The 57,671-nt window shown below is 39.7% G+C and carries 54 protein-coding genes, 1 tRNA gene and 5 pseudogenes (2 of these 60 running past the window's edge); 25 read left to right on the top strand and 35 right to left on the bottom strand.

What is annotated here, in order from left to right:
* Window positions 1-464: the 5' portion of a GNAT family N-acetyltransferase gene (locus ACESQI_RS05225; protein WP_007485975.1), read on the bottom strand. 34 nt of this gene lie to the left of the window's left edge; only the first 464 of its 498 coding nucleotides appear in the window; its start codon is at window positions 462-464; the stop codon falls past the left edge of the window.
* Window positions 465-736: 272 nt separating this feature from the next.
* Here ACESQI_RS05225 and ACESQI_RS05220 point away from each other — a divergent pair, with 272 nt between their 5' ends.
* The 6 genes from ACESQI_RS05220 (at window position 737) to ACESQI_RS05195 (ending at window position 6,174) form a co-directional block, all read left to right on the top strand.
* Window positions 737-1,063 carry a PadR family transcriptional regulator gene (locus ACESQI_RS05220; protein ID WP_002562628.1) on the top strand — a complete coding sequence of 109 codons (327 nt, stop codon included), beginning with the start codon at window positions 737-739 and terminating at the stop codon, window positions 1,061-1,063.
* Window positions 1,064-1,084: 21 nt separating this feature from the next.
* Complete coding sequence (locus ACESQI_RS05215; protein WP_007485974.1) at window positions 1,085-2,164, top strand: PspC domain-containing protein; 1,080 nt, start codon at window positions 1,085-1,087, stop codon at window positions 2,162-2,164.
* 136 nt (window positions 2,165-2,300) lie between these two features.
* Window positions 2,301-3,299, top strand: a complete 999-nt coding sequence (locus ACESQI_RS05210; RefSeq protein WP_007485969.1) for an MBL fold metallo-hydrolase — start codon at window positions 2,301-2,303, stop codon at window positions 3,297-3,299.
* A 75-nt stretch (window positions 3,300-3,374) separates the two neighbouring features.
* Window positions 3,375-3,881 (top strand): flavin reductase family protein, encoded by a 507-nt coding sequence (locus ACESQI_RS05205; RefSeq protein ID WP_044095616.1) that lies wholly within the window; start codon window positions 3,375-3,377, stop codon window positions 3,879-3,881.
* Window positions 3,882-4,054: 173 nt separating this feature from the next.
* Complete coding sequence (locus ACESQI_RS05200; protein ID WP_373125527.1) at window positions 4,055-5,230, top strand: IS256 family transposase; 1,176 nt, start codon at window positions 4,055-4,057, stop codon at window positions 5,228-5,230.
* 176 nt (window positions 5,231-5,406) lie between these two features.
* A complete protein-coding gene (locus ACESQI_RS05195) occupies window positions 5,407-6,174 on the top strand; it encodes a hypothetical protein (protein ID WP_195660103.1) in 768 nt (255 codons plus the stop codon).
* 427 nt (window positions 6,175-6,601) lie between these two features.
* On the opposite strand, the gene ACESQI_RS05190 is transcribed toward ACESQI_RS05195, so the two are convergent.
* From ACESQI_RS05190 to ACESQI_RS05125, 14 genes and pseudogenes are all read right to left on the bottom strand, one after another.
* The gene (locus ACESQI_RS05190) at window positions 6,602-7,267 is read right to left on the bottom strand and encodes a hypothetical protein (RefSeq protein ID WP_373125526.1); all 666 of its coding nucleotides are present in this window, start codon (window positions 7,265-7,267) and stop codon (window positions 6,602-6,604) included.
* Window positions 7,249-7,683, bottom strand: coding sequence for a very short patch repair endonuclease (locus ACESQI_RS05185; protein WP_373125525.1), 435 nt, complete (start codon window positions 7,681-7,683; stop codon window positions 7,249-7,251). Before ACESQI_RS05185 ends, ACESQI_RS05190 begins: the two co-directional genes overlap by 19 nt.
* Window positions 7,680-8,264: an HNH endonuclease gene (locus ACESQI_RS05180; RefSeq protein ID WP_373125524.1), complete on the bottom strand. Its 585-nt coding sequence runs from the start codon at window positions 8,262-8,264 to the stop codon at window positions 7,680-7,682. Before ACESQI_RS05180 ends, ACESQI_RS05185 begins: the two co-directional genes overlap by 4 nt.
* Window positions 8,233-9,417: a DNA cytosine methyltransferase gene (locus ACESQI_RS05175; protein ID WP_373125523.1), complete on the bottom strand. Its 1,185-nt coding sequence runs from the start codon at window positions 9,415-9,417 to the stop codon at window positions 8,233-8,235. Before ACESQI_RS05175 ends, ACESQI_RS05180 begins: the two co-directional genes overlap by 32 nt.
* On the bottom strand, window positions 9,417-11,210 hold the full coding sequence (locus tag ACESQI_RS05170; RefSeq protein ID WP_373125522.1) for a hypothetical protein: 1,794 nt from the start codon (window positions 11,208-11,210) through the stop codon (window positions 9,417-9,419). The genes ACESQI_RS05175 and ACESQI_RS05170 overlap by 1 nt, the downstream gene beginning before the upstream one ends.
* Window positions 11,194-13,851 (bottom strand): ATP-binding protein, encoded by a 2,658-nt coding sequence (locus tag ACESQI_RS05165; protein WP_373125521.1) that lies wholly within the window; start codon window positions 13,849-13,851, stop codon window positions 11,194-11,196. Before ACESQI_RS05165 ends, ACESQI_RS05170 begins: the two co-directional genes overlap by 17 nt.
* Window positions 13,852-13,855: 4 nt before the next feature.
* The gene (locus tag ACESQI_RS05160; RefSeq protein ID WP_373125520.1) at window positions 13,856-14,065 is read right to left on the bottom strand and encodes a helix-turn-helix transcriptional regulator; all 210 of its coding nucleotides are present in this window, start codon (window positions 14,063-14,065) and stop codon (window positions 13,856-13,858) included.
* A 185-nt stretch (window positions 14,066-14,250) separates the two neighbouring features.
* Window positions 14,251-15,182 (bottom strand): annotated as a pseudogene (locus ACESQI_RS05155) (DUF5712 family protein).
* Window positions 15,183-15,186: 4 nt separating this feature from the next.
* Window positions 15,187-15,771 (bottom strand): BfmA/BtgA family mobilization protein, encoded by a 585-nt coding sequence (locus tag ACESQI_RS05150; protein ID WP_373125519.1) that lies wholly within the window; start codon window positions 15,769-15,771, stop codon window positions 15,187-15,189.
* Between the two features lie 238 nt (window positions 15,772-16,009).
* The gene (locus ACESQI_RS05145; protein WP_373125518.1) at window positions 16,010-16,375 is read right to left on the bottom strand and encodes a helix-turn-helix domain-containing protein; all 366 of its coding nucleotides are present in this window, start codon (window positions 16,373-16,375) and stop codon (window positions 16,010-16,012) included.
* Window positions 16,376-16,504: 129 nt separating this feature from the next.
* Complete coding sequence (locus ACESQI_RS05140; RefSeq protein WP_264455424.1) at window positions 16,505-16,870, bottom strand: RteC domain-containing protein; 366 nt, start codon at window positions 16,868-16,870, stop codon at window positions 16,505-16,507.
* Window positions 16,871-16,892: 22 nt separating this feature from the next.
* Window positions 16,893-17,123: a hypothetical protein gene (locus ACESQI_RS05135; protein WP_028728996.1), complete on the bottom strand. Its 231-nt coding sequence runs from the start codon at window positions 17,121-17,123 to the stop codon at window positions 16,893-16,895.
* A gap of 86 nt (window positions 17,124-17,209) precedes the next feature.
* Window positions 17,210-17,446 (bottom strand): hypothetical protein, encoded by a 237-nt coding sequence (locus ACESQI_RS05130; protein ID WP_028728995.1) that lies wholly within the window; start codon window positions 17,444-17,446, stop codon window positions 17,210-17,212.
* 3 nt (window positions 17,447-17,449) lie between these two features.
* Window positions 17,450-17,932, bottom strand: coding sequence for a flavodoxin domain-containing protein (locus ACESQI_RS05125; protein ID WP_028728994.1), 483 nt, complete (start codon window positions 17,930-17,932; stop codon window positions 17,450-17,452).
* 92 nt (window positions 17,933-18,024) lie between these two features.
* On the opposite strand from ACESQI_RS05125, the gene ACESQI_RS05120 reads away from it, so the two are divergent.
* The 4 genes from ACESQI_RS05120 (at window position 18,025) to ACESQI_RS05105 (ending at window position 20,060) form a co-directional block, all read left to right on the top strand.
* Window positions 18,025-18,717, top strand: coding sequence for a LuxR C-terminal-related transcriptional regulator (locus tag ACESQI_RS05120; protein ID WP_028728993.1), 693 nt, complete (start codon window positions 18,025-18,027; stop codon window positions 18,715-18,717).
* A 401-nt stretch (window positions 18,718-19,118) separates the two neighbouring features.
* Window positions 19,119-19,433, top strand: coding sequence for a helix-turn-helix domain-containing protein (locus tag ACESQI_RS05115; RefSeq protein ID WP_373125517.1), 315 nt, complete (start codon window positions 19,119-19,121; stop codon window positions 19,431-19,433).
* Window positions 19,420-19,713, top strand: a complete 294-nt coding sequence (locus ACESQI_RS05110) for a DUF3876 domain-containing protein (protein WP_028728991.1) — start codon at window positions 19,420-19,422, stop codon at window positions 19,711-19,713. The genes ACESQI_RS05115 and ACESQI_RS05110 overlap by 14 nt, the downstream gene beginning before the upstream one ends.
* 53 nt (window positions 19,714-19,766) lie before the next feature.
* Entirely contained in the window at window positions 19,767-20,060 is a 294-nt protein-coding gene (locus ACESQI_RS05105) for a helix-turn-helix domain-containing protein (protein ID WP_028728990.1), read from the top strand.
* A gap of 284 nt (window positions 20,061-20,344) precedes the next feature.
* Here ACESQI_RS05105 and ACESQI_RS05100 read toward each other — a convergent pair.
* Window positions 20,345-20,812, bottom strand: a pseudogene (locus ACESQI_RS05100) (site-specific integrase); the annotation flags it as partial.
* 327 nt (window positions 20,813-21,139) lie between these two features.
* Here ACESQI_RS05100 and ACESQI_RS05095 point away from each other — a divergent pair.
* The 4 genes and pseudogenes from ACESQI_RS05095 to ACESQI_RS05080 all read left to right on the top strand — a co-directional run.
* Window positions 21,140-21,364, top strand: a pseudogene (locus ACESQI_RS05095) (site-specific integrase); the annotation flags it as partial.
* Between the two features lie 111 nt (window positions 21,365-21,475).
* Window positions 21,476-22,471 (top strand): site-specific integrase, encoded by a 996-nt coding sequence (locus tag ACESQI_RS05090; protein WP_373125539.1) that lies wholly within the window; start codon window positions 21,476-21,478, stop codon window positions 22,469-22,471.
* Between the two features lie 3 nt (window positions 22,472-22,474).
* Complete coding sequence (locus ACESQI_RS05085) at window positions 22,475-23,818, top strand: tyrosine-type recombinase/integrase (protein ID WP_373125516.1); 1,344 nt, start codon at window positions 22,475-22,477, stop codon at window positions 23,816-23,818.
* A gap of 2 nt (window positions 23,819-23,820) precedes the next feature.
* Window positions 23,821-24,195, top strand: a complete 375-nt coding sequence (locus ACESQI_RS05080) for a hypothetical protein (RefSeq protein ID WP_117988231.1) — start codon at window positions 23,821-23,823, stop codon at window positions 24,193-24,195.
* Here ACESQI_RS05080 and ACESQI_RS05075 read toward each other — a convergent pair.
* The 3 genes from ACESQI_RS05075 to ACESQI_RS05065 form a co-directional block, all read right to left on the bottom strand.
* Window positions 24,167-24,364, bottom strand: coding sequence for a hypothetical protein (locus ACESQI_RS05075; RefSeq protein ID WP_117988211.1), 198 nt, complete (start codon window positions 24,362-24,364; stop codon window positions 24,167-24,169). The two genes, ACESQI_RS05080 and ACESQI_RS05075, sit on opposite strands and share 29 nt — an antisense overlap.
* A 174-nt stretch (window positions 24,365-24,538) precedes the next feature.
* Entirely contained in the window at window positions 24,539-24,844 is a 306-nt protein-coding gene (locus tag ACESQI_RS05070; RefSeq protein ID WP_117988212.1) for a helix-turn-helix domain-containing protein, read from the bottom strand.
* Window positions 24,845-24,897: 53 nt separating this feature from the next.
* On the bottom strand, window positions 24,898-25,209 hold the full coding sequence (locus tag ACESQI_RS05065) for a helix-turn-helix domain-containing protein (RefSeq protein ID WP_117988232.1): 312 nt from the start codon (window positions 25,207-25,209) through the stop codon (window positions 24,898-24,900).
* A gap of 409 nt (window positions 25,210-25,618) precedes the next feature.
* On the opposite strand from ACESQI_RS05065, the gene ACESQI_RS05060 reads away from it, so the two are divergent.
* The 3 genes and pseudogenes from ACESQI_RS05060 to ACESQI_RS05050 form a co-directional block, all read left to right on the top strand.
* Window positions 25,619-26,086, top strand: a complete 468-nt coding sequence (locus ACESQI_RS05060; protein WP_195437616.1) for a DUF3408 domain-containing protein — start codon at window positions 25,619-25,621, stop codon at window positions 26,084-26,086.
* A gap of 280 nt (window positions 26,087-26,366) precedes the next feature.
* On the top strand, window positions 26,367-26,789 hold the full coding sequence (gene mobA / locus ACESQI_RS05055) for a conjugal transfer protein MobA (RefSeq protein WP_373125515.1): 423 nt from the start codon (window positions 26,367-26,369) through the stop codon (window positions 26,787-26,789).
* 20 nt (window positions 26,790-26,809) lie between these two features.
* Window positions 26,810-26,935: pseudogene (locus ACESQI_RS05050) on the top strand (DNA methylase); the annotation flags it as partial.
* Window positions 26,936-27,274: 339 nt separating this feature from the next.
* Here the strand turns inward: ACESQI_RS05050 and ACESQI_RS05045 are convergent.
* The 4 genes from ACESQI_RS05045 to ACESQI_RS05030 form a co-directional block, all read right to left on the bottom strand.
* The gene (locus ACESQI_RS05045) at window positions 27,275-28,471 is read right to left on the bottom strand and encodes an MFS transporter (protein WP_005678306.1); all 1,197 of its coding nucleotides are present in this window, start codon (window positions 28,469-28,471) and stop codon (window positions 27,275-27,277) included.
* A gap of 70 nt (window positions 28,472-28,541) precedes the next feature.
* Window positions 28,542-29,243 (bottom strand): DUF1349 domain-containing protein, encoded by a 702-nt coding sequence (locus tag ACESQI_RS05040; RefSeq protein WP_229036206.1) that lies wholly within the window; start codon window positions 29,241-29,243, stop codon window positions 28,542-28,544.
* Window positions 29,244-29,422: 179 nt separating this feature from the next.
* A complete protein-coding gene (locus ACESQI_RS05035; RefSeq protein WP_005678303.1) occupies window positions 29,423-29,797 on the bottom strand; it encodes a hypothetical protein in 375 nt (124 codons plus the stop codon).
* A 90-nt stretch (window positions 29,798-29,887) separates the two neighbouring features.
* On the bottom strand, window positions 29,888-30,652 hold the full coding sequence (locus ACESQI_RS05030; protein WP_044246362.1) for a response regulator transcription factor: 765 nt from the start codon (window positions 30,650-30,652) through the stop codon (window positions 29,888-29,890).
* 86 nt (window positions 30,653-30,738) lie between these two features.
* Here ACESQI_RS05030 and ACESQI_RS05025 point away from each other — a divergent pair, with 86 nt between their 5' ends.
* The 5 genes from ACESQI_RS05025 (at window position 30,739) to ACESQI_RS05005 (ending at window position 37,462) form a co-directional block, all read left to right on the top strand.
* Window positions 30,739-31,488: a DUF1349 domain-containing protein gene (locus tag ACESQI_RS05025; RefSeq protein WP_151252341.1), complete on the top strand. Its 750-nt coding sequence runs from the start codon at window positions 30,739-30,741 to the stop codon at window positions 31,486-31,488.
* Window positions 31,489-31,503: 15 nt separating this feature from the next.
* Window positions 31,504-32,073, top strand: a complete 570-nt coding sequence (locus ACESQI_RS05020) for a flavodoxin family protein (protein WP_007656386.1) — start codon at window positions 31,504-31,506, stop codon at window positions 32,071-32,073.
* Window positions 32,074-32,144: 71 nt separating this feature from the next.
* A complete protein-coding gene (locus tag ACESQI_RS05015) occupies window positions 32,145-33,356 on the top strand; it encodes a glycosyl hydrolase family 8 (protein ID WP_052329234.1) in 1,212 nt (403 codons plus the stop codon).
* Window positions 33,357-33,816: 460 nt separating this feature from the next.
* Entirely contained in the window at window positions 33,817-36,147 is a 2,331-nt protein-coding gene (locus ACESQI_RS05010) for an ATP-binding protein (RefSeq protein ID WP_373125514.1), read from the top strand.
* Complete coding sequence (locus tag ACESQI_RS05005) at window positions 36,140-37,462, top strand: sigma-54-dependent transcriptional regulator (protein ID WP_373125513.1); 1,323 nt, start codon at window positions 36,140-36,142, stop codon at window positions 37,460-37,462. The genes ACESQI_RS05010 and ACESQI_RS05005 overlap by 8 nt, the downstream gene beginning before the upstream one ends.
* A 183-nt stretch (window positions 37,463-37,645) precedes the next feature.
* Here the strand turns inward: ACESQI_RS05005 and ACESQI_RS05000 are convergent.
* Window positions 37,646-38,434, bottom strand: a pseudogene (locus ACESQI_RS05000) (phage integrase SAM-like domain and Arm DNA-binding domain-containing protein); the annotation flags it as partial.
* Window positions 38,435-38,679: 245 nt separating this feature from the next.
* Window positions 38,680-38,752: transfer RNA gene (locus tag ACESQI_RS04995), tRNA-Lys, on the bottom strand.
* A gap of 117 nt (window positions 38,753-38,869) precedes the next feature.
* Between ACESQI_RS04995 and ettA the strand changes: the two genes are divergently transcribed.
* The 3 genes from ettA (at window position 38,870) to ACESQI_RS04980 (ending at window position 45,320) form a co-directional block, all read left to right on the top strand.
* Window positions 38,870-40,564, top strand: a complete 1,695-nt coding sequence (gene ettA, locus ACESQI_RS04990) for an energy-dependent translational throttle protein EttA (RefSeq protein ID WP_025866443.1) — start codon at window positions 38,870-38,872, stop codon at window positions 40,562-40,564.
* 218 nt (window positions 40,565-40,782) lie between these two features.
* Window positions 40,783-43,371, top strand: coding sequence for a TonB-dependent receptor (locus ACESQI_RS04985; protein ID WP_373125512.1), 2,589 nt, complete (start codon window positions 40,783-40,785; stop codon window positions 43,369-43,371).
* A gap of 32 nt (window positions 43,372-43,403) precedes the next feature.
* On the top strand, window positions 43,404-45,320 hold the full coding sequence (locus ACESQI_RS04980; protein WP_223382228.1) for a choice-of-anchor J domain-containing protein: 1,917 nt from the start codon (window positions 43,404-43,406) through the stop codon (window positions 45,318-45,320).
* A gap of 64 nt (window positions 45,321-45,384) precedes the next feature.
* On the opposite strand, the gene ACESQI_RS04975 is transcribed toward ACESQI_RS04980, so the two are convergent.
* From ACESQI_RS04975 to ACESQI_RS04930, 10 genes are all read right to left on the bottom strand, one after another.
* Window positions 45,385-46,458, bottom strand: coding sequence for an endonuclease/exonuclease/phosphatase family protein (locus ACESQI_RS04975; RefSeq protein ID WP_007485436.1), 1,074 nt, complete (start codon window positions 46,456-46,458; stop codon window positions 45,385-45,387).
* A 71-nt stretch (window positions 46,459-46,529) separates the two neighbouring features.
* Window positions 46,530-49,178, bottom strand: coding sequence for an ATP-binding protein (locus tag ACESQI_RS04970; RefSeq protein WP_007485437.1), 2,649 nt, complete (start codon window positions 49,176-49,178; stop codon window positions 46,530-46,532).
* 51 nt (window positions 49,179-49,229) lie between these two features.
* Window positions 49,230-50,429, bottom strand: a complete 1,200-nt coding sequence (locus ACESQI_RS04965; protein ID WP_007485438.1) for a glycosyltransferase family 2 protein — start codon at window positions 50,427-50,429, stop codon at window positions 49,230-49,232.
* A 13-nt stretch (window positions 50,430-50,442) separates the two neighbouring features.
* Entirely contained in the window at window positions 50,443-51,867 is a 1,425-nt protein-coding gene (locus ACESQI_RS04960) for a hypothetical protein (protein ID WP_007485439.1), read from the bottom strand.
* A 16-nt stretch (window positions 51,868-51,883) separates the two neighbouring features.
* Entirely contained in the window at window positions 51,884-52,732 is an 849-nt protein-coding gene (locus tag ACESQI_RS04955; protein WP_195660107.1) for a glycosyltransferase family 2 protein, read from the bottom strand.
* 3 nt (window positions 52,733-52,735) lie between these two features.
* Complete coding sequence (locus tag ACESQI_RS04950) at window positions 52,736-53,878, bottom strand: glycosyltransferase family 4 protein (protein WP_007485441.1); 1,143 nt, start codon at window positions 53,876-53,878, stop codon at window positions 52,736-52,738.
* Window positions 53,875-54,783 (bottom strand): SP_1767 family glycosyltransferase, encoded by a 909-nt coding sequence (locus ACESQI_RS04945; protein WP_007485442.1) that lies wholly within the window; start codon window positions 54,781-54,783, stop codon window positions 53,875-53,877. The genes ACESQI_RS04950 and ACESQI_RS04945 overlap by 4 nt, the downstream gene beginning before the upstream one ends.
* Window positions 54,780-55,934: a glycosyltransferase family 4 protein gene (locus ACESQI_RS04940; RefSeq protein ID WP_007485444.1), complete on the bottom strand. Its 1,155-nt coding sequence runs from the start codon at window positions 55,932-55,934 to the stop codon at window positions 54,780-54,782. The genes ACESQI_RS04945 and ACESQI_RS04940 overlap by 4 nt, the downstream gene beginning before the upstream one ends.
* The gene (locus tag ACESQI_RS04935; RefSeq protein ID WP_007485446.1) at window positions 55,931-57,037 is read right to left on the bottom strand and encodes a glycosyltransferase family 4 protein; all 1,107 of its coding nucleotides are present in this window, start codon (window positions 57,035-57,037) and stop codon (window positions 55,931-55,933) included. The genes ACESQI_RS04940 and ACESQI_RS04935 overlap by 4 nt, the downstream gene beginning before the upstream one ends.
* Window positions 57,038-57,114: 77 nt before the next feature.
* A protein-coding gene (locus ACESQI_RS04930) for a lipopolysaccharide biosynthesis protein (RefSeq protein ID WP_007485447.1) crosses the window boundary here: on the bottom strand, window positions 57,115-57,671 show its 3' portion. It continues 904 nt past the right edge of the window; the window shows 557 of its 1,461 coding nt (coding positions 905-1,461); the start codon falls outside the window, past its right edge; its stop codon occupies window positions 57,115-57,117.

The following is a 57,671-nucleotide window of genomic DNA, read 5'->3' as shown; positions in this document are numbered from 1 at the left end:
TAATATCCGTTTCCAATCGGGAAATCTCCTTCACGCAGCTTTCTCATTCCCATCCGTTCATAAAATTGCAATGCTTTGTTGCTGCGGTTTACATTCAGTTCCATCAGGCAAGGGGCGGGATGTACTTCCTTAATGTATTTTATCGCTTCACGGAAAAGAAAGCTACCTAAATGCTGTCCTTGAAAAGAGGGGAGCACGTATATCTTTTGTAAATGAAATATATTTTCCTCCTGAGGCTGTACAGATACGTATCCACAAGGTTCTTCTCCCTTGTAGGCAATGAAGTAGACGTGTCCTTCTTCTTCCATTTGCTTGCGGATATTATCGTGAGAGTACATCCAGTCCATCATGAACTCCATTTGTTCTGCTGAAATGATCTCTTTATAAGTGGCGGGGAATACGATGGAAGCCATGTCGTGGATCAACCCACAATCTGCTGTTGTAGCTTTTCTGATAGTAAACATATATGTATTGTATTTTGGTTTTATAAAACGCAAATATAAGAGATAAATAAGTATGATTGCAAAAGTACGTATTTAAATGTGAGTTAATATCTATTTTAAGACAGACTTAAATAGTATTTTAACAGAGGCTTAAATACGTACTTTGGGATGAACGAATATATAATAAGGTGTACAACTGTTAATGGCTTAATTATTATTAATTTATAGTACTTTGCATTGCATAGTACTAAAGTAATGCATATATTTGTTTCGTCAAACTAAAAAAGAAGCTTATGAATGTAGATAATGTAAAGTCGCAGATGCGGAAAGGGATGTTGGAGTACTGCATCATGCTGTTATTGCATAAAGAGCCTGCTTATGCTTCGGACATTATCCAGAAGTTGAAAGAAGCCCGGCTGATTGTAGTGGAGGGTACATTGTATCCATTGCTTACCCGGTTGAAGAATGATGATTTACTAAGTTACGAATGGATAGAATCTACACAAGGACCTCCACGCAAATATTATAAACTGACAGAAAAAGGAGAGGGATTTCTCGGAGAGCTGGAAACTTCCTGGAAAGAACTTAATGAAACTGTGAATCATATAGCTAACAGATAATCCGATTAAAAAGAAATAACAATGAAAAAGACATTGACTGTAAATTTAGGTGGAACTGTCTTCCATATAGATGAGGATGCTTACCGATTGCTGGACAACTATTTGTGCAACCTCAAACTTCATTTTCGTAAGCAAGAGGGTGCCGAAGAAATAGTAGATGATATTGAGAACCGTATTTCGGAACTGTTTTTAGAAAAGCTGAATGCAGGTTCGCAGGTGATTATGCTTGCTGATGTAGAAGAAGTGATTGCTCGTGTGGGAAAGCCTGAGGATTTCGGAACTACCGATGAAGAAGAAAAGAAAACTTCAACAAATAATTCTGCTTCTTATACCTATACTACCCGGCGCCGGTTGTATCGTAATCCGGATGATAAGTTACTGGGTGGAGTATTGAGTGGACTGGCTGCCTATCTGGGATGGGATCCGACCCTGTTACGCCTGTTGGCACTGGTCATTCTTATTTGTGGATATGGCACATTAATTCCTGTATATATCATTTGCTGGCTTGTTATTCCGGAGGCCCGTACTGCGGCAGAGAAGCTTAGTATGCGTGGCGAAGCGGTAACTGTTGAGAATATAGGAAAGACAGTGACCGATGGTTTTGAAAAAGTAGCCAATGGTGTGAATAGTTATATGCATTCAGATAAACCGCGTACCTTTCTTCAAAAACTGGGAGATGCGTTTGTTGCGGTTGCAGGATTCTTTTTGAAAGCCTGTCTGGTAGTGTTGGCCATTGTTTTCAGTCCGGTGTTGTTTGTACTTGCTATTGTCTTTGTGGCATTGGTTATTGCTGCCATTGCGGCAGCCATTGGTGGGGGAGCCGTTCTGTATGAAATGCTTCCAGCAGTCGACTGGGCACCTTTGGCATCTATCTCTCCGTTTATGACGGTGGCAGGCAGTCTGGCAGGTGTGGTTTTGATGGGTATCCCGTTGGCGTGTATCGTTTATACGATCCTTCGGCAGATATTCCGTTGGCCACCGATGGCAACTGGTCTGAAGTGGTCTTTACTGGTTCTCTGGATACTCGGACTGGTTATTTTCCTGGTAAATCTCTCTGCTTTGGGATGGCAATTTCCGCTTTATGGCATCCATTCAATCTAAGCATTTGTTAAATATTTAGTTAGTTTTATAAAATGTGCCCCGTTTAGTGTGTCCGGGGCACATTTTTTTGTTTGTTCTATTTGTAAGTCAATGATTTTTATTTAAGTTTGTGATATCTTATTTGGTTTAGAGAAATATGGGTGAGCATATATGTTTCAGACGTAACGAGCGTCTGGCCACTATAAACCCCTATTGGAGGGGAAATCCAATGGTAAAAGGACGGTTCTTCAATCGGCAGCATCGTTTTCGGCCCGGAATGGGCAGTGTGTTGAAATGGCGTTTGTCTCCCAATCCGCAACGGAAAGAGAAACGTACCGTTAAGTGGGAACCGAGAGTAAACTATCTTCGTTCATTGGATGCAGTTACGGGAAACTCATTGATATGGCTTGGGCATAATTCTTTTTTTCTGCAACTGGCAGGGAAACGTATCATGTTTGACCCGGTATTCGGGAGTATTCCTTTTGTACGTCGAAGAAGTCAGTTTCCTGCCAATACGGACATTTTTACCGGAATTGATTATCTGTTGATTAGTCACGATCATTTTGATCATTTGGATAAACAGAGTGTCGGTTGTCTATTAAAGAGCAATCCTCAGATGAAACTTTTCTGTGGCTTGGGTACCGGGGAGCTGATAAAAAGCTGGTTTCCGGAGATTGAAATGGTAGAGGCCGGATGGTATCAGCAGATAATGGATGAAGGATTGAAAATCACTTTTCTGCCTGCCCAGCATTGGAGCAAACGTTCGGTGCGTGATGGCGGACAGCGCCTTTGGGGTGCATTTATGATTCAGGGAGATGGTATGTCTGTTTATTATAGTGGTGATACCGGATATTCACAACATTTTTCGGAGATACCGGAACTTTTCGGTGCTCCCGATTATGCCTTAGTGGGGATTGGTGCTTACAAGCCCCGTTGGTTTATGCGTCCCAATCATATTTCCCCTCATGAAGCATTGACGGCTTCACAAGAGATGCAGGCCGGATTGACTATCCCGATGCATTACGGAACATTCGATTTATCAGACGAGCCACTTCATGATCCTCCTCAGGTATTTGCTGCTGAGGCAAAAAAACGGAAGGTCAATGTGGTTATTCCTGCACTTGGAGAGGTTGTAAAGTTGAAAAGGCAGAAGTAAGTATTGTATTATTATTTTTATAAAGAACATCGCTTGTCGCACCTCCTTGTGCGGGAAGCACAAATAGAAATAGCAATGAAAAAGGTAGAAATAAAAGAGCTTTCGGAGAATTTTTTTGAAGCCATTGGCAAAGAGTGGATGTTGGTGACAGCCGGTAACAAAGATGGTTTTAATACCATGACTGCCAGTTGGGGAGGTATTGGTTGGCTTTGGAATAAACCGGTAGCTTTTGTCTTTGTTCGCCCCGAACGATATACGTATGAGTTTATTGAGAAAGGCGATTATCTCACCCTCTCTTTTCTGGGAGAAGAAAATAAAAAGATTCATGCCGTTTGCGGATCAAAGTCAGGTAGAGAAGTAGATAAAGTGAAAGAAACCGGATTGAAGCCGTTGTTTACAGAGCAAGGAAATGTGTTTTTTGAACAGTCCCGTCTGAGTTTAGAATGTAAAAAGCTCTATGCGGATGCTATTGATCCCGAAAATTTCTTTGATAAGAAACTGATTGATAAATGGTATGGAGGTGCACATGGCGGTTTTCACAAAATGTATGTGGTTGAAATAGAGAGCGTGTGGATGCGTTGATACTGGTCTGTTACTCTTCTGAGAAGGATGCAGTTGATATAACTTTTCAACCGCATCCTTCTCAGAAGAAATGAATAATCGGGACTCTCCATAATATTGTGTAAATAGAAAACTACGGGATTCTTCTCGTAGTTTTTTTATTTATATATTAACTTTGTAAAAAAGCAGATTTTATGGACATCCCCAAAGAATTTTTAAGTAAAGAGTTCCTGTCTCAGTTTAAGACAGGTGAAGATGTTACCGCTTTCATGAAAGAGCTTCATACTCGTGTCTATGAGCAAATGTTGGAAGCTGAACTTGATAACCACTTAGGTTATGAGAAACACTCCAATCAAGGCGATCATAGTGGCAACTCCCGCAATGGTAGTTATAAGAAGCAGATTCAAACAGAGATGGGAGAATCTGTTATTCAGGTTCCTCGTGATAGAAAAAGTGAATTTGAGCCAGTTGTAGTCCCTAAGCATCAATCCCGTGGCTTGTCTATTGAACGTCTTGTAATCTCTCTTTATGCCAAAGGCATGAGCGTATCTGACATTGAGTCAGAAATGCAAGAAATATACGGTATCAATCTTTCCACCTCCGCTATCTCTATTATTACCAATAAAGTCAGCCAGGCTGCTTCAGAGTGGCAGAATCGTCCTTTGGAGAGCTTATATATGATTGTCTGGATGGATGGTATCGTATTTAAAGTCAGGGAAAATGGTAAGGTCATCAACAAGACCATTTATTTATGTGTAGGTCTAAATAAGGAAGGCTTGAAAGAGGTATTGGGTATGTGGGTTGGTAAAAATGAGAGCGCTGCCTTCTGGATGGGCGTTTTAACGGATCTCAAAGCTCGTGGTGTAGAAGATATACTGATTACGGTTACTGATAATCTGAATGGATTTACAGAAACTATCAAGAGTGTGTTTCCAACATCTACCACTCAAATATGCGTAGTGCATCAAATAAGAAACTCCTGTCGGTATGTGGTCTGGAAAGAAAAAAAGGAGTTTACTTCTGATTTAAAGAATATCTATAATGCACCTACTAAAGAAGCCGCAAAGATGGAGTTGGAGAACTTTGAGCAAAAATGGGGGACTAAATATCCATATGCGATACGCTCATGGAGAAATAATTGGGAAGAACTCACCGTATTCTTTGACTTCCCGGTTGAAATTAGAAAGATCATATATACAACGAATCTCATTGAGAATCTGAACGGAAAAATTAGAAAGTACACCAAAAACAAGCTATCATTCCCAAATGATGATGCCTTGAAAAAGTCTGTGTATCTGGTTATTACAGAAATAGAAAAGAAATGGTATCAACCTATTTGGAATTGGGCATTGATTTTTAATCAATTTTAGATATATTTGTAAACTGAGTTGAAAAATCCGAGAAAAGATTAATCGTATTTAGAATAGAGATTAAATGATAAATAGAAGGGTATTCTTGATTTGGATTTGTATGAAAAACAGCACAACAAGTAAAGATCGAAATTATAGATACCAATAATTAAAATATAAAACTTAATCTATTGAAAATGGAATCACTTCCGAAAGAATATAGTTTACTAATGACCATTAACAAGTACATTGGAGAGTATTTTGCTATGACGGTCAATACGAAAACAGTAAGAAGTACAGATATATATGAGTTTTTGAAACATAAAGATGATTTTAGACAACATTTCGCATCAGCTAAAGAATTTAATGGTTTTATGCGTAGGATGCACGACCGGGGAGTATTAACTCAAATTATCAAGAATGTGAAGGTTGACACCTCTAATAAAAGTTTTTATCAATGGTACTTCTTTCCTCCATTAAGAGTTTACTCTAAAAAAACGACGTCAGAAAATAAGAATATTGCCAGTTCGCATCCGGATAAAAGCCAGTTCTTTAGAGGAAATAAAAAATATCGGGCAGCCAATGGAACAATGGTCCGATCTATACAAGAACTTAATATAATGAATCGGTTATTGGCGGTAGAGATATTCGATGTTTATTATGAACGTCTTTTAGTTGCTGCTGGTAAAGAACGATACCCTGACTTTACCGTATATAATAAAGAAACTCGGACTGTCTTTCACTGGGAACATTTTGGAATGACAGATGATCTGGAATACGGTGAAAAGATGGCCGATAAAATAGAATGGTATAAACAGATTGGTTACAAGAGTATTGATGAGGGAGGACGTTTTATTGTTTCCGTCTATCAAGATGAAGAGCATTTCATTGGGCTAATAGATAATATTATTGAGAAAATGAAGGTTATATCTATTCCGTGTGGGTTTCTTAAAGATAACATATGATGATTTGAAATGGGAATCAATATATTTTCCGTAAATTGTTTAGGATAGTATGTGATAATTGTGACTATTTCGTGTCTTAGGTCACGGACATTATACAAGGAAAAACTCCTACAATACCTTGATATTGTAGGAGTTGTCTTTTTATTGTCTGGTTTTTCCAGCTTCTTGGTGATCCGCCTGGGATTCTCTTTTAGGAGTTACCACGCTGATATTTAAAACTTTATATTTTTAGTTTCAAGCATATCCCATGATTTAACCCACTGATTTGCTACGTGCTTTTGCGGTAGTTTGCTCATGGAGAATACTGAGTGCAAAGATAACCCTTTTCTCTAAAATATAAATTAGAATTTGGAAAATGACATAAACATTGATATGTCTTGAATAATAAATTTATTTAGAAGATAGAAGGTGAAATCTCATAAGACGCTTACTGATTATTGAGTACTTTAGCAATCTGTTCATCTACGTATCTAATTTTACTTCTACAATCTTTTGAAAAAGAAGTTTCAGCATATTGTTCAGCACTTTTGCCTATAATTGTCTGTTCTATAATCTGAATGACTTTCACAGTCTCTTCTTGAAAAAACTTAGAAATTATTTCTGCCATCTTGTATATGCAAAATGAAAGTAGTAGAATTTCACCTTCTGTTTGAGGTGCGTTGTTGAATTTTTTACCGATTAAGTATATGTTTCGTTTGTTCTTATCCCTGTGATTATGTGCTAAAGCCTGATTTCTATAATCATAAAGCTCTTTCCACTCCATTAAACACGCATAGGCTGGTTTTGCGAGTTTTTTGACATGTATTATTTTATCGTAGTCCTTTTTTTCTGTCTTTATTCCAAAATAACTATTCCACTCATCAATAAAAGCTACTGATTTTATTATTATTTGAGATGCTAAAGCATCATAAATAGTATTGTTTATTAGTTTATGATAAGAGTAGTTTTTGGATATTGAGAAATCTGAATTAATAGTATCTTCATTGTCAAATATAGAATCATATGATTGTGATATCTGCGTTGCCAAAGCAAGTAATGTAAAAACAGATTCTTCAGTCTTATTGTAGGCTTCATTTAAAAAGTTTTGTTCCATTGCTTCATATCTTGAATAATTCTTTGTAAAGTGTCAGTACGCTGCTTCAAATTTTCCAGTTCACATTCCCAAACAATAATAACATTCCAACCTATTTCTTTTAAGCTTCTTTGGTGTTGCTTGTCACGTTCTATATTTTTGGAAAGTTTTTCTTTCCAAAAAATTGAGTTTGTATCTGGAATACGTCCTTCATTACAACTTTCGTGATAATGCCAAAAACATCCATGAACAAAAATAACAGTTTTGTATTTTTTTAAAACAATATCAGGCTTTCCAGGTAATTTCCTGTCGTGAATTCTAAATCTAAATCCTTCTTTAAATAAGAGAGAGCGTAACAATTTTTCCGGCCTAGTATTCTTCGAACGGATTTTAGACATTACATCACTACGTTTCCTTTTATCCCAAATATCAGTCATTTGTCTTCTTGTTTTCCAGTGAATGCTTTACCTAATTCTTCGTAAAGTTTTATTGCATTGCTAAATTCTTTTTTTATACAATCATACAAATTATTTGCTATGATTTGTATAGCTTTCTCTTCTTCCGAACTGAGTTTTGGATATTTGTAAACACCTTCACTTATATGTTTTTTTATTTTGTTCCATCGATAGTAAAATTCTTCTTTTTGATCATTCTTCTCACATATAAATGAAAGATGCTCTTCCCAGGTATTATATGTTCCGTCCATTTTCTTACTTCGGGAATTACATTCTTTACAAGAAGGGACAATATTGCCAGGATGGTGTAATCCAAATTCTGTTCGATTGAACATTATTAAATGCTCCATCTGTAACTTTGAGTCAGATTTACCACAATATGCACACTCTCCGGAGAATATTTGGTCTCTAATTGTTTCCCAATCCTTTTTGGCCTTACCAGAGCTTGTGTTAAAATTTTTGCCCCAATAGTATTCCCCTATCTCTGTGAGAAAAGCACGAACAGCTGTGTTTGCAGCATCAGCATATGTATTATAAAGTGCCATTTTGAATAATAGTTTCATAATTTAATAATGTCCGTCTAATTTCTTTTGCAATTAGTTCTGCTTTTTTAGTCGGCACACCATTACTTATCATTTTAAATTTAGCTGTTAAAGTCATATTTCCAGGTAGCACATATGTATCTGGAACAGTTTGAAGGCGCAAAGCTTCCCTCACAGTTAAACGACGTGGTTCTGTAGGATGCAAATGCACCTCATTATTCCCATATGCTACAGTTGGGCTATATCGATACCTATGTAAACGTTTAAATGATTTTCGATTAGTATCACCCTCTTCTATTAGTTGAAAACGACCCGACTTTGGTCTAAAGTATTCATTTTGATTTGGAGTGTTTTTGGTAAGTCCCTCAAATGCTCCAATTATAGTCATTTTTATATATTCCTTAGGCAATGCATTAATCTCTTTTTGTTTTACTTTTGAACCAAATGCCCATTTTGTTGGCCATTTATGTTTCTTCGGTTCGACAAATTTAGGAATAGGCCATCTAAAAATGAAATTATCTGCCATTTCTGTTTTAAGTTTCTTGTTGTTTTTTTCAAGTAAGAACCCCGCATTTTTTAATGTTTCTACAATATCATTTCTAAATCCTACTAAAACTACCCTTGGGCGGTCTTGTGGTAAGCCATACTCTAAAGAATTTAGTATATCATACCAAATTTCATATCCAAGTTCTTTTAGGCGAGTGACTAGCAAATCAAATCCTTCCTCTTTATGTGTTTTAGTATTAACCAAGCCTGTTACATTTTCAAAAAAAATGAATTTAGGCATAACATGTTCCACTATCTGGTAATAACTAAATATCAGTTTACCTCTTTTCCCTGTTGCACCTGCATTTTTTCCTCCTGTTGAATAGTCTTGGCAAGGTGGACCTCCTATAATACCAGCTATATTATGATGTTTTATTCCCAATCGATTGATTTCATTTTCATCAGATGCATCTGTTTTTCTATCAATAGGTATATGAGTAACCAATCTGTTTTTTATATAATAATTATCCGAGTGTTGGAAATAACTATTAAGTCCAGCGTTATGACCATAAATAAACGCTTCTTCTATTTCTACAGCTTCTTTTACTTGAAAGCCGTTATTGAAAAAGCCAATATCTAAAAATCCTCCACCAGTAAACAATGATAATATGTCAAAAATTTCGTCCATTATTCTTCTGTAAGATTTATTTCGTTTAAATCTGTACGACTGCGATAGTGCCAATAGTTATGATGAATAAGTTGATTGAAATTTCCTTTTATACGGCAAATTCTTTGGAAAGAAAATGTTACAACATCATCTTCTTTAGTATAAGATAATAATTCACAGGTTTTGTCTTTTAGAGAATCTTTTAACGGGTTGTTTATTTCGGCTAAACTCCTCATTTTTTCTTGTAATGCTGAATAATTATTCACATTAGCATCTGTAAAATAGCGTATCAATGGTTGAGGTAGTGGAGCGTTTAAATTGATGCTGCATTTTCCATCATTATTATATATGCATAAATCTAATATAGAAAAATCGACCAATATTACAGATTTAGTTTTATGTTCAATTTTTAAATATCCCAAATTATTATTATGCCTAAATTTATTAAATAGCAAGAAGTCTTCTCCTCTATTTATTTTTTTATTTATGCTATTTCTAATAAATTCTTGCTGTTTTTTCTCCTTACTGGATACTCCTTTCGCGATTTGCGAGTAGCATTTTAAAACCTCTTCTTTTGTTGCAAATTTGGACTTTAATAACTCAGCAATAGAAGCTCCTCGTCTACAATTTGAACGAATAGCCAAATCACAGGATTGCCCCACTAAAACAACAAAATCATTCTCATTTTTCCAGAAGACATCCCCTGGAGCTATTGGTAGATGTTTGGCATTTACAGAAAAATCGAATATCTCATTTGCTACTATTTCTTCAAAATTAAAACTAGGATTATCATTTGATTCTAAAAACTCCTTATCGAATAATTTTGAAAGCCCAATTGTTGAAGTAAAAATAGGGCGAACTTCTTCTTGGTAAGATTTATTTACTAAATAATTAATAGCATTCTCATACCATATATGAATTGCTTCATAAGGCAACATTCCTTCAATATTTGCTTTATCAACGATATAAGCAATATTATGTTTTTGTTCTTTTATTATGTTAGGAATATCGGCAATAGCTTTTTGAGTTTTCTTGTGCAAGTAAGAAAAAGTTTTAGTATAAGCAATTAAAGAAAGAGCTTTGGATATATCTAAAATGCTATCATTACTTTTTAGTACTATTTGATAATATCCATTTTCAAGCTCATCTGCTTCGTTTGGTGGATTTTGTGATGTAAAAATAACAGAATACCCCGTAATGGTACTATCATGGTCGAGCATTGCTTTAATGTCTCTTTTGGCAATTAAAACTCCACTACCATCATTAGCATCTTGTAGTTGATTATCAATTATCGAAACAAAAGTTTTCTTTTCATCCATAACGGATAATAAATCTTCTTTAAATGATGGAATTTCATTTGCTACAATAATCTTATAACATAACACGGGTTGTTTCAATCTTCCACTCAACATATTCTCAAAAAATGAATTATATGCTTGTGGATAGCTCAAAAAACCATATTTAAAGAAAGTCTTTTGTATTTCTTCTGTTGCATTTCTTTCTATATCGTCAACTATATCCAAAATGCCTAGATTTTCTTTAAACATTTCGACATAACCTCTAATTCCACTTTGCAGATAGTCTTTCATGCCTGGTAAATGTGGTAATTTGTTGAAAATAGAATCAAATAGATTTAACTTTTCAACAAAATCTTGATGACCAAGAAGAGTAAATTTATCCAGTAATTTCGCTTTATTCGAGAACGTTACATATTTAGCAAGTACTAAATCTATAGAGATTTCGTTAAAGTCATTTTCTATGAATACGACACAGGATATATTTAAATGTTCAAAGATTTTATTCAATCGTTCCATTTGCCAACTCATTTTCAATTTGTGCATTCAAAGTAATTTCAAAAATATACCGATTTCCATACTCATTTTTGTCGTTCAATAATTCAATTTTTGCATCAAATGATTCAAGAAATTTCCGAACGATATACAATCCCATCCCTCTTCCATTCTCTTTACCTGATTCCATTGGTTGAAATAGCGTATATTGGTATTTATCAAAAACTCCTGTTCCTGAATCCCAATATTGTATAGTGTATCTATCTTTTACTCGAACGGTTATTTCATCTGACTGCTTCCTTTCATAGTATTTGTCATAAATAGCTCTGTGTTGCCTTTCCCCAATCCAATAGATTGAGTTGTCAAATAAATTGTAAAAAACATGAGTAAATGCCCCTTTAGGTACGACAAAAGATGCATCCGTATTTTCAAAATCTGGCTTTATATTATATTTCGTAAGCCGGAATTGATTACGAATTGCAAGAGAGTTTAAGAACTCTTGTAGGTTTTGTACTTCAAAATCGTCAGCCTTTCCGCTGTATACAAAAGTTTTCTCTAAAAAATTATAAAACTGTTTCAGATCATTTAGCTTGTTAGATACTGACACTAATCTTTGTTTTACAGGAATTAGATTGTCATTATATAGTTTCGGATTTTTTTGTTCAAATAAGTATTTCCGTATATTCTCTATTTTACGCTCATAATCTGAAGTGTCTTTATCTTGAAGTAAAGAATGTAATTCGTGAGTAATCACTTCTGTTACAAGTCCATTTGCCATTAACTTGTAATTATTATATGATTCAACTTCTATTCTTTTTCGGTGTTCTTCTGCTTTGATTAGAATAGTATCAGCCGTCCTCAACGCTTGAGTGCTGTTATGTAAACTTCCCCCTAATGCTTGTGCGAGTTTGTCTACAGAACCAAGTAGTTGTTTTACCGTATCAATTTTATCTTCAGTATCTAAATCTTTATTCTCCCTGATAACATTAAACGCTTCTGAGAAAGCTTTGAAATTTTTCTCAGCGGATTTCAAGAGGTCTTTCGCATTTTCTGATTCCTTTGAAATTTCTTCTCTCGTACTCTTTGGAATTAAGCCTTCACTATTCAGAATATCCTTTGTTATTAGTACTGCGCTTCTTGTTAATTGGTAAAAACGTTCATTGAAAATGTAATACAATAAATCCGCAAGAATTTTTTTGTGCGGAATGTCTGTTATATCTTCCCGAGAGCTGGTCTCAAAAATATACTTCTGTTTTGGGTCATTTATTCGCACATAACCTAATGCATTCCCTAATTCGAACCTGTAAAATTGTTGACCAGTTGTTCTCTTTTGTTGTAATTTTAGCCAATCACTACTTTTGTTTCCTAATGTAGCTACACGAAATCCGTTCCTGTATAGTTTTATGCCATTATATGCTTCGAGAAAAGTTTTTATGTCATCTATTTTTGTTGCTTTACTTATATATTTGTTAGCTAATGCTGATTGATAAGCCATTTCTAGCATTCTTCGATCTCTTTTAAAAGAATATATGCGTCCTTCAACAGGCGATATTTCTAGTAAGAGATCTATTGATTTCGAAATTTCTCTTTCTAGCTCTTCAGCTGACATTTTTTTTGAAACATTGCCTTTAATATGTTGGCTGAAATAATCTTCTAAAGGAATTTCTACTACAAGGCTTTTGTTGTAATTTTCAATAAACCGTTCTTGTAAATCTTTATAAAATTCGGCTTCTTTTTTATAATCTTGATACAGCTTATCTCCGATTTCATTATTGTGTACTCTTTGTATAAACCAAGGTTGAATAGTCATTTTTAAAGATAACTTTTTGCTGGCTTTATTAATGGAAAAACTGTGAATTGCTTCTGCAATAGCAAGATTATCTTTATTAAATTCAGCTTTAACAGGTTCTTCATTATATGACAAAGCCAAATCTGTAGGTTTGTCTTTTGGTTCGAAAGGAGAGTATAAAAAATTAAGTGTCGAAAGCAACTCTTCCTCAATTCTTAAATGTTTTCGTTTTTCACCATATGGATTGCCAAATAAATCTTTGTCTTGTTCAACAACTGTTGTGATGAACTTGTCAAATACAATGGGATTTTCCTTATTTCCAACTAACCACAAACGAGTGTATGGTATAGTTTCTTGCAAAGAAAATTTCCATTCTTTTGCATCAGCTTCTTTATCTTTCACAAAATCATTCCAAACAATTCGTACGAAGCTTGATTCAAGTATACCTGTTTCATTAAATGATGCTGTTTCTACAAATAAAATAGAACTTAATCTTTGAGCTGATAAACGACCTATTCCTTTGTTTCCAAGTATTACTTCATTGTCAGAAGTATTTTGCTTTTCCTCTTCTTTTATATCAGAACCAACCTCAAAGAAACCTTTTTGCAATCGGGCTTTATCCATTCCTTTTCCGTTATCCTCTATTAAGATGAAATTACTATTCATTTTTCTGATTTCTTGTTCGACTACCTCAGGTAGTACTCTCATTAGCGTTGATTTATTCAGCTTATCTATAGAGTCAAGGAAGCGAATATCAACTTTTTGAGCTTTTGCATCAAATGAATTTTTAATCAATTCGGACAAAGCAATACTATCAGAAGTTATAAGCTCTGTCCCTAATTGTTTTATTATTCTGGGGTTATATGTAAATTTCATAATTTCATTTTTTTGTTGATACAATTAATTCTTTTGCATCAATCTTTAAAATTTCCGCAATCTCAACCAATGTTTCAAGCGACGGTTGTGTTCTATTCGTACACCAGCGAGAAACAGTAGTAGTACTTAAGTTCATCTTTTCAGCAAGGCTTTTGTTTGTTATTTGCTTTTCAGCAAGTACTGATTTTAGCCTGTTAATCGTCTTTACTTCCATTTTGAATTAGCATAAAATGCAAATTTATTAAATAAATTCGACTATGCAACTAATTTGATGGATTAGTTTTGACTAAGTGGCTTCAAGACTGTTTTAACTGCCGAAGGTCATTCTTATACATTGGTCTTGTAAGACTTCTATCTCCTTCAAAACCATAAGTAGGAACAAATAATAAAAGATTAATTTTATGGTTTCAATCTTAACTTTCGTTTTTTCTTCATCTTAGATGGCAGTGTTTCACCTAGTGGGAAATCATCAGTAGCCGATGGGCGAGTCGAAAATAAAGAAGACAACCCTTTTAGGCAGGTTGATTGATTTGAATCATTTTTATTTTGATTATTTACAGCTACACTGATTTGTAATTGTGCTGATATATTTGGACCTGTTGTTCTATTTTTATGATCGCTAAAGCTTTTTTTAGGCTGTTGTAATTCGTAGTCCTGCATTTTAAGTTTATCATTCATACTACTATTCTTTATTGTATTGTGGTAATCGAATGATTCAGTTAGTGGCCGAGTATAATTGAATAGTCTATCAAATCCTAGTTCTGCTTGTTGAAACAAGCTTACACGTTCAAAGCCTCCTTTGACTATTCCATTCTTAGTATTCTTATGATTGGTAAGTGGTGACAACTTCTTTTTATTCACTTGGTCTTTCCGACTTACAATCAAATGGCAATGCATATTCAGTTCATTGTCCGAACGATTGCGGTCAAAATGGATCTTCCCATAAAACCTTATATCCGCTTCGGATAGTCCTTTATTGAAATTCTTGGCATATTCAGGAATTAACACTTCCCGAATATAGCGTTTCATAGCTTGGGCTTGTTCCTGTTCTGTATTACCTTACCCATCACCTGGAGTTCATTTTCCGATGGGCTGACATGGATAGCATAAAACTTAGCATCTGTCTTTAGGAGTTGCCCTATATTGGTATCTATATCTTTTATAACCTTTGATTTATAGACATTATCCTCTGCCAGATTGAAAAAGCCTTCGGTATAGATGCCCTTTTCCATTCGTTCTAAATCCTCATGCTCTAAATAATTAGCTAACTGTCGGCTACTGCTGGAATTATTATATGTTCCGTTTGATGGCGGTGCAAAATCTATGTGCATAATCCTATGTATTTATCAGATTGTTGATTTCTGCTTTCAGGCTCTCTTTCCTTTTGCTATCCATCACACCGCAAGCGGAAAGTTCCGAATAGAGTTGTATTAGGTGAAGTAGCTTTTTATAATTCCGTTCGTGTATTTGATAGAGTACATTAATCTGTTTGGATTGGTTGTTTATCACATCAGCATGATTACAGAATTGTTCGCTTAATTTTTTTAGTACGGCTATGTGTTTCTCCTGACTGGCTTCAAGTTGTGAGAGAATGAGAGTTTCCAACGTTTTACCGATAGCATCGAAGCGCAAAGCGATAGAATTTGTAGTCCGTATCATGGGGTTCAGTTGTTCTTCCTCATAGTGACGGATGAAACGGATAATATCGTCTTGTCTCTTATTTATTTTCGCTAGTTCTGATTTTACAGATTCAGGTGCTTCGGATGGGTTGATATGTGCCTTATCTATATACCCGAAAGCCAATTTTACAACTTCACTCTTTTTCAGTGAATAGCGTTTGCATATCTTCTCTACCAAAGCTGCCGTTTCCTTGTCTATGGAAATGGTAGTGAATATCGTTTTTCGACTGCTGTTTGGCATGATAATTACTTTTTTATAGAATTTTGAATAGATAAATACCTGATAATAAGCGTTGCAAAGAAAATACATATTATAGGTGTCATTACAGCGTGTTCTTGTAACACGCTAAAGCCGAAGGCTTTGCCCCGTAGGGCAAGAGGGAAGAACAGGACTTGTCCAGTTCCCTCTTGCTTCATTTAGCGAAATGAGCCGAGCCACAGAGCGAGGTGGTTTCTGCTAAATGGGGCGTGAGGGCACTTTACAGAACGGGTGAATAATCCGCCTTTTTTGCATCGGTTTGCTTATCGAGTTGATTTTCCTTTTTAAATCGCTCATAGGTTTTACAATCGGCATTTTCCTGAACAAATGCCCGAATGTCGGATGCCCGATAATAGGTTTTATGACTAATCATAAAGAAAGGGAGTTTTCCACTTGCCCGATAACGCTGCAAGGTTCGGAAAGATACTTTCAGCAGGAAAGCTAAATCCTGATTGTCTAACAGTCGGTCGTTTTCATCCAGCACTTTATCGGTATTGATAAGCGATTGCAGGTTTTGACCTATCTCCCCAAGTTTTTTCGATAGCCTTTCCATCCACTTATCGAAATTTTCGTTGTCTATATACATTTTGCTTCAATTTTTAGTTCAACATTATTGTTCTCAATCGATTGATGAAGCAAAGTTCGGCAAATGGGTGCAAATAAGTTAGGGGAGTAGATATACTACACCCCTAACATTTGTTGGTAAGTTACTGATTTATAGATAGCCTTTCTTTTGATTTTCTTTAGTAATAGCTTTGCGAAGTATATCCAAAAATTCGATTCGTTTATTGGCTTGCCGACAAATTACACTTTCATGCTTTTTGTGGATGTCCCCAAATTTGATATTGAAGAGATGTTCAAACGCTCGTCCGATTTCTGTTAATGGTGCTTCTTTTCCGGCATGGTTTATCACTCTCTTGGATAGGAATAATCCGCTAACCAGTTCCATGATTTCAACAAGGTTAGTTTCATCTGTCAGATAGAGTGGCGATTGTGGATTACCATTTTTTTTGTTTTGAAACGGGGCTGGATATTGAATTTTTAGATTCAATAGCTCCAGTTCTGAATTGATAATAGCCAATGTCTTTTGTAGAAACTGCTTTTTAAGCGCATTTTCCCCCCTGCCCGTAAAGAGGTATTGTTTCAAGTGAAGCTATCTCAATACGGGTAGCTACAAGAATACGATAAGTAGTTGAATAATCATTTTCATTACTTATGTCTCTAATTTTTTCGATAAACTCGTCATAGGCATTTTGCATTACATTGTTATTGACTTCCTCTTTAGACTTTTCAATCAAAAGGTTGAAAAGTTCTGTTCTTAATAATTTGTTCATAAGCATAATTTTAAATGGTGAATAAAACCAATAAATATATTGTCTACATTTAATATGCTTATTTGCGATAATGTTTTATAATCAAACTATTCTAGTTCTGATATATAAATATTGATTGTTTGCAATATATTTATAACATCAGTTTCTGTAATACCGTGGCTCTCTATGCGTAATACTTTTTCCCAATCTTCAAAATCCACATTCCATTTATGAATCTGCGAGTATTGAGCAAATAGTATGTTTATTCTTTCTATTTCTAATTCGGTCGTAATAGAAGTCCGAAAAATCAAAATATCTCTTTTATTGTTACTGACTTTCATCATATATCACTTCCTTATATTATTCATTTTATCTAAAAATACCGTTATTGCATCATATCGTAGATTTGAAACAGAACACACTACTTTGCTAATCTTTCTCGTAATAAACTTTTCTATGAAATTCATTTTGTCAAACAGAAACTCACCACCTAAGATTGCTTCGGCGACAGCATTTGAGTGTAGATATTCGGGGAAAGCTTTTTTAAGTTGCTCAACTTCTTGAGTATCGTTCATTCCGCAAATAAATAATGCTATAATCTTCTGTTCTAACTGAGCGCGATTCTTATTGCAGAATTTACTCATTAATCTTCCTGGGTACCCAGCGTAAATAGAAGTTCCAAGAATAATTCTATCATAACCTTGAATATCAGGATTATGGAACTCTTTCAATGATATATATTCTAGTTCAGGACTTAATTTTTCTCCTATAAGATGTGCAACTCTTTCAGTTGTTCCATGCTTTGAATAGTAGATTATTGCAGTTTTCATAAATTCTCTCCTTTCATTTAGTTACCTTTGCAAAGGTAGAGTAGTCAAGGGCTATTATCAATAGTGAATTATCATCATATTTGGGAACATTCATGAGCTTAGAAAAATATAAATCGTATGTAGAGCTATTGTCAAGAGTGAACAATAGTTGTGTGTTTCTTATAGAATATAATAATAGATTTTTATATACATCTCCAAATTTCAATACATTTTTTGGATACGACATCGAAAAACTTAAAGACCCTTCGATTGAACACAACTACTTAGAGAAATATATTCATCCTGATGATTTTATGATCTTTAGCACTATTCAAAAAAGGTTACTTGGCTTTTACTATAGCCAGCCTATTGAATGTAGAAAAGATTACAAGCATATCTTTGAATTTAGAATTTTAAATGCAAAGAAAAAATATGTAAGAGTGATTAGTCAGCATCAGGTTTTAGAAATAGATGAAATTGGTAATCCCTTTTTGGTTTTAGGGGTAGTTGATTTATCCCCTGACCAAAAAGATATGGATGAGATAAAATTTCGGCTTGTCAATAATAAAACAGGAGAAATGACACCTTTCCCTTTGACCGAAGAAACAAATATAAAGTTAACTAAACGAGAAGTGGAAATACTGAAACTGGTAAATAAAGGCATGTTCAGTAAAGAAATATCGGATAGTCTTTCGATAAGTATTCATACAGTAAACAATCACAGACAAAATATTCTTCAAAAAATGAATACAGACAATGTTGTTGAGGCTATTAATTATGCCCGAAAACTTGGACTATTGGATTAATTCAAAAATAGTTCTTACTGTGTAGTAAGGTTATTTGAAACAATGGAAAACCACAGTAAACTAAAGTAGTTCGCTCGTTTCTACCCATCTACCCATTCCCTATTTTGTTTTTATATTGTAAAAGCTGATAATCAGGATTCTATTTTGATACACTATAGTAGTAGCAAATAATTGAATCGCTTATTGAATAGTGCTTCAAACAATTAGTTCATAATTTTTTTCATGAACTGGTGAGTTTACTATTTTAACTTCCATAGATTCTTATGTATAACTTTAGAAGTTAGACATTAGTAGCTTTACCATGCCACTTTCAGACAGTTTTGAAAACGACTCTTGATTCTTCTTTCATTTGCTGGTGAAATAGAATCAACACGTTTTATAAACCATTAAAAATTAAATGTATGGAAGTAGTAACCATTGAGAAAAGAACATTTTCGTATGTCTGCGAAAGGTTCACGGAGTTTGCCAAGCGGATAGAGAGTTTATGCAGTACTCATACTCAGAAGGTAGAAAACTGGCTGGATAGCCAGGAAGTGTGCCTGTTGTTAGGCTTTAGCAAACGAACGCTGCAATATTACCGAAGTAGTGGACGGCTGGCTTATTCTCAAATTGGTAGCAAGATTTATTATAAATCTTCCGATATTGAAAGAATTATTGCGGACAGTGAAACACAGAATCAATCACCCAAACAAATCGCACCTTATGAAAAGAACTAAAGAAAATTATCCATTCTTCAACCTGTTTTCCATTGTCGGTACATGGGAAAGCATTAATCTGAATCCTACGGTTATCATCTACCGAAACGACAAGGACTATCTTCTTTCTATTATATATGTATCAGAAACGACCAAACAGGCTTTACCCGCAACTTATGAGATACAGCAAGATGGTAGCCAATATTTTATTGCCATTACATCCAAACGGTTCTATATAGATTATGATCCGGCAAAAGACGTACTTAGCATTTCATCGCTGGGGGACTATCTGCGCAACTAGTCTGCCATCTAGCTATCTTGAAATCAATATTTCAATAAAACAATCTTTCAATCATGGAACTAATAAATAAAGATACCCCACAAGTCAAAGAATTTATTTCTTCGCTCGATTCGATGCTGAACGGCATTGAATCCATTGTAAAGCATTACAAGCCCCACCTGAATGGAGAACGCTTTCTTTCCAACCTTGAAGTTTCCAAGAAACTGAATGTCAGTTTGCGAACCCTGCAAGAATGGCGAGATACAGGTCTAATCCCCTTTATCCAGATAAAAGGTAAAATCATCTACCGTCAGAGTGATATTGATAAACTGCTCCAAAAGCACTACTTTGAAAGTTGGAAAGAGTAACCTGCCAAGCCCAAAACATTGTTTTTCGGAATTTAATTTGAATCATTGACTTTTCCAGTGAAGTATTTAGTCTGTGCAAGTCTTTGGATAAAAATACGCTCGGAATGAAATGGAGAGGAAGATTTTTATTCAAACCGAAGGCTCGGACTTGAACAGGCTAAATGCGGAACTTACCTTTGTCAATGCTTCATATTGAGTTCTGGAAAACTTACAATAAAAGAAAAGGATTGAGAAAGTAATATTCATTATTCCCAATCCTTTTTCAATATTAGCTACTACCTTTATTATATAGCCAGTTCTGATAAACAGTTATTTACTTTCTGCATATCTTTTAGAATATTCTGATCCAGTACCCGTGCGTAGTGTTTTGTCACGCTGGTATCTGCATGACCTAACATCTTGGCTACATTTTCCATACTTACGCCATTTGCAAGACACACGGAAGTGGCATAGCTATGTCTGGCCGTATGTGTGCTAAGATTTTTATGAATTCCGCACACATCGGCAATCTCCTTCAAATAACTGTTCATGCGTTGATTACACAATACAGGTAAAAGTTTTCCGGTACATTCTGCCACATTTTTATACTTTTCAAGTATTGAAGCTGCCACAGGTAGCACAGGAATGTTACACATGATTTTTGTCTTTTGGCGGTTCTTCCTTATCCAAAGCTCTCCTTTGTTGTCTTTTACCAAGTGTTCGGGTGATAAATCTTTCACATCACTGAACGCCAAACCGGTAAAAAGATAGAAAACTATCAATGCGACCAATAGAGGAATCCGGCAAAAGAACTGCAATTCGTTGTAAAGCAGCAAAATTGCGTTCGTTTGCGCAGTTGGGTAAATAGCAAAAACAGGTAGAATAACGAACCTGTTCAGCTACCAAGTCATTACCTGTTCTCATTTCATTTAGATGCAGTCAATCAGGGGATAAACTGTCAGTTAAAAGGTATTTCCATCCGGGAATCTTACTTTACCCTACAGATTTAACCTATCCGGTTTTGATTGCGCCGTTCTGCCTGATTCTCATACCGTTCAACAGGCGAGATATGAGTAAAATTGCAATCAAAAAAGTAACGCATGAAAACAGAAATGAAAGTGCTGCTCTACATCAAGCGCAGCGTACAGGACAAGGACGGCTTTTCTCCGCTCATGGGCAGAATATCCGTCAGGGGAAAGGTCAATTCCATCGCGCAATTCGCGTGCAAGTTCAAAATAGATGTGCGGTTGTGGAACGCCACCGCCCAACGCTGCACCGGCAAAAGCAAGGCGGCGACAATGGCAAACAGGGAGATTGAACGGGTACTGCTGTTGTTGCAGAAGCGGTTCAACGAACTTACTGATATCAAGGATGTCGTGAAAGCGGAGGAAGTCAGAAACGTGTTCCAAGGTCTGGCTGAGACTCAGGATACCATCATGAAGCTCTATGCGGAGCATAACAGCGACTATGCCCTGCGTGTAGGGGTGAATAGGGCGGCAAGCACGTTCTACCAGTACCGGAACACCTGCCGGATACTCGGTGAGTTCCTGAAAGAGAGATACCATGTGTCGGATATGCCTGTCAAGCAGCTGGATGAAAACTTTATCGAGGCGTTTGATATGTATATGCGCACGACAAGGCGTTTCATGCCCAGGACCATACTCGGACATATTAACCGCCTGAAAAGCGTGATGATGCTTGCCGTGTTCCGCGGCATCGTCCCTTTCAGCCCGTTCAAAGGTTATGCGCCGCAGAAACCTGTTTTCAAACAGATGTATCTGACAGAAGACGAGCTTGACAGGTTTGCGAACACTACCTATGACACCCCCAACCGTAATTTCACGAGGGACATGTTCCTGTTCTCGTGCTGGACGGGTATCTGTTACTGCGACATGAGGAGCCTGACAGCCGCCAATCTGGTGAGAGCGGATGACGGCAGTCTGTGGATTCATACGGAAAGACAAAAAACAGGGACGCCCGAATGTATCCGGTTGATGGAGATACCGCTGAATATCATTGAAAAATACAAGGATATGGACAGCGACGGGAAACTCCTTCCTATGCTGACCAAAGAGAGCATGAACAGACACCTGAAAAAGATGTCCGTGATGTGCGGCATCAACCGTCCAATCTCATTCCATCAGGCAAGGCACACCTTCGGAAGCATCATCTGTCTGTCACAGGGGATTCCGATAGAGACCGTCAGTAAAATCATGGGGCATCGGCATATCACCACCACACAGCGGTATGCGAAAGTCACGCAGGATAAAATAGACAAGGACATGGACGGTCTGAACGATATTATCGGGGGCAAGTTTACCTTATCGGGCATTGACACTGCCCCGTCTCCAATTCTGAAGGATTATAGCCAACGTAAAGTCAATCCGAGCATGAAGCAAAGAGAGTACATAACCAAAATAATGGAGGGGTAAGCCATGCGAAGCACATTCAAACTGTTGTTCTATATCAACCGCCGGAAAATAAAGAAAAACGGCAGATGTCCGATTATGGGACGGGTCACCCTTGACGGGAAGATAAGCCAGTATTCCACAGGGTTGGAAATAGAGCCTGACTTATGGGATGCAAAAGTGGGCAAGGCATTCACGGACGGCCGTAAGACCGGAAACATCACCGGCGAAAAAAGAAATGAGTTGAACAGGCTGAACTCATTATTGGAGGCTTTGGAGGAGAAAGCGAAGGCCGCCTACAAAAGAAACGTGGACTCTTATGGCTTCGTCTCGGCAGAAATCATCAAGAATGCCGTCACCGGGAAATCCGATGTCAAAGAGACATTGCTGTCCCTGTTTGACGAACATAACGGGGAATACGCCAAACGTGTGGGCATTGACCGGACAAGGCATTCCTACGTCCGTTATCTTACCACCCGCAAGCATATATTTAACTTTTTGAAATTCAAGTATGATTTGGAGGATATTCCGTTACGCTCACTGACGATGAAGTTCATGACCGACTTCACGTTCTATTTCTCTACCGTACTGCGGTTAAAGGTGTCTGCCTACAATGACTACCTTATCCTGCTACACAAGATGACACGGCTGGCGTTGAAGAAGCACATACTCAAGCGCGACCCGTTTGCAGGGCATAAGATTGAGAAAGTGCCTGTCAACCATCGCCACCTGAACAGGGAACAGTTTGAAAAGCTGCTCAATGCCAAACTGCCCACCTACCGCCTGTGCCACACGCGCGACCTGTTTGTCTTTTCGGTGTTCACAGGCATCGGAAGGGCAGATCTGGCAAACCTGACGGAAGACAACATCGTCACAAAGGAAGACGGTTCCAAATGGATTCACATCGCACGGCAGAAGACCAAGGCGGAGTGCCATATCAAACTTCTTGACATACCTCTCCGCATTATCGAAAAATACAAAGGGGAAGGCGAGGACGGAAGATTGTTTTACGTCCCGCAGACCTGTAACCTGTGCCGCAGCCTTAAAATCATAGCCGAACAGTGCGGTCTGGGATGTCACCTGACATTCTATCAGGCGAGGCACAGTTTTGCAACCCTTATCTGCCTGAGCAACGGGGTTCCGATAGAAACCATCAGCAAGATGATGGGACATTATTCCATACGCACCACCCAGATATATGCCGAGATAACCAACCACAAAGTGAGCAGGGATTTGGAAACCCTGTCTGAAAATACCAAAGGCAAATATGCGTTGCCCGATGACGGTATGCCGTCACGGGTGTTCAAATGCGGAAATTACAGCGGTTGGAAAAAGGAGTGTGCATCAAGTGATGAAACTAAAATCAAGTGACAATGAATAGAGGAATAATAACAATCAGTGAAACGGGTGCGGTCACGATGCCGACCGTATCCGTATGGATGACGCAACAAGAGATAGCCGACCTGTTCGGCGTGTTTTCCTGCCACGTCCGCAAGGCCATCCGTTCCATCTACAAGAACAAGGAACTGAATGAACTTGATACAATGAAGTATCTCAGGCAAGCGGATGGAATCAGTTATGATGTTTACAGCCTTGAAATGATTATCGCCATTGCATTCAGAATATGCAGTAAAGAGAGTGTCTTGTTCAGACGGTTTATAATAAATGAAATTAGCACCATTAAGAAGGCTACACCGATTACACTGTTTGTTGCCAGCGTCAGAGGTAATAACCGATGGTATAGTTGAGGTTCATTCCGCCAGTCTCTCGTTCCCGATGCACGGATGCAAAGGTAGCGTATGGCTTGATGGCAGCGGCAAGGTCGGGCGGCAAAGCCGTTTCGAACAGAATCTTCCTCCTTTGGAGTGTATTCAGCCCGAAAACCTTGCCACTGCCTGCCATACGCTTGAAAAGCATCCGGCAACGGAAATAAGCGACTGATGGGAAATCAGAAGAAAGAAGAGAGGAACGGCTTACAGACGAAGCGGAATTTTGATGCTTCGTCCGTAAGCCGTTCCTTTCTCTTTTTGCCGAAAGTCCGTTGCTGATGCAACCATAGGGCAGACGGCAAACTGCGCTCTTTCAAGAAAATCATGTGCCTGTCAGCCGATAGGCGGAGCGGTAGCCGTCAGCAAGCATCCTTTCGATGTCGGATTCACGGTAGAGGATTTTACCGCCTAACTGGATATAGGCTATGCGTCCTTTGTTTCGATAGTCCTGAAGTGTCCGGCGGCTCACTTTCAACCGTGCCGACACCTCCTTGTCGGTGAAGAAACGTTCACCGTTCAGTGTCGGGCGGTAATTGGCGGTCAAATGTTCGAAGCTGTCCAAAAGACGGTCGAGACTGCCCATGAAGTGGATTATCCACTCGTTGTCCTTGTTAATCAGTTCATTCATGTTACTTTGGATTTAGTGGGTATTGTTATTTTACTTCGTTCATTTCATCAAGTTTATATAGTTCTTCCTTTGAACTTTGCTTCTTTGCGCCTGTCCTCCACAACGGAAACAATGCGCTGTACATCATCGAGACGGTAGTAGGTCTTGTGGTTTATCTGCGAGTAAGCCAGCGTCCCGTTGTCCCGAAGCGTCTGCAATGTGCGTGGACTGATGTTGAGTATCCGGCAAACGTCCTGATTGTCCATCCACTCGTCCATTGTCTTCTCTCCGTGCCGCTGACAGATGGCATCCATGCGACTGACGAAACGGTCGAACTTGGCGACCATCGCCTCAAAGGTCTTTCTTTCAATTGATACGATTTCCATATACATACTTTTTATTGTTACTGTTTCTTTTGCCGCAAAGGAATACATAATCTGTTATCCGGCAATGGATTTCCCGGAAGTGGAAGCATGTGGCACAGGTTGGTAGAGGTTGGCACAGATTGGGGCTATATTCTTAATTCCGGAAATCAGGAATGTGGCAAGAGAAAAAACAAGGGCTTAATTCAAACCTGACTGTGATTGCACCTTTGTTCTTCCGGTTATTCATATCCGGCAAATCTGTGAAGTCCTCACCAATATCTCTATCACCATAAAGCAAAGTCTCACAATATTGCCTAATCGAATCCAAGTTATTGACTGACGGTACTAAAACGTCTTACTTTGCTTGCAACAATCGGTCAAGGTACTGACCAAGACCACAGTAATAACTTAATCAACCTGTTTTATGACAATGAAAAGAGAACCAAGTATCAGTGAGCAGCAGGCTCGTGAAATCGTGGAAAGAATGGGACGCAGGGAATCCCGCAGTGAGAAGTCTATGGACGACTTCTACCGGAATATCGGTCTGGATCCGGAACCGCTGGCGCAACCCGGCAAGATCGTCACGAAAAAAGCGGAAACAGCTACGGTGGATGAACCGTCAGGCGGAACGCCCGAAGATGTGGCAGTGCCACAGAAGCGTGTCAGCAGCAAACAACGCAGGCTGTCGCTGGACGAGTACCGTACCGCTTACCTGCAAGTTCCCAAGATAACCGACCGCAAACCCGTGTTCGTCAGCGGTGAGGTGCGTGACCGACTGGACGGGATTGTCCGCCGTCTCGGCGGGCGTGGCATGAGCGCATCGGGACTTATTGAGAACCTCGCCCGCCTGCACCTTGAAACCTACCGGGAGGACATCGAGCAGTGGCGCAAACTCTGAGCGGATTACGGTAAAACCGGTCAAGCCGATGGATACACTCCATCGGTTTGACCGATATTCCAAATGAGTTATTATACTCACAAACCAATCCGACAAGCGGAGGATTCTTGTGTCCTCAAAGACACAGCAAGATATATTTTCAGTTACTCGAATGATTCCGAGTAACTGAAAATCCCAGCACTGCCGTGGGCAGAATTATCCTCCGCAGTCGGATAATTTCAGGGTTCTTTAATCGGAGATTAGACAATGGATGAACCATTAAATTAAAAGAATAAGAAGAATGAAAAAGAAGAGCAAGTACGGGAGAAATCCCGTGTCAGACCCGAAGACGCACTGCGTGATGGTGCGCTTCGACGATGCGGAATGGAACAGGTTCCTCACGATGTACGAGGAATCACAGGTGTACGCGAAAGCTGTCTTTCTGAAAGCGCACTTCTTCGGGCAAAAGTTCAAGGTGATGAAGGTGGACAAGGCGATGTTTGAATACAGCACCAAGCTGTCCGACTTTCATGCCCAGTTCCGCGGCATAGGCACCAATTACAACCACGTCGTGAAGGAATTGCGCATCCATTTTTCGGAGAAGAAGGCGATGGCGTTGCTCTACAAGCTGGAGAAACATACCATCGACCTTGTGAAGTTGAGCCGGGAGATTGTGGAACTTTCAAGGGAGATGTATGTCAAGTGGGAACAACAGAAGGAATAATTCCATACCACACTAAGCGCCCGCAGATTCGCAGTCCGGTGAATGAGCGTAGTCCGTCAGGCAATTTCATTGCCGACCATGTCATCATCGGACGACCGGGTTTTCAGATCAAGGATGATAACCGTCCGAAAGGGATAAAAATATAACTTTTATTGTGGGCAGTAACGTCATTGTTTTCGTTACTGCCCACAATAACAAATAATCCTTATCGCTTTTGGATATTGGCTGATAGAAGTTGGTACAGACAAATTTAACAAAATAGAACAAAAAAAGTAACTACTCAGCTATGCAAAGTCGTTGAGTATCAACTCTATTGCACGAGGTCAATCTTGCGTAATGCCCGATTTTCATCGAAATATAGTAAATCAACAAGTTTGCTACTGTTGATAATCAAGCATTTGGGCACATTTAGATACCTGAGTAGTTACACAAAAAAGCAATGCAATTTTTTTATACGTTGCACACTGATTTCTTATTTTGCAGAATTACAGCGAACAAGTTTCTCTTTCGTTTTGCAAATCTACTTGCAGTGTAATCTGTTTGCTTCTTAATATTATAGATGAAATTATAGCAACAATCAAAGCAAACACGGCAATACCTATAAATGACACATGCAAACCGTAGCGTTTTCCTATGAATCCGATTATAACCGGACCAAGAAGTATGCCGGAATATCCAAGAGCATTAATAAAACTAATGATGTTGTGTACAGCCATCCCTTTTATGTGGGCCGCAAAAGATACTAATTGAGGAACTACATTGGCCGCACCACAACCGACCATAGCAAAACCAGCTACAGAAGCGATCGCACTATCAATTGATACCACAATCAGGAAACCAGCGGAAATAAGTAATGCCCCTCCGCTAATCACAGTCCTTCGTCCAAATCGATCGACGATCTTGTCGCCGCAAAGTCTCATAATAGTCATTGCTATGGCAAAAGCGGTATAGAAAAATCCGGCCACGGACATGTCAATGCCACGCTCTTGACTAACAAAAATTGCTGACCACCCCATTACAGCACCTTCCGACGCATACATGATAAAACATAACAAACCGACCACTATCACCATAGGTGGAATATAAAATTTCTTATTCACATCCTGTTTCGGATGGTCGTTGCTTTTAAGTACCTTTGAGGATAGAAGGTCACGGCATCCGGCCATCATCGCAGCCAATACCAATATCATAAATATTACGACCGACCACATAGGGATTATTCCGAATGCGAAAAGAGAACTCATCACACCGGCACCGATGAGCGTACCAAGTGAATAACCCCCATGAAATCCTGACATCAGATGTTTTCCTGTCTGACCTTCAACTGCAACACCATTCACATTAGCAGCAACATCGATGGTGATAGTACAACCGCCGAATACCAATAACATTATAGCCGTCAGGGTGAAGTTAGCCAATAGGCTTATCGTCAATAGAGAAAAAGCCATTAAAAATCCGGAGAAATAAACTACTCGTTTTGCGCCAAATCTCACACATAGCCAACTTGATAAAGGAAGTGCTATTATTGAACCCAACCCGGTACAAAGCATCAGAAGTCCTAAGGAAGCTTCGTCCAAACTAAATGCACGTTTAACATACGGTACAAGAGGTGCCCATGCAGCCTCAAGACAACCTATGACGAGAAAAGCGGTGCGATTTGCGATAATTGGATGTTTACTCATCGTTTAAAGGTATAAGAAAAGCGCACATTTTGAATATGTGTGCGCCTTTGAAAATGATTAGATTGTTTTATTATTCTGCTATATTACCCTTTCTAAAGTCAGCGACAGGTTTATCTGTCAGAGATACTTCGGTGAATAGGCAGGTGTGTTCATTATCCTTAGGACTCTGTGAACTGATGCCTATAAGCAATTTTTCAGGAAAGTCATTCTTATAGAGTCGGGCCATACGCCATATTTTACCATCTTCTGAGAAATAGCTACCAAGGGTTGTGCCATCGGAGGATAATCTCATATAAACGTATGGAGCCGTGATTGCCTGATGGTTATTGTCATCAGAGGTGCCTAATGTGCGAACTGACACCACTCGGTGATCGCCATACTCATCCTGCTCGAAACATAGTTTTTGACAATGTGTGTCGTTTTCATAAGCATATATCACCCCTGCCGAATAAGTTCCGGTTTCAGTGAATTCAGGCTGCACTTTAGCCGTGAAAGTGAAAGGTTTGGTGTTGTCAACCTCTGTGAAGATGACCGCAGAGTTATTGACTACGCTTCCATCCGGGGAACGGAAATAATCAGTTTGAGGACCGGCCACAAATTTGAGCGTGTCGCCAAGAAGTGTGATGCCATTCTCTCCGCCGTTTTTCGACTTTGTAAAACGAATTCCTCCTACATTGATGTCGCATGTGGCGAGTTCAACGTTTTCTGTTGTAGCTTTCTTGTCAGAATTTCCCGCTTTTTTCTCTGGTTCTTTCTGGGTGCATCCAGCCATTACAAGACTTGCAATGATTGCGATAAATACTAATTTTTTCATTATGATATTGATTTGATTATTATTAAATTGCAATTTCCTTGTGATTTATTTGCGGTTGCAAAGTTAGATAGAACAAAAGATGTGCACAATACTGATTTCTAACCAATTTTCGCATCAATAGCAATAGGAATTAGCTATTATTTGTTGAATATCAATCCTCTACGGCCTACTACCAACGAATTATCAGGAACATCTTGGGTTATGGTACATCCATGTGACATGACACAACCATTACCAACACTAAAGCTACCCGCGACAATTATAGTTCCTGTACCAAAAACACAACGATTGCCTATTCTTGCTCCCGGAAACAAAATAAGTTCTCCTCCTATGATATTATTATCTCCGATATAGATGTCATCACCTACTCCTGTGCAATAAATAGAAGCTCCGTGTGTAAGAGAAACGCCTTTACCAAAATGAATTGGCACAGAACTAAAAATACGTTCACATTCATTTTGCAGAACTGTTATGCCTGCTTCCAATTCTAATTTACCAGCAAATTGATTCATCTTTTTCGCTTTTATATGCCCGCAAAATTACGAACCAATAATAACTGGTACAACACTGATTTTTAACCAATCATAAAGCAAGAGGGCTCATTAAATAAGATTCATTCTTAATGCGATTTCTACAGCAGCCGCAGTATTAGCGACTTTTAATGAAGCTAAAATATCCTGACGATGGCGATTAACGGTATAAACGGAAATATTTAGGTTGTCTGCAATCTGTTTACTGGGCACCCCTTTCGCTATTAGTGATAGTATTTCAAGTTGTCGCCGACTAAGGATTTTTCGGTCGCATGCTTCGTACACGTTTCGTCTAACGGTTTCTCCTGTCACGAGATTTACAATAATACCGTCTTGTTTGTTATGAGAACCAAAGTATGGAGAATAAGTGCATAGACCGAGAATGACACTTCCACCGTTGCTACAACTAAAATATCTCGTTGTATGTAATATTTTTATTGTCTCATTACTCCCTGTCCGATAGAAACTGATTATACACGAAGCCGAGAAATTTGTCTTTTCATTTATGGGAAGTTCTTTTATAAAGTTGAAGAAACGAAGTTCGAGTATATGACGTTGAATAAGCTCTTCTTCATTCGCGTGGCTGAAAACAGTATTTTCAAAGGCGGATGTATGGTCAACCATATATTCCGGGAAGTCCATTATAGTTTGACCGAATCTGCCAGAATATATATGACATTCGTTGTTTTGAAAATCTGACACAACTGCTATACCTTCTGTTGCAAGAGCATAACCATTTGCGCACGCTCTTGCTTGAGCAAGCATAAATTCTTTATTTTCAGTATCTTCAAACTGCTGCTCAGTCAGAAGTGATTTTAGTTGATGTTCCTGTTCCATAGTGAATTGGTTAATTTTCACCATTGCGGGATTGCGCCAATAGTCCTAATTTTGCCACAAAATTACGAATAATAAATGATTCAAAGATGAAAAGAACCGTTTTATATGGAGCATTTCTTGTTGGAAGCCTCTCTTTAGCTGCATGTCAGCAACACAATGAGACCAAAGTAAGTGAACCGGATTTGACTGGTAAAGAGGTTGAAACAAGTCAAATCACAGACTGTAAGATAAAAGTGGGAGATGTCACTTTTACCAAATCCATCAATGGCGCAGATACATGTGTAACTATACTTACAGACGGAGGATTGAAATTCAGCTGCCCCGAAGGACTTGATTTCTTCTGTGATCCTAATGAAGGTAAGCTGTCCAACAATACACTGCCCGTATTGCTGATTCCAACGGACAATACCAAACCGTTCACGTTGACAGCCAAAGTAACTCCTGAATTCACCATTGAGGGACTTTACAATGCCGCCGACCTCTTTGTGTATGTCAACGATACACTTTGGCAGAAACTTGCCTTTGAGCAGGATGAATATGGCAACCACCGCATCGTGACGGTACGAACACAAGGTACATCCGATGACAACAACCATGATAAGATAGACACAAAATCGGTCTATATGAAAATATCTTCCGATACTCGGACTATCGCCAGCTACTATTCATTAGATAAAAAAGAGTGGCATATGGTGCGTCTGTACCGTAATGAATATCCCGATCAAATATATCTCGGCATCAGTAGCCAGTGTCCGCAACATGGAGGATGCACAAGCCTCATCGAAGATATAACTATCAGCCATGACAACGTGGGTGATTTCCGTATGGGTGAATAAATAAAAGTAAATAATATGAACAAGCGAATATTGATTTTAACCGGCAGCCCACGACGGGGAGGTAACAGCGACCTTATGGCGGACGCTTTTGCGAAAGGAGCATCCGAAGCGGGCAACATTGTTATGCGGTTCGATACTGCGCATAAACATATTCAAGGATGCAGAGCTTGCGATAATTGTTTCAGCAAGGAGAATAAAGCCTGTATTTTTAATGATGATTTCAATGAATTGGCATCTTTGATGGCAGAAAGTGATGTCATCGTATTCTGCACACCTCTTTATTGGTACTCGTTTCCTGCCCAGATAAAAGCAGCCATAGACAAGTTTTATTCTTTCATCATAGGTAAAAAAGATGTGCCTATTAAGGAATGTATGCTTCTTTCGTGTGGAGAATTGGAAGACCCTCATGTTTTCGATGGCATAGTGCGTTCCTTTGAACTCATTGCACAAGATAGGGGATGGAAAAACAGAGGCCATTATCTTGTAAATAGTGTCAATGAGAAAGGTGCAATTTTGAATACCGAACATCTACAAAAGATATATAATCTGGGGAAAGATTATGATTCCCCAATTGAGTTTTCTTGAGAACAATCGGAGCAAATTCGATTGCGACCGGGATAATCGGTATATAATTCAATACGCAAATTTATTTCATAATGAATTGGAAAGGTATTCTTATAACTTTGGTTTTCAGTATGGTGTCGTGGGGTACGCATGCTGAAAACCTCTTTGTCTCTTTACTGGGGAAGAACGAGGAGGAGGTTAATGAACGGCTCCAGCAAGTATGGAAGCATTTCTTTACACCGTCAGATTTGAACCGTTATGAAGCCGATGATGAAAAATCTGTTTATTACGAGGTCTCGAATAGTACAGCCTTTATTTTGGATACTGGCAACAACGATGTGCGCTCCGAAGGGATGTCGTACGGCATGATGATTAGTGTACAACTGGATCACCGTGAACAGTTCGATAAACTTTGGGAATGGTCGAAACGAAATATGGCATTTGCTCCCGATTCCAAATGGGACGGCTACTTCTGCTGGCAGTGCAAGCCCGACGGTACTAAGATTGGTGGAAGCAACGCTTCGGATGGAGAATTGTATTATGTTACTGCTTTGTTTCTTGCTTCAGAACGCTGGAACGAGCCTCGATACCGTGATGAAGCAAATAAAATATTGACCAAAGTCATGATCAAAGACGGTAGAGAGAGTGGAGTTTATAATCTTTTTGACCTTGACAATGGGCTTATAACTTTCGTTCCCGATCATGCGGGGCATAGTTTTACTGACCCTTCTTATATGCTTCCAGCTTTTTTAGACAAATGGGCACGTACAGCATCTGCCAATCGCTCATTTTGGGAAAAGGCTGCTACGGCAAGCCGCCAGCATCTAATCGCATCAGCCCACCCGGTTACCGGTCTCTATCCCGACTACAGTCGGTTTGACGGCAGAGCTTATGCTTGGCGTCATGCCGCTTATGATACCTCCATTTATATGTTCGATGCCATCCGTTGTCCCATAAACGTAGGTATGGATTATTATCTGTGCGGAAAGGATTGCCACAGACAGAAAGCAGTGATGTACCGTCTTCTTACATTCTTTAAGAACGATGGCTTCAAGCATGGTCATTTCACGCTTGATGGATCCAAGGCTTTCGGACAATACACTTGTGGCATGGCTGGTGCCAATGCCGTAGGAGCCATAACCCTTGCCCAGTCAAATATTCCCGAATATCGCGAACTTGCTCGTGAGTATGTTCAACGCCTATGGGATGTAAAACCGCCGACAGGCAAGTTCCGATATTATGAAGGTTTGGTCTATTTTCTTTCTATGCTACACGTATCAGGACGTTTCTCATTGGACTTCTGACATCAAAATAGATTATAAAAACTCACTATCAAGTGATATTGTTATCTGCCTACGCAATGACAAATATTCATTTGTAGCAAACTTATCAATTTATACAGGGATAAATCTTATTCTATATAATAGGGAATTAGGTATATTTCAAAATCTGAACGAACGGGAGTTCACATATACCGCTGTCCCAGAACGCTTGCTTCTGTATGAAGCAATATACGGAAGTAGGTTACTGTATATTCCTTACATAAATTGATGACAATCTGACGAGTGAAGAATGTCTCATAGAATATACTTTCCTGCAAATAGAAAAGAGTTATAATCTGAGAAAAAGAATTTGAACTATCAAAGGGAATAACATCAAAAAAATAATTTGAAATAGTATAGCAAAAAAGCTTCGAAAACCATACAGCCCGTAAGCCTATAAAGACCTACGGGCTGTATTATCAATAATCAATGGCAATAACGCATGAATCGACATAACGCTGAAACAAGACACTTCCGTATGCTGACTTCCATAGGCTATCTACTGATAGCTTTGCTGGTAGGCGGCATCATGTACACATGGCTTGGCGAATGGCGAGACATGGAGGGACTGGAAGCCAAAAACCGAGAGATCGATGAATTTCGAAAAGAGGTAAACAATATTCATATTCATTTGATAGAGTTTTCTTTATTAGGTGAAACGATATTGGAATGGGATGATGAAGATTTAGGACTTTACCATGCTCGGCGTATGACAATGGACAGTATGCTTTGTCGGTTCAAAGCTATCTATCCGGTAGAACGCATAGACAGTGTACGCCATTTTCTCGAAGACAAGGAACGGCAGATGTGCCAAATCGTTCAGATACTTGAACAGCAACAAGCCATCAACGATAAGATAACCAGTCAAGTACCTATAATTGTGCAGAAGAGTGTGCAGGAACAGCCCAAGAAATCCAAGCGCAAGGGTTTCTTAGGCATCTTTGGCAAAAAGGAAGAAGCGAAACCAACTGCGACTACTACGATGCTCCGTTCCCTTAATCGGAATATGATAGCTGAACAACAGGCACAAAGCCGCCGTTTGTCGGAACACGCCGATAGTCTTGCTACACGAAATGCGGAACTCAACAGACAACTGCAAGGACTGGTAGTTCAAATGGATGAGAAGGTGCAAGCAGACATACAGAAACGGGAAGCTGAGATAACAGCCATGCGGGAACAATCGTTTATTCAGATAGGTGGCTTGACAGGATTCGTTGTGTTGTTATTGGTAATCTCTTACATAATCATCCACCGAAATATCACCCGTATCAAACGGTACAAACGAGAAACTGCGGATTTAATAGAACAGCAGATACAGTCTATCAAACAAAACGAGGCACTGATTGCCTCTCGTAAAAAAGCCGTTCATACCATCACCCATGAATTACGCTCTCCACTGACGGCAATAACGGGTTATGCCGGACTGATGCGGAAAGACTGCAATACGGATAAAACCGGGACGTATATCCGAAACATTCAGGAATCTTCTGACCGCATGCGTGAAATGCTGAACACCCTGCTGAATTTTTTCCGGCTGGACAACGGCAAGGAGCAGCCGAATTTCTCTCCTTGCCGGATTTCGGCAATCACGCACATTCTTGAAACGGAGTTTACACCCATCGCCATGAACAAGGGGCTGGCTCTTACCATAACCAATCAAACGGATACGGTTGTCCTGACCGATAAGGAACGTATCCTGCAAATCGGCAACAACCTGCTGTCAAATGCCATCAAGTTCACGGAGAACGGTGGCGTTTCTCTGACAACAGACTACGATAACGGTGTCCTGAAACTTATCGTCAAAGATACGGGCACAGGAATGACCGAAGAGGAACAGCAACGGGTATTCGATGCGTTTGAGCGTCTGTCAAACGCCGCCACAAAAGACGGCTTCGGACTGGGACTTTCCATCGTTCAGCGTATCGTGACAATGCTCGGCGGCACGATACGGCTGGAGAGCGAGAAAGGCAAAGGTAGCCGTTTTACGGTGGAAATACCCATGCAGACAGCCGGGGAACTGCCGGAACAGATAAATCAAACAAGGATTCATCATGACCGTACATTCCATGATGTGATTGCCATCGACAATGACGAGGTACTTCTCTTGATGCTTAAAGAAATGTATGCACAGGAAGGCGTACACTGCGAAACCTGCACCGATGCTGCGGAACTGATGGAACTGATACGAAAAAAGGAATACAGCCTGCTTCTGACGGATCTGAACATGCCGGAAATCAACGGCTTTGAGCTGTTGGAGCTGCTACGTACCTCCAACGTTGGCAATTCAAAGACTATCCCGGTAGTCGTGACAACCGCTTCGGGCAGTTGCAGCAAGGAGGAACTTATGGAACGTGGATTCGCCGGATGCCTGCTCAAACCGTTCTCCATATCGGAACTTATGGAGGTTTCAGACAAATGCGCCATGAAAGGCAACCGGAATGAAAAGCCGGATTTCACCTCCCTGCTGTCCTACGGCAATGAAGCCGTCATGCTGGAGAAACTGATAACGGAAACCGGAAAGGAAATGCAGTCGGTCAGGGATGCGGAACAGCGGAAAGACCTTCAGGAACTGGACGCCCTGACACACCACCTGCGAAGTTCATGGGAGATACTCCGTGCCGACCAACCGTTAAGGGAGCTTTATAAACTGCTTCATGGGAGTGCCGCTCCAGATCATGAAGAACTGACCGATGCAGTGACTGCCGTACTGGATATGGGCGCGGAGATCATCAGATTGGCAAAAGAAGAAAGGAGAAAATACGAAAATGGATAAGACAAAAATCATCGTGGTGGAGGACAACATCGTGTATTGCGAGTTCGTCTGTAACCTGCTGGCACGCGAGGGATTCCGCACAATCAAGGCTTTCCACCTATCAACAGCTAAGAAATTGCTGCAACAAGCGACAGAAAACGACATCATAGTTTCAGACCTGCGTCTTCCTGAAGGCGATGGTATCGACTTGTTGCGCTGGATGCGCAAAGAAGGCATGATTCAGCCGTTCATTATCATGACCGACTACGCCGAGGTGCATACGGCAGTCGAAAGTATGAAACTCGGCTCGCTGGACTACATACCCAAGCAGCTTGTGGAAGACAAACTCGTCCCTCTGCTCCGTACCCTATTAAAAGAAAGGAGTATCGTAAGAAACCGTATGCCTGTGTTCTCCCGTGACGGTTCGACTTTTCAAGCCATCGTGAAACGAATAAGGCTAGTGGCTCCCACTGACATGAGCGTGCTGATATTCGGCGAGAACGGCACTGGTAAGGAGCATATCGCACACCAACTGCACGACAAAAGCAAACGGGCAGGAAAGCCGTTTGTGGCTGTGGACTGCGGTTCGCTCACCAAAGAGCTTGCACCGTCGGCTTTCTTCGGACTCGTCAGAGGCGCGTTCACTGGTGCGGACAGTGCCAAGAAAGGCTATTTCCATGAGGCGGAAGGCGGCACGCTGTTTTTGGACGAGGTAGGCAACCTCGCACCGGAAACCCAGCAGATGCTTCTGCGTGCCATACAGGAACGGCAGTTCCGTCCTGTTGGCGATAAGTCTGACCGGAGTTTCAATGTCCGCATCATCGCCGCCACCAACGAGGATCTGGAGAAGGCGGTCCATGAAAAGCGTTTCCGGCAGGACTTGCTGTACCGCCTATACGACTTCGAGATAACCGTTCCGCCGTTGCGCGACTGTCAGGAAGACATCATGCCTTTGGCTGAGTTCTTCCGTGAAATTGCAAATCAGGAACTGGAATGCGATGTCATCGGTTTTGACGGGGAAGCCCACAAGACATTGCTGACCCATGCGTGGCCGGGCAATGTCCGCGAGCTTCGTCAAAAAATCATGGGCGCGGTGTTGCAGGCACAGACGGGTCTTGTCACGAAAGAGCATCTGGAACTTGCCTATCCAAAACCTAACTCACCCGTCAGCTTCGCCCTGCGCAGCGATGCGGAAGACAAGGAGCGTGTCTTACGCGCGTTGAAGCAGGCGAACGGGAACCGCAAGGTTGCCGCCGAACTGCTCGGAATAGGACGTACGACGCTGTACAACAAATTGGAAGAATATGGATTGAAGTATAAATTTGAGCAACTATAGCCCGTAATTCGCTGAATTTGTATGATTTTGATTATCAGAATTTGGTTAATTCTCAAAATAATATTATCTTCGCATTGAGCTATTTGAAATGATTGGGAATCATGCAAAATGATGAAGGCAGGTGGTTTCTAAACCATTACCTATACCTCTATTGTTGGCTTGTAATTTATTGATAATCAACTACATATTAGTTAGTGCAACAAATGTCAGGCTGCAAAAGACGAAAATATCACGTACCACTTCCATTCTTGGTATAGTAAATTCTTTCTCGATCAGCTTATTCAATTCCTCTTCCGTCAAGAACTCACGGTTACTGGCAGTCTGGTGGAAGTGGATTTCAACAAACGGGTCATCATCCATCCACTTATTGACAAGTGCGTTCCGTATTATCTTTTTCAGGTTCTTCAGATATTTGACGGTAGCATTCTGGGCACAGTCTTTCTCCGTCTTGATGAAATGCTCAAACTCTTTCACAAACTCATGATTAATATCCTTCAACGGTATATCAGAGAAACGATATTTCTCTTTCATGAATTCTTCAAGATAGCGGACCGTTCTCTCATACCGTAAAACCGTACCCAATACCACATCTTTATCTAAAAGCTCACGATACTTCTTATTATGCTCTCTGAAAACTTCCAGCAGCATTTTAGGAGATTCATTTTCACCATAAAAATGGCGTTTCAGGATTTCGGCAGTAATGGGTTTGCCGTCTTGCTCCAACTCCCTGTGGATACGTAGTACCTTTGTTCGTACCGTTTCAAGATAGTGATTGAGTTCCTGATGCTTCCGTTCCTTCCCAACCGCACATTCCTTATTGCTGTTCCACTGGGAAACCTCGATACTGCGTTTGATTTGAACTTCCGCACGTTGGCCGTTGATCGTGATGCGCAGGCAAATCGGCGCCTCGCCATTCTTTAATAACTTGCTCTTCTTAATGAAAAAGAGGATTGAAAAATAGTTTCTGTCCATACTTTAAAGTTTAAATTTTAATGGTTCAAAAATACTATTTCAAGCCTAAAATCTTGTTATGCAAAACGCAGTGTATCAAAGAGTAAGATTCAATTCGGTGGACTAAAATCGAACCAAAACTAAGTCCACCGATTTCACCTGTTTTTCTTGCTGTAATCTGCCTAAAATGGTGGACTGAGGGAAAAAAGAAATCCCCAATAGTGATTGACTATCAGGGATTTACTTTATTTTTCATCTTGTTTCAGTGATCCGCCTGGGGCTCGAACCCAGGACCCCAACATTAAAAGTGTTGTGCTCTACCTGCTGAGCTAGCGAATCAATCCTTATTGCTGTTAAGCGGGTGCAAAGATAGAGGGATTTTTTTAACTGCCAAAGGAAATCTAATATTTTTTCTTATCTTTGTACCAAATTACATTTTACACATTATTATATAATATGGCAACAGTAGACGATAAAAAGATTATTTTCTCAATGGTGGGAGTGAGTAAATCCTTCCAGAATAACAAACAGGTATTAAAAAATATTTATCTGTCCTTTTTCTATGGAGCAAAGATTGGTATCATTGGTCTCAATGGATCGGGTAAATCGACTTTGCTGAAGATTATTGCCGGACTGGAAAAATCCTATCAAGGTGAAGTAGTCTTTTCACCGGGGTATTCGGTTGGTTATCTGGCTCAGGAACCTTATCTGGATAATACGAAAACGGTGAAAGAAATCGTAATGGAAGGGGTACAACCCATTGTTGATGCGCTGAACGAATATGAAGAGATCAACCAGAAGTTTGGTTTGCCTGAGTATTATGAAGACCAGGATAAAATGGATCTGCTCTTTGCCCGTCAGGGAGAATTACAGGATATTATTGATGCTACTGATGCCTGGAATCTGGATAGTAAGTTGGAACGTGCTATGGATGCTCTTCGTTGTCCCCCAGAAGATCAATTAGTGGAAAATCTGTCAGGTGGTGAACGCCGTCGTGTAGCACTTTGTCGTCTGTTGCTACAGAAGCCAGATATCCTTCTCCTTGATGAGCCTACCAACCACCTTGATGCTGAGTCTATCGATTGGCTTGAACAGCACTTGCAACAATATGAGGGTACGGTAATTGCCGTAACGCATGACCGTTACTTCCTTGATCATGTAGCCGGATGGATTCTTGAATTGGACCGTGGTGAAGGTATTCCTTGGAAAGGTAACTACTCTAGCTGGCTCGAGCAGAAGACCAAACGTATGGAGATGGAAGAGAAAACTGCAAGCAAACGTCGTAAAACACTTGAGCGTGAGCTGGATTGGGTACGTATGGCTCCTAAAGCCCGTCAGGCTAAAGGTAAAGCTCGTCTGAATTCTTATGATAAGCTGCTGAATGAGGATGTAAAAGAGAAAGAAGAGAAACTTGAGATATTCATTCCCAATGGTCCTCGTTTGGGAAATAAGGTGATCGAAGCCAAACATGTGGCAAAGGCTTATGGTGATAAGTTACTCTTTGATGATCTTAATTTCATGCTTCCTCCTAATGGTATTGTAGGTATTATCGGTCCTAATGGTGCAGGTAAGACAACCCTTTTCCGTCTGATAATGGGGCTTGATGCCGTGGATAAAGGTGAGTTTGAAGTAGGAGAGACTGTCAAGGTAGCCTATGTAGACCAGCAGCATAAAGATATTGATCCTAATAAAACCGTTTACCAGGTTATTTCCGGTGGTACGGAATTGATTCGTATGGGGGGGCGTGATATCAATGCGCGTGCTTATCTTTCACGTTTTAACTTCTCTGGTGCTGATCAGGAAAAACTTTGTGGAATGCTTTCAGGTGGTGAACGTAATCGTCTGCACCTTGCTATTGCATTGAAAGAAGAGGGTAATGTACTTCTTCTCGATGAACCTACCAATGATATTGATGTGAATACGCTTCGTGCACTTGAAGAAGGCCTTGAAGACTTTGCAGGATGTGCCGTTGTTATTTCGCATGACCGTTGGTTTCTCGATCGTATCTGTACTCACATTCTTGCTTTTGAAGGAGATTCAAATGTGTTCTATTTTGAAGGTTCATATTCGGAGTATGAAGAGAATAAACAGAAGCGATTAGGCAATGAAGAACCCAAACGTGTTCGTTATAGAAAGCTCGTTAATGACTGATATTTATGATATTCTGAAAGCTTTCTAAAGCTTTCAGTTTCAAATGGGAAGCTCCGTAGTTTTACTGCGGAGCTTCTCGTGTTTTATAATGCAATAAAATGTTTGTTACTCTTAAAAAACGACATGAAAATGTAATGTGATTTTAAATCTTATTAATTATATTTGCACTTCAAAACATTTATTAATTAACAAATTCTATTAACTAACAAACAGAATTTATGAGAAGACATCTAATTCATTTCCTGCTGGTTGCAATACTGACAGTTTGCTCTGCTGCTACTGCCTTTGCACAGACTACAGTGAAAGGTCAAGTTGTTGATGCTGAAACCGGTGACCCATTGATTGGGGCAGCCGTAACAGTTGTTGGTACTACACAAGGTAGTGTGACTGACGTTAACGGTAATTTTACAATAGAGTTGAAAACTCTAAAAGCCGTTTTGCTATTTAAGTATATCGGTTATTTGGATGTAGAAAAGAAAATTAATCACTCCGGAGTTGTCAATTTAGGAGTTGTAAAAATGGAAACCGATGCAGTTGGACTTGACGAGGTTAGTGTTATTGCTTCCATTATTCGTTCAGATAGACAGACTCCAGTACCTATCTCTAATATTAAGTTAGGAACTATTGAAGAGATGTTGAGTAATCAGGAATTTCCGGAATTGTTGAAATCTACTCCCTCCGTATATGTAACTAGAGATAGTGGTGGATATGGAGACTCTCGTATTAATGTGCGTGGGTTTGATTCATCTAACCTTGGCGTTTTGATAAATGGAGTACCTATTAACGGTATGGAAAATGGAAAAGTATATTGGTCTAATTGGTCAGGTTTGTCAGATGTTACTCAGTTTATCCAGGTACAACGTGGATTAGGTGCTTCAAAGTTAGGTATATCTTCAGTGGGAGGTACTATGAATATGGTAACTAAAAGTACTGAGAGTAAAAAGGGAGGTTCGGCATATGTAGGTGTTGGCAATGATGGATATCGTAAATATGCGGTAACACTGTCTACAGGAATGCTTGACAATGGTTGGGCATTTACCTTCTCTGGGGCTTTAAATACAGGTGATGGTTATATTAGAGGGACAAATTATGAAGGCTGGACCTACTTTGGAAATATTTCAAAGAAAATAAATGATAGCCATAAACTTTCTTTAACTGCTTTTGGTGCTCCTCAATGGCACAATCAACGTGCAACGAAGCACTATATTGAAGATTATAAAAATAGTCCGGATGGTGGACGTTATAGTAATGGTTATGGCTATCTGAATGGAGCGTTAACTGGCGCTGGATACGGATATAATTACTACCACAAACCACAAGTTTCATTGAATCATTATTGGACTATTAATGCTAATTCTTCGTTGACTACTTCCGCTTATGCTTCTTTAGCACGTGGGGGCGGGCGCAGAGTAGCTGGGAATAAGACTAATTGGCTGACTATCGACTATAATACAGGACGTCCGCAGGCAGGTGCTATGCTGACTCCGGATGGATTATTTGATTATGATGCTGTATTGAAAGCTAATGCAGAGTCTGAACATGGTTCTCAGGTGGCTTTTACTAATGTTGTAAATTCTCATGACTGGTATGGTTTGCTTTCTTCATATAGAAATGATTTGACTGAAAAAATTACTTTAACTGCAGGTTTTGATGGACGTTATTATAAAGGATACCACACAGAAATAATTGATAATCTTTTGGGAGGAGATTATTTTTTGGAAAATCAATCAGCAAGTAAGAAACTGTATTATCGTCCTGCAAATGCTGTATTGAAAGTTGGCGATAAGATTAATTATGATAATATAGGTGAAATATTTTGGGCTGGAGTTTTTGCACAAGGTGAATATAATACTGAAAAATGGTCTGCTTTTTTGTCAGCTTCCTTAACGGGAGAGGTTTATAAATATCATAATCCGGGAGGAGCTCCTATTGATGGTAAAACAGTATCTGAAGCTAAAACTTTCCTTCCGTGGAGCACAAAAGCTGGTTTTAACTACAAATTTAATGAAAACCATAATGTTTTTGTAAATGGAGGTTATTTTACTCGTGCACCATTTATGAATGCTGTTTTTGCCAATTATAATATTTTACCTGTAAAAGGTGTTTCATATGAAAAGATTGGTACATTTGAATTAGGATATGGGTTTAATAATGAATATTTCAATGTAACACTGAATGGATATTATACAAAGTGGATGGACAAATCAATGTCAAGAACCATTAATAATGAGAAAATCAATATAACTGGTGTTGATGCTATTCATGCAGGTATTGAATTGGAAGCTACTTATAAGCCTTGTTCTAGTCTTGATATAAGAGGTATGTTCTCATGGGGGGATTGGACTTGGGCAGATGATGTGCATTTTCAGTTATATGATGAAGCACAGAATCCTATTGGAAAGGAGGAAAGTGCATATATAAAAAATGTACATGTTGGTAATTCTGCTCAGATGACAGCTTCTTTAGGGGCTACTTGGGAGATGGTAAAAGGGTTGAAATTGAATGCTGTTTATAACTTTGCAGGTAAGAATTTTGCAGATTTTGATCCTCAAAATCGGACAAATCCTAAAGATACTGGAGTTGACTCATGGAAACTTCCTAATTATTACACCATTGATCTTGGACTGAGTTATCGTTTTGAGATAGTAAAAGGTGTTTCTGCCACTATGTATGCGAACGTAAATAATCTGACTGACGTTGAATATATTGCTGATGCAAAAGATGGTGATAAGCATGATATGAAGACTGCATTGGTATTCTATGGCTTTGGAAGAACATGGTCTACTGGTTTGAGAGTAAACTTTTAAGATTTTAAATATTAATAGTTATAAAGATGATTATGAATAAAAAACATACAATCTTGGGTGCCTTTCTTTTGTTGGGATTGGTAGCCTGTGATCCGATGAATGACATCTATAATGAAATTGATGAAAGTCAAGGTCCTGTAGTCAAGTCTGGAGAATATACATTGGTTGCAGCCGATTATACAAGTATAAGTAAACTTGTGCTTGCTGAAGAAAATATTACGGCAGAAAAGAAAGCTGCTGCAAATGCAGTTAAATCTACTAATACATTGAATGAATTAGTAAAAGCAGAGGATTATATTCCAGCGCTTCTTGCCAAATCATATGCTGATTGGGGTAAGAAATCAACTGTAAAAGTTACATATGCCTATCAGGATGCATTGCCTGAAACGGTTCTTGAGATGTCTAAAACAGAAACTTATGAACTGAAAGATGATGCTTATGCTTTTGTATGGGGTGATGAAACTGTAGTGAACTTTCTGACTCCAAAAAAATCTCCTGTTGAGTATCTTCCTAAAGTATTGACTAATGTTAAAACAAATGCAAAGAAGGGAGACTTAGTATTGGTTGATTATAAATACGATACCGAAGAACCTACAATTGAAGTTGGAGATGATCTGTATCAACAAGAATTTGAATCATTGGATGTTCACGATAGTAAAGCTACGGGTACTATCAACGGTAATGTAGAAGGTTGGCAGGTAATAAATGCATCTGGTACTAAAAATTGGGTTGGTAAGTTTTACAATGATAATCGTTACGTACAATGTTCTGCTTTTGGTGCTACCGGAGATAATGTATCTTGGTTAGTTGGTCCTAAAACAAACATCGTTGATGGTGCATCATTGACTTTCGATGCAAAGATTGGCTACCATGTAGGCGACGCTTTACATGTGATGGTTTCTACTACTTATGACGGAACTGCCAATTTAAAAGATGAGGACTGGGAAGATATTACCTCTGCTTTCAAATTTCAGAATGCAGGTAACAACTACACTGAATGGTATTCACCTGGGATGGCTGATCTGAGTAAATATGCAGGCAAAGGATTATATATTGCATTTAAGTATGTAGGCTCTGCTACGATTACTTCCACTTATCAGCTTGATAATGTTTCTATCTCCACTACTCGTATGGCCCCTACGCATGAAAAGCCATTTAATGCTATGTATCAGTTTGATGGTGTAGATTGGAAACCGTTTAACAAAAAGGATGTACTTATATTGACACCAGAAGATTATGCTGCTATGGGGATAACAGATTTTGGGTCTTCTAAGTTACCAGAGAATTATCTACCAGCATATTTGGCTAAAATGTTACCTTATGCACAGATAGGTGACGTAAAGACCCTTGTTTATAAAAATTATGATAGTGGAAGTAAAACTGTTGTAGCTGAAGCTGCTGAATATAAGCTGGGTAGTGATAAAGTATGGGCCAAAAATACAGCAGTGGTTGATATTACTTCGCAATTTGTGAATGTTGGTAATGGAAAATGGATCTACGATCCTTCTATCTATTATGTGATATCTAAAGGTGATGGTAATTTGCAACGTATTGTTGACTATGTGAAAGAAACCAATTCTACTTATGTAGATAGTTATGGTACAGCTGAATACTATTATGGTGCAAGCGAATATCAAGGTAATTTTAACTTTAAAGTTTCTGACCGTGTGGATAGATATGGTAAAGATCCTGAATTAGCAAAAATTACAGATGTCGAAGAACAAGCTGCCTTTATGTTTAAACGTGCTGCCGAAGGTTTATGTATTATGCTTAAGGGGATGTATCCCGATGCAAAGAGTGATATAGATGGTATTACATTGGATTATTATGTAACATTCTCAGTGTATCTTAATCCTGCAGAATCTGGTACAAGAAATAACTATACTATGCAGTTTAATTATGATGGTTCAAACTTTATACATGTAGGTGATGTTGTAAAGGTTGAATAAAATCGATTAGCCTTCTAAAAAAAAGTACAGGGTTGTTATCGGAAACGAACAACTCTGTACTTTTTTATATCTTCATTCTCATCAACACTGGTTTATGATCGCTATAATCCACTTCCGGAGAGAAATAATCCAACCCTTCAAAGTCTTTTGTGTGTAGGATATAGTCAATCCTCAACAGTTTCTTGAAATAGTGGAAAGTGTACATATATCCATGTCCACAGGTTTGAAAGCCATCTTTTAGTTTATCGCCTTTCATGGTGCGATATGTATAGGATGAAGGCAGTGAGTTGAAGTCACCGCATACCAGTGTAGGGTAGGGGGAAGCGGTTATCATCCTATGCAGTTTTGCTGCTTGAGCAGCACGTTTCACAAAATTCTCTTCCAGCCCTGCTGCCAGTTTATGAATTGCATTTTCGGTACCGGTTGTATTCTCTGTGGCGAGTTCTTTTTCTAAAATGCGTTTGTTACTGCTCACCTCTGTTGTCTGGAGATGGTTATTGAAGATACGGATTGTTTTTCCATTCACATTGATATCGCATTGCATACTGCAATTTCTGCTGTCCGGATGCGTGATAAGTACAGTATTCCGGATGGGATACTTGCTGAACAGAGCTACTTGCAAAATGGACGTTCCGTCTGTTGGTTTGGGTATAGAATAGTAGGGCCATGCAGAAAGAACCTGCTTTATACTATCCTCATTGAACTCACGGTTACTGCCAAATTCCTGTATACACAGGATATCTGCACCTTGTTCCTCCATGAAGCGGGCTATTTCTTTACAGGAATATCCGGTCTGATCCCCATTAAAAGCATCCACGTTGTAGGTAGCGAGAGTTAGTGGTGCTTTAGCTGTATCCGGAGAAGAGAACTGAATAATCCGGTTCAGGTATGCCCAGTTGCCAAGGATGGCGATAAGGGGGATAAGTAACCATATACGGAGCCGTGTGGTCCAATAGATAAGTACGATAAGATTTATTAGCAATAATACCGGCAATGCAAGGCCTATAAAGGCAAAGCCAATGTATTTGTCCGGAGATACGTAACCGGAGAAAGCTCCTGCCAGTGTTATACCTGCCAATATAAAGGTTATTACAATTGATATGAAATAAAATAGTTTGAATACAGCTCTTCTTCCCATAATTGTTTAATTGACAATTGACAGTTGACAATTGACAGTTATTTAATAGTCCACTGTCAATTAAACAATTGTCAACTCTTTAAGTACTTCTTTATAATAGTTTTTAATTTCTCTTGTGCTATCGGCTTTGGGATAAACTCCGTACATCCTGCATCCGCAGCAGCGTTTCTGTCATATTCATAAGCAAATGCACTTTGCATGATGATAGGTACATCCGGAGATAGTTCACGAATGATCTTGGTAGCCTCCAATCCATTCAGGTTGGGCATTTTGATATCCATTAATATCAGATCCGGTTTTACTTCTTCAAACATCATAACTACTTCCATACCATCTCGTGCACGTGTCAAATTGTAGTTTTTTTTCAGTATTGCATTCAGTAGATCGTAGTTACTGTCAGTATCTTCAGCTATGAGAATGGTTGGTATGTCTGCTTCTTTATCTGCATTGCCGGGTTGTAATTCTACGGTAACTTTGTTATTTTCCGTATTTATAGGTGAAGGCTTTTTTCCCAGTGTAGATGGTTCTGTTTCTACATTGGATTTTGCCGGTAGCCAAAAAGTGAATGTTGTTCCTTTTCCTACTTCTGAGGTTACAGAGATCTCTCCGCCCAGCCGTTCAATGATTGTCTTGCAGATAGAAAGGCCGAGTCCCGTTCCTTGTGCCGTATTATTCAGTTTCATAAAGCGTTCAAACACTTTGTTCACTTTATCTGCTGCGATGCCTGTTCCTGTATCCGTCACATGGAAGATCACCTTTTCTCCTTCTTGTCGGTATCCGTAACTGATACTTCCTTCTGTTGTAAACTTTAAAGCATTTCCTATCAGGTTGGACAATACCTGGAAGATACGATTCTTGTCAGAATCAATAATAGTTGTTTCATTTGAAGGTTCATACAGTAGTTGTACACCTTGTGGAGTACGAAACACATGTGCATCATGAATTTCCTTACATAGTCCATTCAGCCTTACAGGAGCATAAGTAAATTCTACAATACCCGATTCTATTTTTGATAAGTCTAGTATCTCATTGATCAGTTGAAGTAACCGTTCGTTGTTGGCATCTACAATGGTATAGTACTCTTGTCTTTCGTCAGCATTCTCACTTTCTGCTATGAGGCGTGAGAATCCTACGATGGCATTTAGTGGGGTACGTATTTCGTGGCTCATGTTTGCCAGAAAAGCCGACTTCATATTATCCGATGTTTCTGCTTTTTCTTTAGAAATCATCAACTCCCGCTTCATCAGTTCCAACTGTGTGATGTCCCATTCAATACTGATGACAACCGGTGAAAAGTCTTTCCCTTCTACCTTTATCTTCTGTTTATCCAGAATAATCAGATTTCCATTCTTATCTTTTTCTTCCGTCACCCAGTGTTTGCATTTTCCGGTGGCAGCAACCTCCATATCTTCTTTTCGCTTCTGCTCGGCCACCTCCTGCGGATAGTAGTCAAAATCAGTCATACCGATGGTTTCGTTCTCAAAACTCATATCCCGGTTATATGACTCCCGGTTACGGTATATATAGCAGAAATCGCTATTTACATCTTTGACCACAATGCCTGCCGGTAGATTTTCCATCGTGGTATCCATGATACTGTTCAGGCGTTTTATCTGCGATTCGTAATGCAGGCGTTCTGTGATATCATGTGTGAATGACCAGTAGCTACTTTCTCCTTCGTCACTTGTTACGTGATACATTGTTCCTTCAAAGGCTAATATCTTTTTATTACCGGGTATCGGCTGATAAGCGATGAAGTTACAGTAACCTTCTTCGTTTATTTGCTTATATCTCTGTTGCCACTCTTCGGCTGTTTTCATATCACCCGCCAATTCATAGATCTTGTACAAGTCTAATTTATCTTCTTCCGATATTCCATGATTCTCTTTGAATAATCTGTTGGCGAATATCAGTGTGCCATCTTTCCGGGCAGCAAAAATACTTTCTTTGGCATTATTGATAGCATGTGTAAGCGTATTTATATCATTCCGATGGCGTTGTATATCCGTCACATTTTGTACATATCCTTCCATGTAAAATGTTCCATCGGACAGTTCTTCCCGGGTGTACGTTTGTATTCTCAGATAATATACTTCGCCATCATAGTTAATGCGGTAGCTTGTGCTATTTTCATTCATTTCTTTCTCATTATTCTCCAGCCACTTAGCAAAAAGACTTTTGTCTTCCTCTACTATCATCTCATAGTAACGTTCGATTGGAATAGAGCGTTGTGTTTCTCCACAGAGTATACCTGTGTATCCCCAGTAATAGAACATCCGTTCTTTACTGACGTATTTCCATTGTCCGATCTGGGCAGCCTTTTGAATCTCTTTTAATTCATGATTAGTGCGTTCCAGCTGTAGTTTCACATTGCTTCGAGCCGTGATATCCCGATATTGGCAAAGTACTTTATCCTCATAAGGATACATGATACATTTGAAGTAATACGTTCCCTCTGCCAATTCTAATTTATAGTTTTTGCTAACACTTTTTTGTTTGTCTATAACCTGCCGGAAAATCGGGACCAGCTTCTGACGAGTATGCAGAGGCAATAAATCAAATATGTTTTTTCCCAATAGTTTCTCTTCCTGCAGAAACCAAAGATTACTGTGTGTATCAATGTCTACGCAAGTCCCATCCTGATCTACCAGTATCATTGTGTCAGCTGTGATTTGCAGTATTTTTTTTGCGTTCTGCGCGTCATGCAATGTTCTGTCCATATGGTATTATGATTTATGGTTTATGATTCATGAATTATGATTTATGAGGATTTATTTCCCTCTTTTAGCCTTTTCCCACGCACCGGTTCCACGTTTTTTCCTCAGATATCCTATTCCCTTCAGTACATTGACGTTCATAAAAAGAAAATAATAAGGAATAAACAGCAGTTTGTTTTTTATCTGTCGTGTTGACAGGTAATACCCCCCAAGCCCCAGAATGTAGAACAATATCTGAAGTATTAGAATCGTTCCGTAGATCTCACACGAAGCTCCCATACACAGTAATAGCGCATTGAGTGGCAATAACAGAAACAACAGTATGGGAGTGAGCGACCATCGTAGTACCCGGTGCGATACATATTGGAAACTCAGTATCCCATAGCGGAACGGATTCAGCAACGGGCGCAGTCTCCAGATAGATTGCAAACCTCCGGCAGCGATGCGTACTTTTCGTTTTTCTTCTTCGTGCATATCCGCCGATCCGCTTTCGATAGCGTATGCTTCAGTGCAATAAGCGATTGTGTACCCTTGCATGGCAATACGCAGTGAGAGGATGAAGTCGTCCAATAATGTATCCTGTTCCATCTCTTCAAACAATTCCCGGCGTACGGCAAACAGTTCTCCAGCAGCTCCTACGGCCGAGTACAGTCGTGCATCCAAGGCTTTCAGGGTTGATTCGTATTTCCAGTAGATACCTTCTCCTCCGGCAGCTGCACCATCCCGTGTTTGTACGGCAATTCGTTTCTCTCCGGCCACACAGCCTACGCGTGTATCCTCAAACGCCAATACGATTTCGCGGATAGCCTCCTGGTTTACCATCGTATTGGCATCAGTAAACAGTACAATAGGCGTGTTTATCAACTTCATACCCCGGTTCATCGCAGCAGTTTTTCCTTGTCGTTCGGGTTGAAACAGTACGGTGGCTTTTCCTTCCCAACGAGTGCGTAGCTGTTCGTTTGTTCCGTCATTACTACCATCTGTCACCCATACGATGTGTAGTTTATCCTCTGGATAGTCCAGTTCGAGAGAATTTTTCATCTTTTCGTCCACCACCTCTTCTTCGTTGAAAGCGGTGATAAAGAGCGTTACTTCGGGCAGTGTACTGTCTTCGGGAAGTTTTCGCTTTATTGGTTTTACAAAAAGCTCTTTCACCTTTACGAGCAGGTAGAGAACGATACCATAGCCCAGATATGTGTAGAACACAATGAAGAGGGCTATCCAAAAGATGATTTCAATCCAAAGAGTATTCATATAGTAAGTATCTTTATTTTATTCTGTTGAGTAATTCTGTTTTCTTCTGTGAATCTTTAAGCATATTCACAAAATAAAGAGCATCTGCTTTGTTGGAAGCATTACTCTTATCATTTTCGTATTGTTCCACAAAATGTGTGGCATGTTCTGTCAGATACTTCCGGCAGTCTATGTTTAACATTAGTTTATCTTCAAAGTCAGCATATGACAGTCCGCTAACGGCGTTATCTGTTTCGATAGAAACAATATCCTGTTTCTTCAGACCTGTCAGATTGACGGTGACAGACGGGTAGTAGAAGTATTGTCCGCTTGGTAGGTCAACGGTTAGTTTCAGGGTCGTTTCATCTATAACTTCTATTTGCGGAGCGGCCCCATGAGTACGGTAGTAATTATATTCATAATACTCTTCCTGAGAAGGGAACCACATGGAGTCGTCTCCGTCTTTACCATAATTGTCATTGAGCCAAAGCAGGAAGTTTACCCAGCCAGAGTCTGTTCCGTGTACTCCGATATAAATAGCCATTCTTTCTTCTTTAGGCTTTTGGAGTTGTTCTTCGATCAAGGGTTTAAAGTAGTTGGGAGAATCGTTAAACCAGCGTTCGATTAACACATTGTGTAAATCGTCTGTCACTTTAAAAGGGTACAGTTTGACTGTTCCTGCCTGTGCTACCATGGTTTGTATGGGAGGATATTCAAGTGCTGCGGTTACGTATGCCTTATTGCCATCCGGTTCAGCCAGTGTTTTACAGCCCCGGCCATTGAGGTGTTTCAATATGCTATCTTGTGCATTGGGATATTGTTTTATCAATACATTTACGTCTTTTTCATTGTTTACGACAAGATTATGGAAGGCGATTCCCCAACCATAATTCAGCATTTCGCGTACATTATTCCACACCAAACCTTTCTTTACCCCAAAGCGAGAAAAGTTCTTTTGATAATGTAATAAGATTTCACTTTTTTCATTCATCCATGTCTGGTCGGGGGCAAGCGTAGTAGTAGGGGCGAAGCGCACCTCATTGCCAGCTCCGTTAGTACTTCCAAGTGTTTTTCCCAGATACCAGATGTCGGGCGGGAGATCTCCCCATAGAAGATGTCCCGCATTATAAAAGTATTTGTTTGTTAAAGGTTTCCCATTAATGGCTGCCCATGTGCAAGAGAATGCTACTTGTTTGCAATCATCTTGTGTCAGCATGAATAACCATGATTTATTATATTTCAGATATGGAATTGTCGCATGTAAATTTCTATCTGATAAGGGAGTTCTGGTTTTAATGAGAATCTCCGTTTTAACATTTTCCCCTTCATTTTGGAAAGGATAGAGGTACACCGGTTTGTCTTCTATTAAATTACCTCTGCTTAAGTCTATCTCCTTGATGCATGATGATGTAAATAGGGAAATAGCTAACAACATAAGATAGATAACGTTTTGTTTCATGAATTATACCGGTCTTTTATTTTATTAAATTAGAATCTTCATCTTTGTAACTCTCTTTCCGGGTGAATAGCCCGGCGATACCTTTCACTGCTTTAATGATTCTTATTTTGAAACTATTCATAAGTGAACCATCAGCATTGATAGTACCATTACTTGTCAGTACTCTTGCTTTGCGGTTTGTGATGAACATTAGTTTACCATATGGCTTCATAGCCAAAGCCAGTGACCCGTCTTCTCCGCGAATGACATCTGTCCTGAAACCAAATTTTCGGGCCAGCTCTGTATGAAAACCAAAAGACATACCTCTTACACAGAGTTCCGGACGCTTGATAGCCTGAATGCGTAAATGTATATCCCGCAGACTCTCGTAGCACCATAACCCCAGTCGTGAATGTTTTTCATCCGTCATGAAACTCCACAAGCTGAATGTAGTTACTACTTCTGGTTTCATGAGTTGTTCAACATGTGTCCTGATGTAGTAGGGGGGATAGATTGTATCAGCGTCAATACAGAGATGCAGTTTGCCACGTGCATGGTTTAAACCACATTGCCGGGCATAACCAGGTCCTTTTTGTGATTCATTATAATAGCGTGCTCCTAATTGTTTCAAAACTTCCTCCGTATCATCTGTTGAATTATTATTGACGGTTATTATTTCAATAGGGAAGTTGCATTGATTGTCACAAAGTGACCAAAGGCAACTCAGAAGATGAGTTGCTTCATTATGAGCGATGAGCACTATGCTTGCTAATGGTTCGTTGTTTTGGCATTTAGCCAGTTTCTTGTGTACCTCCTCAATAATGGGGAAAGGCACTTCGGAAACAGGTTTTTCATATACTTTAATGTATTTACTATACCACTTCATACATCAATCTTTTTTTGTTATTGATTGGAATAATTCTTCCCATTGTTCAGAGATATTTTCCATTTTATATTTTTGGGCATCCGCATAGGCTTGTTGCCCCATTTCCTGACGTTTTTCCTCATCCTTAATGAGATTACCTATTTTTTCTGCCAAATCTTCAGTATTACCATTCTCTGCTAATAATCCGTTTATTCCATTCTTAATAATGTCACGTGGACCGCATGGACAGGCAAATGACACTGGCGGAACTCCGCATCCCATTGCTTCCGTAATTACCATTCCAAACCCCTCATACCGCGATGAAAGTACAAAAATGGAGCTTTCGCCGTATTTATCAGCAATATTGTTTACCGTATGTTCCAGCCGGCATTTCTCTGTTAGTCCCAGACGTTCTATCTGTTCTTGTAGTTCTGCTCTCAAAAAACCGTCACCATAGATGTGCAGTGTCCAGTCCGGGTATTTTTGTGCTACAAGTGCCCAGCTATCTATTAACATGTCAAATCCCTTCTGTGGTGCGTATCGTCCTACTGCTATTACCCGCTTTGCTTTACCGTCCGATACCTTGTTCAGTGGTGTAATAATAGGATTGGGAATGATGCTTAAATTGGTTAGTTCCGACCAAAACCCTGCTTCTTCGTGCGTTAGCAATACAACCCGTTTCAATTGCGACAGATTGCGTACAAACTTTTTGTTCCATTGTGCTTTCAGCCACTTCAAAAGAGGGTTTCCACTTTTTAGCGCTTCAGCTCCATATGCATAGCGGGTGACATGAAATTCTCCAATCTTAATGCTACCGTCATCCAGTTTGTTTATAAAATTTAGTTCCCGTCGTAAAGTAGATATGGTAATATCCGGACGGAGTTCCCGTAATACTTTGGCAAACCTTTTTCGGAAACGATGATAACGGAATGGATATTTGAGCAATTTTATGAGGCGTGACTGGCTATAGGGATAGTCGAAAGCTACTCCCAGATCAATGTGTCTTACCTGCGGTGACAACGGGAAATACGGCTTGCGATCTCCAAGTTCTGAGGTAATAATTGTCACCTCATTTCCTTGTTCGGCAAAGTAGTTGGCTTTGAACGTGATAATACGTTCCAAACCTCCCGATGCTTCTAAAGAGGGCAGATAATATACTAATCTCATATTCTTGCAATGATTTGTTTCTGATATTCTTCTCCGGCATCAGCTACCTGGCTGCCGTCTGGTGCTTCGTTCACGTATTTACGTTCCAGTTTCACCTTTCTTTGTGCACCCATTCGCCACCATTCGTATTCAATATCTACATGTCCTATATCCATTGCCTGGCGTCCGTTTTTAAACAAATCGTATGCCAATACGGTTGCTGTGGGTCCTAGAGCAATCAAGTAGAGTGCTTCCTTTTCCAGTTGGAGTGCTTCGTTTAGGATATCGTCGTATCGGCTGAATGCGTCATGTGGCGGACAGAGAATGCGTCGGATACTGCGTGCACCGCTAAAGAGATCGTTGCCCACTCCCAACCGGCTCTTTTCGCCTTCTATAAATACAACATCCCGTCCGTCCCAAATACCCCGCATGGCCTCAAACCAGCGTCCGCAAGCTTCTTTCGAGGCAAAATCCATATAAGGACGGGTTACAAATGTATTGTAGTACAAGCGTCCGGGTTCGAGGTATTTATCCCACCACGAACCGTACAAGAAGAAATGTGTACGCCAAAACCGGCGTGCTTTACGGTTGTAGCGATAAATGTCTGAAAACATGTCTGATACGCACACTAAATGTCCCTCTTCATGGCTTGTCAGCACCTCTCTAAGTCGTGCAGCCAATTGCGGATTTCCTTTTTGAAATCCGATTTCCTTATCGGCACAAGTCAGTAGCATCTCTCCGTCGCCATAACGGCTTACAGCACAGTGCTTATCTATCACTGTCTGTATTGTTTCGTCAATGGAAGCTACCCGGGGGATTACTTTCTGCTTGCGGCGCAAAACAATGTACCAGAAGTTGTACCACTCTACTGTACTGCCATAACGTATTTTATAGCGTATTTTATGAACCAATGTTTTTATATTCATGGCAATATACTGTTAAACAATTCATCCCATTTTTGCATGATATTCTCCAGATTAAAACGGCGTACATTCATGACTGCTTTTTCTCCCATTTGTTTGCGTATATTTTCATTTTCGATGAGGAAGTTCAGCTTCTCTGCCAATTGATCTGTGTTTCCATTTTCTACCAGCACTCCGTCTTCTCCGTCGGTAATGATGTCTCGCGGACCACACGGACAGGTAAATGATACGGGTGGAATTCCGCATGTCATTGCCTCTCCCAATACCATAGGCATTCCTTCATAGCGTGATGAAAGTACAAATATGGAGCTTTCCGCCATTTCCTCTGCTACTTGTGCTGTGTTGCTTTCAAGCCGGCAAGTGTCATGGGATAATCCCAGTTCGTCAGCTTGTTTCTGATATCCGGTTCTTTCTCCGTCGCCGTGTATTACAAGTTGCCAGTCCGGATGCTTTTCACTCACTTTCTTCCAGGCGGGCAGCAGTAAGTCAAACCCTTTCTGGTAGGTATATCTTCCTATGGCGAGTATCCGTTTTGCTTCACAGCTTGATGTACGGGTTGCACGAAAAGTAGAAGGGTTATGTATACATATTACATTGTTCAGCTCTACCCATTTCTCCCGGTCTTCATTGGTCAGTACAACGAACTTTTCCAATTTTTTGAGTATACCCAATAGTTGTTTCATCCACATGCGGGCAGCCATTCTGCGGATACTTGCAGGCGCTTTTATGTCATTAAAATTCCGGTAGTTATCTCTACTGAAGTGGAATTCTCCTATTTTACGACTTCCGTCACGAATGGAGGTAATGAAGTTAATTTCCCGTCGCAATGTAGATATAGTGATATCGGGACGTAGTTCATAAAGCGTTTTGCGTAACCGTTTTTTATAAAGTTGCTGGCGACGAAAATAATTGTACAAACGTATGGCCAGATTTCCTCCTCCTATGCGGTCAAAGTTAAGGTCTAAATTTATTACTTTTATCAGTGGGGAGAGTTCATAATGCAACTTACGTCCCTTCTCTTCTGTGAGAATGATTGTCACATCATATCCCAGCTTTTCAGCCAGGTAATTGGCTTTTAATGTCAGTACGCGCTCCATTCCTCCCGAGGCATAAAGCCCGGGAATGCAATAGGCTAATTTAATTTTTCGATTCATAGGCTTTCGATCACATGCTTCATTTGTGTATTCCACGATAATTTTTCAAGTATAGATGCCCGGATTTCTTCTGGAGTTAATGTTACAGAATGTTGAAAATCAATAACCTTTTGTATGTCCAGCCGCGATTCATCTGCAGGAATCTTCATCACGTATGGCATCTCTTCAAAATCGTCGTCTATCTCAGAATAGACAAATGGGATGCCTCGTGCTGCGTATTCCCGGTTTTTCAGTGAACGGAGGTGCGTGATTCCACTCCGGTGTCGTGCCAGACTTCCGATACCTAATTGGCATTGATTGAATATATCGTCGAGTGCTTTACCGAAAAGAGGACCGTGAAAAATGACCGATTCTTCCAAATGATTCTCCGTCACTAATTGATGATACCCATCCATAATAGCGGGCACACCTTCTCCTACGATGTGCAATACAACGTTCGGGCGGGTAGGGGTGGTAGCTATTCCGCGAATAGCGCGGTCAAACCCATGCCACGGATGAATGGTTGCTACAGCTACAAGGTGCAGTTTGTCATCTTTCGGATGCAGATTTGTTTTCAGTGGCACGGCATTAAAGTCTATTCCGTTTGCTATACGAATGGTGGGCCGGCCAAAAATGGTTTTATGATTTGAAAATGTTACTATTTTGTCGATATACTTTGCCATTAAATGGCGCAGACATTTGTCCATGAATATGACGCGCTGGTATCCGAAAGATAACCCCTGGTACTCCTGGTCGTAGGGGTAAGTAGGGATTTCCATTACTATTTTGCACCCCATTTTTTTCAGTTTCTGAAGTAGATTGATCAGGAAAGGGGTGGTATTGTGGTCACTACGGATGTAAATGTGTCGGATGCCATTTTGACGTACATACCGGGCTATGCAGTTCAATCCTGTTCGTTTTAGAATTTTACCTTTTATCCCTGTACCATAATCTTGCAGCACGGAGTCGTCTATCATCCGGCGTTTCTTTCCGTTGCTATCGTCGAGCCAGCACACACGTGTGTCGGCACCACATTCACGAAGTGCTTTTACCTGGTAGCGGATTTTTTTACTTATGCCATTGGCTTCTTCAAAGCCATGAAAGATAAGGAACAAAATTTTCATTGTCTGCTTTGTTACTTACGGCTTGTTTTAAATGTATTACGGGCAAAATTTTAAACAAGCTTTTGTTTTATATCATTTCATTTTCTTTTTATTTTCCCGACCAGCCCGCGTACTTTTTTTATCAGGTCATATTCGTGTGTGATCTGTATGTACACCCCAAAGATAAGGAAACTTATCATACTTTTCAATAGTAGCGTGAAAAAAATATTATCCCCTTCTGTAAGGTAGTGTAACGGTAACAAGGCGGCAGCGATAAGCATGCTCAGAATAATGGGGGATGTAAACTGTCGTAATAATGTCCACATGCTGCGTTGCAGTGTTACACGGTACATTTGCCAGTAACATTGTATGAAGTTGATGCAAAATGTGCTGACGATACACCAGGCTACTGCTTCGAGTGTACCGAACCGGAAAATGCCTAATAACATGCCACTTACGTTGAGCGCAGACGAGAATACACCGCAAATAAACAAGCTACGTGTATCTCCGGCTGCCTGAAAAATACTTCCGGAAGAGGAGAGAATGATTTGTACACCTACCGAAAGTGCGAGTATGCGGAATATCGGCACGGAGGGTAGCCATTGGTTTCCGAAAATGACAAGTGTGACTTCTTCTGCAGTAAAGAATAAAAACA

It is taken from the genome of Bacteroides sp. HPS0048, from assembly GCF_964240755.1.
Lineage (GTDB): Bacteria > Bacteroidota > Bacteroidia > Bacteroidales > Bacteroidaceae > Bacteroides > Bacteroides nordii.
The sequence above is the reverse complement of the archived record's forward strand: the minus strand, read 5'-3'. Positions and strand labels throughout refer to the sequence as shown.

Bases quoted from the DNA above. Each gene is read 5' to 3' on its own strand.
- ACESQI_RS05220 (WP_002562628.1), top strand. From the start codon at position 737: ATGAATGTAGATAATGTAAAGTCGCAGATGCGGAAAGGGATGTTGGAG.
- ACESQI_RS05215 (WP_007485974.1), top strand. From the start codon at position 1,085: ATGAAAAAGACATTGACTGTAAATTTAGGTGGAACTGTCTTCCATATA.
- ACESQI_RS05210 (WP_007485969.1), top strand. From the start codon at position 2,301: ATGGGTGAGCATATATGTTTCAGACGTAACGAGCGTCTGGCCACTATA.
- ACESQI_RS05205 (WP_044095616.1), top strand. From the start codon at position 3,375: ATGAAAAAGGTAGAAATAAAAGAGCTTTCGGAGAATTTTTTTGAAGCC.
- ACESQI_RS05200 (WP_373125527.1), top strand. From the start codon at position 4,055: ATGGACATCCCCAAAGAATTTTTAAGTAAAGAGTTCCTGTCTCAGTTT.
- ACESQI_RS05195 (WP_195660103.1), top strand. From the start codon at position 5,407: ATGGAATCACTTCCGAAAGAATATAGTTTACTAATGACCATTAACAAG.
- ACESQI_RS05190 (WP_373125526.1), bottom strand. From the start codon at position 7,267: ATGGAACAAAACTTTTTAAATGAAGCCTACAATAAGACTGAAGAATCT.
- ACESQI_RS05185 (WP_373125525.1), bottom strand. From the start codon at position 7,683: ATGACTGATATTTGGGATAAAAGGAAACGTAGTGATGTAATGTCTAAA.
- ACESQI_RS05180 (WP_373125524.1), bottom strand. From the start codon at position 8,264: ATGAAACTATTATTCAAAATGGCACTTTATAATACATATGCTGATGCT.
- ACESQI_RS05175 (WP_373125523.1), bottom strand. From the start codon at position 9,417: ATGGACGAAATTTTTGACATATTATCATTGTTTACTGGTGGAGGATTT.
- ACESQI_RS05170 (WP_373125522.1), bottom strand. From the start codon at position 11,210: ATGGAACGATTGAATAAAATCTTTGAACATTTAAATATATCCTGTGTC.
- ACESQI_RS05165 (WP_373125521.1), bottom strand. From the start codon at position 13,851: ATGAAATTTACATATAACCCCAGAATAATAAAACAATTAGGGACAGAG.
- ACESQI_RS05160 (WP_373125520.1), bottom strand. From the start codon at position 14,065: ATGGAAGTAAAGACGATTAACAGGCTAAAATCAGTACTTGCTGAAAAG.
- ACESQI_RS05150 (WP_373125519.1), bottom strand. From the start codon at position 15,771: ATGCCAAACAGCAGTCGAAAAACGATATTCACTACCATTTCCATAGAC.
- ACESQI_RS05145 (WP_373125518.1), bottom strand. From the start codon at position 16,375: ATGTATATAGACAACGAAAATTTCGATAAGTGGATGGAAAGGCTATCG.
- ACESQI_RS05135 (WP_028728996.1), bottom strand. From the start codon at position 17,123: ATGAACAAATTATTAAGAACAGAACTTTTCAACCTTTTGATTGAAAAG.
- ACESQI_RS05130 (WP_028728995.1), bottom strand. From the start codon at position 17,446: ATGATGAAAGTCAGTAACAATAAAAGAGATATTTTGATTTTTCGGACT.
- ACESQI_RS05125 (WP_028728994.1), bottom strand. From the start codon at position 17,932: ATGAAAACTGCAATAATCTACTATTCAAAGCATGGAACAACTGAAAGA.
- ACESQI_RS05120 (WP_028728993.1), top strand. From the start codon at position 18,025: ATGAGCTTAGAAAAATATAAATCGTATGTAGAGCTATTGTCAAGAGTG.
- ACESQI_RS05115 (WP_373125517.1), top strand. From the start codon at position 19,119: ATGGAAGTAGTAACCATTGAGAAAAGAACATTTTCGTATGTCTGCGAA.
- ACESQI_RS05110 (WP_028728991.1), top strand. From the start codon at position 19,420: ATGAAAAGAACTAAAGAAAATTATCCATTCTTCAACCTGTTTTCCATT.
- ACESQI_RS05105 (WP_028728990.1), top strand. From the start codon at position 19,767: ATGGAACTAATAAATAAAGATACCCCACAAGTCAAAGAATTTATTTCT.
- ACESQI_RS05090 (WP_373125539.1), top strand. From the start codon at position 21,476: ATGAAGCTCTATGCGGAGCATAACAGCGACTATGCCCTGCGTGTAGGG.
- ACESQI_RS05085 (WP_373125516.1), top strand. From the start codon at position 22,475: ATGCGAAGCACATTCAAACTGTTGTTCTATATCAACCGCCGGAAAATA.
- ACESQI_RS05080 (WP_117988231.1), top strand. From the start codon at position 23,821: ATGAATAGAGGAATAATAACAATCAGTGAAACGGGTGCGGTCACGATG.
- ACESQI_RS05075 (WP_117988211.1), bottom strand. From the start codon at position 24,364: ATGCTTTTCAAGCGTATGGCAGGCAGTGGCAAGGTTTTCGGGCTGAAT.
- ACESQI_RS05070 (WP_117988212.1), bottom strand. From the start codon at position 24,844: ATGAATGAACTGATTAACAAGGACAACGAGTGGATAATCCACTTCATG.
- ACESQI_RS05065 (WP_117988232.1), bottom strand. From the start codon at position 25,209: ATGGAAATCGTATCAATTGAAAGAAAGACCTTTGAGGCGATGGTCGCC.
- ACESQI_RS05060 (WP_195437616.1), top strand. From the start codon at position 25,619: ATGAAAAGAGAACCAAGTATCAGTGAGCAGCAGGCTCGTGAAATCGTG.
- mobA (WP_373125515.1), top strand. From the start codon at position 26,367: ATGAAAAAGAAGAGCAAGTACGGGAGAAATCCCGTGTCAGACCCGAAG.
- ACESQI_RS05045 (WP_005678306.1), bottom strand. From the start codon at position 28,471: ATGAGTAAACATCCAATTATCGCAAATCGCACCGCTTTTCTCGTCATA.
- ACESQI_RS05040 (WP_229036206.1), bottom strand. From the start codon at position 29,243: ATGGCTGGATGCACCCAGAAAGAACCAGAGAAAAAAGCGGGAAATTCT.
- ACESQI_RS05035 (WP_005678303.1), bottom strand. From the start codon at position 29,797: ATGAATCAATTTGCTGGTAAATTAGAATTGGAAGCAGGCATAACAGTT.
- ACESQI_RS05030 (WP_044246362.1), bottom strand. From the start codon at position 30,652: ATGGAACAGGAACATCAACTAAAATCACTTCTGACTGAGCAGCAGTTT.
- ACESQI_RS05025 (WP_151252341.1), top strand. From the start codon at position 30,739: ATGAAAAGAACCGTTTTATATGGAGCATTTCTTGTTGGAAGCCTCTCT.
- ACESQI_RS05020 (WP_007656386.1), top strand. From the start codon at position 31,504: ATGAACAAGCGAATATTGATTTTAACCGGCAGCCCACGACGGGGAGGT.
- ACESQI_RS05015 (WP_052329234.1), top strand. From the start codon at position 32,145: ATGAATTGGAAAGGTATTCTTATAACTTTGGTTTTCAGTATGGTGTCG.
- ACESQI_RS05010 (WP_373125514.1), top strand. From the start codon at position 33,817: ATGAATCGACATAACGCTGAAACAAGACACTTCCGTATGCTGACTTCC.
- ACESQI_RS05005 (WP_373125513.1), top strand. From the start codon at position 36,140: ATGGATAAGACAAAAATCATCGTGGTGGAGGACAACATCGTGTATTGC.
- ettA (WP_025866443.1), top strand. From the start codon at position 38,870: ATGGCAACAGTAGACGATAAAAAGATTATTTTCTCAATGGTGGGAGTG.
- ACESQI_RS04985 (WP_373125512.1), top strand. From the start codon at position 40,783: ATGAGAAGACATCTAATTCATTTCCTGCTGGTTGCAATACTGACAGTT.
- ACESQI_RS04980 (WP_223382228.1), top strand. From the start codon at position 43,404: ATGAATAAAAAACATACAATCTTGGGTGCCTTTCTTTTGTTGGGATTG.
- ACESQI_RS04975 (WP_007485436.1), bottom strand. From the start codon at position 46,458: ATGGGAAGAAGAGCTGTATTCAAACTATTTTATTTCATATCAATTGTA.
- ACESQI_RS04970 (WP_007485437.1), bottom strand. From the start codon at position 49,178: ATGGACAGAACATTGCATGACGCGCAGAACGCAAAAAAAATACTGCAA.
- ACESQI_RS04965 (WP_007485438.1), bottom strand. From the start codon at position 50,429: ATGAATACTCTTTGGATTGAAATCATCTTTTGGATAGCCCTCTTCATT.
- ACESQI_RS04960 (WP_007485439.1), bottom strand. From the start codon at position 51,867: ATGAAACAAAACGTTATCTATCTTATGTTGTTAGCTATTTCCCTATTT.
- ACESQI_RS04955 (WP_195660107.1), bottom strand. From the start codon at position 52,732: ATGAAGTGGTATAGTAAATACATTAAAGTATATGAAAAACCTGTTTCC.
- ACESQI_RS04950 (WP_007485441.1), bottom strand. From the start codon at position 53,878: ATGAGATTAGTATATTATCTGCCCTCTTTAGAAGCATCGGGAGGTTTG.
- ACESQI_RS04945 (WP_007485442.1), bottom strand. From the start codon at position 54,783: ATGAATATAAAAACATTGGTTCATAAAATACGCTATAAAATACGTTAT.
- ACESQI_RS04940 (WP_007485444.1), bottom strand. From the start codon at position 55,934: ATGAATCGAAAAATTAAATTAGCCTATTGCATTCCCGGGCTTTATGCC.
- ACESQI_RS04935 (WP_007485446.1), bottom strand. From the start codon at position 57,037: ATGAAAATTTTGTTCCTTATCTTTCATGGCTTTGAAGAAGCCAATGGC.